This window comes from Limimaricola cinnabarinus, assembly GCF_047631075.1.
GTDB lineage: Bacteria > Pseudomonadota > Alphaproteobacteria > Rhodobacterales > Rhodobacteraceae > Limimaricola > Limimaricola cinnabarinus.
Map to the genome: position 1 here is coordinate 1 of NZ_JBLHYX010000012.1, position 53587 is coordinate 53587.

Here is a 53587-nt window from a genome sequence, read left to right on the forward strand (position 1 = left end):
AAATCCAGATCCGCATCGCCATCATGAACCGCTTCTCGGCCCTTGGCAGGGCCGAGATCAAGGCCGTCCGCTGAAGATTGCGGGAAAGGGGGCAGTCATGCCCGAGGCTGCTTTGTGCAACATCGCCTCGACAGTGACGGTCTGGCCGATGAGGTCCGCGTCGTGCAGACTATTATTAACGGCACTGACGGCTCCGACATCCTCTTCGCCTGACGCCTGATCGGGGGCCCGGAGGGCAGAGCTACTCCGGGCCATTCCCTTGCTAACGACAATCACTCAGAACCAACTCAACCGATTGTGGGCCGCTAGCCCGCATCTCGGCGCAGCCCACCATCGCCCGGCTCTGTTGCGGCCTCTCCCACACACGCAGCATCAACATTTTCGCCTCCTGCGAACGGCGCCCACCCAAAGGCACCTCCAAGACCCTTACACCATCACCTTTTTGATCGGCCATGGACCCGCACCGGGTCCGGCAACTGCTTTGACATCACACCAAGCGGCTTGACTACGTAGATGGCTGCGCCCACGCGGCTATGGTCAATGAGGATCGCTACGCCGAACTGAAGGACTTCCTCGAGGCCAGCAAGAGCAAGGTCTTGATGCTGCACCCTTGGCCCCGGCACACCCCTGCTAGCGTCGTCTGCGTTCGCGCCTGCGAACTGCCGCCCTTCTAGGCTGCAGGCGCCGATCGTGCGCGCCGCCGCTTTGAGCGCATGATGCACGCATCATCTCGGCCTGACGGCGCAGTAGGAACAGCACGGTATCAACGTCGGCGATGCTGCGCGAGATCGTACGCTGTCGTGTTGAAAGATAGTCTTGTTGGTTACGGCATTGCTCGCTTTCGGTTAAGGGCGGCCAAGCTGCGCTGCGGTTGCTTCTGACAGGTCACCGGAAGCGGATAGAAGTCGGGTGACACGCGCCGCCTTCAGGGGATGGCGCAAGATGCTACGGCGGCGGTTCAATGGAGTCGAGGCTTCGTCCTAGCCCCCCCCACATCTGTGACGAGACGACCCGGTATGTCGAGACGGACAAAGTCCGAACCCATAGCGAAACCAGCTTCTTTTAAGACCGAGAGAATGGTGCCCGGGGGCGGAATCGAACCACCGACACGAGGATTTTCAATCCACTGCTCTACCCCTGAGCTACCCGGGCACGGGGATGATGGCTGCTGCCGTCATCGGGTGTGGGCCTTCTAGGCGAGGCGTAGGGGGGTGTCCAGAGGCATTCGGTGGAAAATGATCGGTCCCCGTTCAATGCGTACGGCGGTGCGTATCGGTCCCGGCTTGCGCTGCCTCGTCGAGCGCCCGCTCGACGTCTTCGGGATCCTGTGACGGCACGGCGTAGGTGCCCCCCAACCAGCGCGCGAGATCGACGTCGGCGCAGCGTTTGGAGCAGAACGGACGGCAATCGGGCACCGTCGGCTTGTTGCAGATCGGGCAAGCCATCACAGCTTGCTCAACAGCCGCGCCAGACCGGGACGCTCGCGCTTGCGTTGCAGTTCGAACAGACCCATGGGGCTCCAGCCCACGAGCGACGTCTCGACCGGATCGTTGCGGAAGGAGGCGCGGATCGACTGCTCGAGCTGCTTGCGATGCGCCTTCGACATGGGTGCAAAGTCGACGACAATCTGGCCGCCCAAGCCCCGCAGGCGCAGCGCGCGCGGCAGGGCGCGGGCCGCGGCGAGGTTGGCCTTGAGCGCGGCGGCGGGCGTGGTGTCGCCGCCGGTGTTGACGTCGACCGCGACGAGAGCGCGGGTCGGCTCCACGAAGATCGAGCCTTCGCCGGTTGTTACGCGCGCGCTTTTCAGCCCCTCGATCTGGTCGAGCACATTCTCACGCTCGAAGCCGCCCGGCTCCGTCATCACGTCGTCGGCGACCCAGTCGCGCCAAGCCAGCAGATGCGGCCCGTCGCCCTCGGTCAGTGCCTCGGGCTCAGCGCCTTCGGCATCGGCCGTCACCGCTTCGGCCAAGGCGCGCATCGAAGCGATGTCCTCGGCGATGTCGTCCTCGGAAGCCCCCTCGCAGACCGAACGCAGGATCAGGCCGAAGCCCTCGGGCGCGCCCTCCATCCCTTCTTCGGCGAGGATGCGCAGACGCGCGCGCTCCTCGTCCTCGGAAATGCGGCGCGAGATGTTGAGCCCAGGCGCGCCTGGGGTGACGATGGCAAAGCGGCTCTTGAACAGCACCCGATCAGTGAGTGGCACGGCCTTGCCATCCTCGGAGATGCCGGTGACCTGCACCAAGAGCGCCTGACCGGGGCGCAGCCCCTTGCCTTGACGCAGAAATCCGGTGCCACCTTCGGGCAGGCGCACCATCATCCCGCCCTGCCCCTTGAGCGGCCGGTCGCAGATCGCGCGGTAGATCGCGCCGGGGCGTGGCGCGTCGCCCTCTTCTATCAACAGGTCGTCGAGCTGGCCGTCGACCAGAAGGGCCGCGGCCTCGCGCGTGCCGATATGGTCAAGGACGATGCGGCGTCCCTTCATTGGGTCTCTCCGTACAAGGGGAATCCGGCCGCCGTCAGCAGCCCCGCGGTTTCCGACAGAGGCAGGCCGACGACGCCGGTGAACGAGCCGTTGATCCATGGGATGAAGGCCCCGGCGGGGCCTTGGATGGCATAACCGCCCGCCTTGCCCTGCCAGTCGCCGGTGGCGAGGTAGGCGTTGACCTCCGGGTTCGACAGCCGCTTCATCTTCACCGCCGTCTCGACCTCGCGCGTCCAGAGGCGATCGCCCCGGCGCACCGCGACAGCTGTGATGACGGTATGGCGTCGGCCCGACAGCAGATGCAGAAATCGCGCGGCCTCGGCGGCATCCACGGGCTTGCCCATGATGCGGCGACCAAGCGCCACCGTTGTGTCGGCGCAGAGCAGCACCTCACCATCACCAAGCGAGACGGCATTTGCCTTTTCGCGCGCGATGCGTGCGGCGTAAACACGCGGTAATTCGCCTTGGCGCGGCGTCTCGTCGATATCGGGGGGGCGAATGTCAGCTGGTTCAAGGCCGATCTGCGCCAGCAATTCGCGGCGGCGCGGCGAGGCCGAGCCGAGGATCAGCCTCAGCCCGCTCTCGGGCGGCAGCGCGCTCATGAGCGCGTCAGCGGAAGCGATAGTTGATCCGACCCTTGGTCAGATCGTAAGGGGTCATCTCGACCTGCACCTTGTCGCCCGCGAGGACGCGGATCCGGTTCTTGCGAAGTTTGCCCGCCGTATGTGCGATGATCTCATGGCCGTTTTCCAGCTCGACCCTGAACGTCGCATTCGGCAGGAGTTCCTTCACGACACCGGGAAATTCGAGCAGTTCTTCCTTGGCCATGGTCTCTCCGTCCAGTGGTACCCGCGAAACGCGCGGGCCAATGCGGAGTAGATGCGCCTTCGAGCCACGAGTTTCAAGGGCAAACAGGCCGCGATCCGGCCCGTGCCGTGCAGCTTCGCGATGACCTTCGCCCGCCCGAGTTTCGGGTGCAATCAAAAATTCGTGCCATCTTGGCGGAACGTCCGCCGCAGTGCGCCGTTGTGTGCCCGAAGCGAAGCATAATACGGGAGATACTCCATGACCATGCGGATGACACAGCTGCTGCTGACGACGGCCCTTACCCTGCCGCTGGCAGCCGGTGCACAGGCGCAGACCACCGATGCCACCTGTTCCGACCTCGAATTGCTGCTGACCGAAAACATGGCCGACGGCGTACCCGCCGATGCGCCAATGACCCAAGATGACATCAACACGATCATCGCGGCCGAGAACGACGCGGAATGCGCCGTCGTCTTCGTCGAGCTTGAGCGGCTCGTCGCAGTCGAAGGCGAAACCGCCACGGCCGAGGGCGAGGCCGAACTGGCCGAAACCGAAACCGCGACCGTGCGCCTCGAAGACGAGGTCGTGATCGAAGGCATGGTGTACCTTGAGCAGGAGCAGCCTTCGGTGTCCGTCGAGTCGGGTCAGACCGACGTGATGGTTTCGAACGCCACCCCCGACGTGACCGTGAACGAGGGCCAGCCCGAAATCCTGATCCGCCAAGCCCCGGCGACCATCACCATGGACATGCCGCAGCCGACGATCCGGATCGAGCAGCCGGCGCCCGAGATCATCATCACCATGCCCGACCCGACCGTCGACGTGGCCAACACCCAGCCGCAAGTCGAGATCCGTCAGGCCGATCCGGTTGTGACCGTGACCCAGGCCCGCCCGACGGTCGAGCTTGAGCTGCAGCGCGCCGAAGAAGGCTCCGAAGGCGGCTTCCAGGTCACCGATCGCGCCAGCGGCGAAACCTACGAGCCCGGCGTCGCCGGCGAAGCCCGCACCATCGAAGAAGCGCAGGTTCAGCTGACCACTGTCGAGCCGACAATCACCTACGAAGAGAGCCGTGACGGCTCGAACGCCAATGTCTCGGTGCAGCGCGCCGAGCCGCAGATCCGTTTCGAGAGCGCCGAGCCGGTGATCGAGTTCACCCAAGCTGGTGAGCCGGTGATCGAAATGGTGCAGACCGGCGAGCCGGTGGTGACCATCAACGAGGCTGCCGTCGAAGGTGAAGCCCCCGTCGAAGGTGACGCTGCTGCCCTAATGGAGCAGCCTGAAGCTGAGACCGAGTTGAACGAAGCTGAAGCCGAAGTCGAAGGCGCAGCCGAGGAAGTCGAAGCCGAAGTCGCCGAAGCCGGCAATGAGATCGAAGCCGAGGCCGCTGAGGTCGAAGCCGAAGTCGAGGGCGAAGCTGCTGAAGTCGAAGCCGAGGTCGAAGGTGAAGTCGCCGAAGCCGAAGCCGAAATGGAAGTCGTCGAAGCCGAGACCGCCGAGATGACCGAAGAAGCCACCATCGAGAGCACCGGTCCGATGATCGAGCGTGAAGGCTTTGCAATGGTTGCGGCCAACGAGATCGCCCTGACCGACCTCGAAGGCTCGACCGTCTATGGCATCAATGACGAGCGCATCGGTGACATCGGCGACATCATGGTCGACGATCAGGGCCAGATTCAGGAAGTGGTCGTCGAAGTCGGCGGGTTCCTTGGTCTCGGCGAAAAGCCGGTCGCCATCCCCTTCGACCAGATGAGCGTGCTGCGTTCGGAAGCCGGTGAAGTCCGCGTCTTCATCGAAGCCACCGAGGAAGAGCTCGAGTCGATGCAGTCGGTCGAGCAGTAAGCTTCTCTCTCGAGAATAAGGAAGGCCGCCCTTCGGGGCGGCCTTTTTCGGTGGTGCTGGCAGATACCCCCGATCGAAGTGGAATACCCGTGTCGGCTTACATGCGCGGCGGTCCCCAGCGCTGCATGAGCCGATCGACGATCATGTCGCGAGTCTGCCGATAGCTGCGCAGTCGCTCCTCGCGCCCCTCGCCCAGACCCGTCGGATCGAGAACCGGCCAGTATTCGACCGAGAGATGAAAACAGCTGGTCAGGTCGAGCGCCCGGCGCTGGCTCGCGGGCGACAGGGCCAGCACCAGATCGAAGGATGACAGATCATCGCCCCAATCATGCATCTCGTCGAAGCTGCGCGAGCGGTGCCGATGCAGTTCGACCCCGATTTCGGCGCAGACCGCGATGGCGAAACCGTCGATCTCCAGATCGTTCTTCACGCCAACCGACTGGATGTAGCAATCGGCGCCATAGAACTTCTTCATGATCCCCTCGGCCATGGGCGAGCGGACCGCGTTGTGGTCGCAGCAGAACAGGACCGACTGTGGAAGTGGCTGCGATGTTGCGGCCAAATCCACCTCAGGCCCCGAAATGCAGCACGCAGATGAGGGTAAAGAGCCGCCGCGCCGTATCGGTGTCGACCTCCGCCTTGCCCTCGAGTCGTTCCTGCAGCACCCGCGCGCCCTCGTTGTGAATGCCGCGCCGGGCCATGTCGATCGTTTCGATCTGGCTTGGTGGCAGGGTCTTCACCGCGTCGTAGTAGCTCTCGCAGATCTGGAAGTAATCCTTGACCACCTGCCGGAACGGCCCGAGCGAAAGATGAAACTCCGCCGCCCGCTCGCCGGTCGTGTTGGCCACGTCGAATACCAGCCGCTTCTCGCGGATCGCAAGCCCGAGGTGATAGGGCCCCGCCTCGCGGCCGGGCAACGAAAAGCGGTTGTCCTCGAGCAGGTCGAACACCGCGACGCGGCGTTCCTGCTCGATCTCGGGCGTCGGCGCCTGGCCCGCGTCGTCGAGCCGGATTTCGGCGATGCGGGTCATGTCTCGCTCCGGTTCAGCCGATCAAGCCGCGCCGTCAGCGACAGCCCATGCGCCTCGAGGCTTTCGGCCCGTGCGAGCCGCGCGCCAGCGGGACCGATCGCGGCCAGTGCCGATGGCGTCATCTTGGAAAGGGTCGTGCGCTTGAGGAAATCCATCACCGAAAGCCCTGAGGAAAACCGCGCCGAGCGTGCCGTGGGCAGGACGTGGTTGGGTCCGGAAATGTAGTCACCGATCGCCTCCGGCGTCCAGTGCCCCAGAAAGATCGCTCCCGCATGGGTGATCTTTCCGGACAGCGCCTCGGGATCGGCGACGCACAGTTCCAGATGTTCGGCGGCGATCCGGTCGGCCAGCGCCACCGCCTCATCCAGATCGCGCACCGTGACGATGGCCCCGAAGTCGCGCCAGCTCGCCCCTGCTATGGTGCGCCGCTCCAACGTCTCGAGCCGCGCTTCGACTGCCTCGGCCACCCGCGTGCCAAAGGCCGCGTCGTCGGTAATCAGTATCGACTGCGCACTCTCGTCGTGCTCGGCTTGTGACAACAGGTCGAGCGCGATCCAGTCGGGGTCGTTGTCGGAATCGGCGATCACGAGGATCTCGGACGGGCCGGCGATCATGTCGATGCCGACGCGGCCGAAGACCCGGCGCTTGGCGGCGGCGACGAAGGCGTTGCCCGGCCCGGTGATCTTGTCCACCGGCGCGATGGTCTCGGTGCCATAGGCCAGCGCCGCGATCGCCTGCGCGCCCCCCACTCGGTAGATCTCATCCACCCCCGCGATGCGGCAGGCCATCAGCACCAGCGGGTTCGCAACGCCGTCCGGCGTCGGCACCGTCACGGCAAGCCGTTCGACACCGGCGACCTTGGCGGGCACCGCGTTCATCAAGACCGAGGAGGGATAGGAGGCGAGGCCACCGGGCACGTAGAGACCCGCCGCCGATACGGGCGTCCAGCGCCAACCCAGCATCGCCCCGACCTCGTCGGTCCAGCTTTGATCCTCGGGCATCTGGCGGGCATGATAGGCGCGAATGCGTTCAGCGGCGAGTTCGAGCGCGGCGCGATCCTCGTCTGAAACCTTGGCGCATTCGGCCTCGATCTCTTCGGGCGAAAACCGCAGCTGCGCGGGATCGAGCGTCATCCGGTCGAAGCGCGAGGTATAATCAACGAGGGCCAGATCGCCGCGCGCCCGCACATCGGCGATGATCGCGGCCACGATATCGTCCACATCGGGGCTGTCCTCGCGCTTCATGGTCAGGAGCGCGGAAAAACGGGCCTCGAAATCGGCATCGGTGGTGGACAGGCGGTGCGGCATGGCGGTCTCCTTCGGCCCGCAGGCATAGCCTTGCCCGCCCCCCTGCTCAACCGTCCAGTTGCCGCACGTAGTAGAGGTCGTCAACGAAGCCGCTTTCAAGGCGCGCGGCGCGCGGCAGGAAACCGTGCCGGACGAAACCATGTTTTTCGTAGAGCCGGATCGCGGGGGCATTCTGCGCGGCCACGAACAGTTCCACCTGCAGCTTTCCATCGGCGGCGGCCCGGTCAAGCGCGGCACCCAGCAGACGCGCACCGATGCCCGTGCCATGCCTTTGGGCACTCACATAGAAGGCATTGAGCATCACCCGGTGCGCAGTTGCCGTCGCCTCGACCACTGGATCGAGAGCAGCCGTGCCGACCAGCCGGTCATCCTCGAAAACACCCAGCACGAGACGCCCCACAAGGCTTTTCGCGACCTCCTCGTCTGAGCGGGCCAGCTCTTCCCGCAGCGTGGTCAGGAACGCCTCGGGGAACAGCCGCAGTCCCTCGGTCCGAATCCTGCGCCATTCGGACAGGTCACAGGGACCGAGGTCGCGGATCACTCCGGGTGCCGGGGCGCCTTGCCCGAGGGCGCGGCATAGGGCCGGGTCACGTCGCGCAGCACCAGCTCCGGGGCCTCGACATCGATCGCGATCTCGCCGTCGCCCGCAAGGATCAACCGGATCGTTCCCGTGCCGTCTTCTCCCGGAGCGAACACCACCGCCAGCAGCGACAGCACCGTGTCGCGGTCGCGCGGATCGAGACCTTGGCTGCGCACCGCCATCACGTTCTCGACGCAGAGCACCGATTGCACGCGCTCGGCCTCGCGCGTGGTCGCAGGATCCTCCCAACGGAAGCGGTTGAGCAGCATCCCGAAGCGCCGCTCGCTCTTGCGCCAGGCCATCTCGGCGGCGGGCAGGACCGAATCCTGCACCAGCGCCGAAATCACCTGCACATCGTCGCCATCGAGCGCCTTGAGCCGCAAGGGGCGCTGCGCGCCCTCTTCGAATGTCGCGTCGCGGGTTGCGGTCATGCACGCACCCTTTCGATTCTGGCGCCCACTGCGCTGAGCTTGTCCTCGACATGCTCATAGCCGCGATCGAGGTGATAGACCCGGTTCACGATCGTCTCGCCTTCGGCGGCAAGCCCCGCGAGGATCAGGGAAACGGAGGCCCGCAGGTCGGTCGCCATCACCGGCGCGCCCTTGAGCTTGTCGACGCCGGTGACGACCGCGTGGCCGCCATGCACCTCGATCTTCGCGCCCATGCGCTGAAGCTCAGGCGCGTGCATGAACCGGTTCTCGAAGATCTTTTCCTCAAGACGGCTGGTGCCCGTCGCGGTGCAAAGCATTGCCATCATCTGCGCCTGAAGATCGGTAGGAAAGCCCGGGAATGGCTCGGTTGTCACGTCCACGGCACGCGGACGGTCCCCGCGCAGCCTCACCTTGAGGCCGGCTTCGGTTTCGGTCACTTCGATGCCCGCGGCGTCGAGCTTCTCGACGAAGGCGCCGATCAGTTCGAGCTTGCCACCGAGACACTCCACCTCGCCGCCGGTAAAGGCGGGGGCCAGCATGTAGGTGCCAAGTTCGATCCGGTCGGTGACGACCCGATGGGTCGCGGCGCCGAGCCGGTCGACGCCCTGCACCTCGATGGTCGAGCTGCCCTCGCCTGCGATCTGCGCGCCCATCGCCCGCAGGCAGCGCGCGAGATCGATGATCTCGGGTTCGCGCGCCGCGTTCTCGATGACCGTCGATCCCTTGGCGAGCGTCGCGGCCATCAGCACGTTCTCGGTCGCGCCTACGGAGGCAAAGCGCAGCTTCACGCGCCCGCCCCGAAGGCCGCCGCGCGCCATGGCGTGCAGATAGCCGTCCTTAAGTTCGATCTCGGCACCCAGCGCCGTGAGCGCCTCGATGTGGATGTCCATGGGCCGCGCGCCGATCGCGCAGCCACCCGGCAGCGAGACCACCGCCTCGTGGGCGCGCGCCAAAAGCGGACCCAGCACGAGGTTCGAGGCGCGCATCTTGCGCACGATCTCATAGTCGGCCCGGGTCGAGGCGAGGTCATGGGTCGACAGGGCGATGACCTTGCCGCCCTGCATCGAGGACACTTCGCAGCCTAGCGACTCCAGAAGCTGCGTCATGGTGACGATGTCCGACAGGCGCGGCGCATTGGTGAGCGTCAGCGGCTCTTCGGACAGAAGCGTCGCGGGCATCAACGCGAGGCAGGCGTTCTTGGCGCCGGCGATCGGGATCTGGCCGCGCAGCTCGGCGCCGCCGCGTACGATGATCGAATCCATGCCTGCTACTCTTTCTCTTTCTCGTCGCCGGGCTTGGCCTCGGTGGCGCGCGCCTGCGCCTGCGCCTTGCGACGGGCGATGTTGGTCTTGAGGGCCGCCTTCAGGCGGTCCTTGCGATCGGCCGCGCGGGGCGGGTCCTGACGAGGTGCTTTCATGTAGGCGCAGATAGCGTCCCTGCCCCTTTCCGTCCAGTTCCAGGCGCGCAAACCCGGCCACGCGCCGACAATCGCAGACCGTTGCGTCAATCTGTCGAAAATCCCCTTGCGCTCGCTGCCCGGGCAGGTAAAAGCCCGCCCAGACGCTGCAGTAGCTCAGTGGTAGAGCACACCCTTGGTAAGGGTGAGGTCGAGAGTTCAATCCTCTCCTGCAGCACCACTCCTCCCCTTTTCGATATAGACCTTTGGGATTGAGGCCATTTGCCCTCGGGGTGAGTTAATCTGCCTGACGGATCGCGATTCTCCCTTGCGGAATCCTTCAGCAATTCGCTCAGTGGATGTGTTGCTATTTTGTGTTCAGAGAGTTTCCATGTATACAGTCGACCCGCTTCTTCCGTGGGCGTTGCTGGGCGTTATCGCCCTTGCAGCCACCACCCCCTCGATCCCTCCGGACAACCGGCAAGATCTTCCCGCTCCGCAGGCGAGCGAAGGGATGCGTCTGGAGCAAATGATCGCCGCGTCCTGCCGCGCGTCCTCCCGAACCCCGGAGACCTGTCCGATCGCGGTTCCCGTGATTGAAACCCCGCTCTGGGCGGCGATGCACTGACGCGTCGTGGCGAGGGGTCCGCCCCCCTCGCCACCATGCCTTCTTAGGGGTGGAGCCTCAGTCGCCGATCCAGTCCCAGGGCCGCGTGAAGGCCCCGAGGGCCTTGGCGGCATCGGCCTCGGTCGCGGTGCCGGTGCGCCGGATCTTGGCAACGAGACCGCGGCGGCTGTCCTCGACCACTTCCGCCACCTCGGCCCCGACACCGGCTGCGGCCAATGCTTCGTCATAGACCCGGGCGATCGCCATTCTGCGCAGCGCCGGCTTGAAGATCTTGCCGACCGCCGTCTTGGGCAGTTCGGGCAGGATTTCGAGATGACGCGGCCGGGCGGCCCGTTCGGGGACGTGCTCGCGCGCGTAGTCGAGCAATGCCGCGCGATCGATCTCGGCGCCGTCCACCAGTTCGACATAGACACAAGGCACCTCGCCCGCATGCGCATCCGGCTGACCGATGGCCCCCGCGAAGGCGATCGCGGGATGGGCGGCCAGCGCCTCCTCGATCTCGGCGGGGTCGATATTATGACCGCCCCGGATGATCAGGTCCTTGGCCCGGCCGGTGATCCATAGATACCCATCGGCGTCGATCCGCCCCAGATCGCCGGTGCGCAGGAACTGCCGCTCATCCTCATCGCCGGGCCAATAGAGCCCGTCGTTCTTGGCGGGATCGGTATAGGTGTCGCCGCGTGCCACGCCGGGGTTCGACACGCAGATCTCTCCCACCGTGTCGGGCGCGCAGTCCTCGCCGGTGTTCGGGTCGAGGATGCGCACCTGCGTATAGGGGAACGGCACGCCCACAGAACCCACCTTCTTTTCGCCCTCGGGCGGGTTGATCGCCACCAGACAGGTCGCCTCGGTGAGACCGTACCCCTCGCAGATGGTGACGCCCGCCGCCTCCTCGAAGCGCTTGTAAAGCTCGACCGGCAGTGGCGCGGAGCCCGAGAATGCGAGGTTGAGCGTCGAGATGTCGGCATTCACGGGGCGCTGCATCAGGGCCGAGATCGCGGTCGGCACGGTGATCATGAAGGTCACCTGCCAGCGCTCGACCAGCTTCCAGAAGTTGTCGAACACCCCCTCGCCCCGGTAGCCTGCCGGGGTCGGCAGGATCACATGCGCGCCCGAGGCCAGCGAGGATCCCATGATGACGATGGCCGCAAAGACATGGAACATCGGCAATGGGCAAATGATGTTGTCGCGGTCCGAGAACATCAGCCGCCCGCCAAGCCAACCGTTATAGACGATGCCGGAGTAGCGCAGCTGCGCCACCTTGGGCATGCCGGTGGTGCCGCCGGTGTGGAACAGCGCCGCGACACGGTCGCCTGGGCTGTCGGCGAAGGCGAGACTGCGCGGCTGGCGCGCAACCTCGCGCGAGAAGTCGAGCACGCGGGCCTTGTGGCGCACCGGCACCTTGGGCCGGATCAATGGCACGATAAGCTTCTTCACCCCGGTGAGGTAGCGCAGCAGGTCGACCTCGAGTACCGTCTTAACGTTGGGCGCCAGCGCTACCGCTTCGGCGGCCTTCTGCGCCACGTCGCTCTTGGGGAATGCCTTGAGCGTGATCAGCACCTTGGCTTTGGTCTGGCGCAGGATCGCCCCGATCTGGCCCGCATCGAGAAGCGGGTTGATCGGGTTTACGACGCCCGCGATCTGACCGCCGAGATAACTCTGCACCACTTCCGAGCAGTTGGGCAGCAGGAAGGCTACCACGTCGGTTTCGCCCACGCCCAGCTCGCGCAGCAGGTTCGCGGTCTGAATCGATTTTGCGTGCAGCTCGGTCCAGTTCAGCGTTTCGGCCGGAGCCTTGGGGTCGGACAGGAGCTGGAAACTCAGCGCCTCGCGCTCTGGAAAAGCCTTGGCGGTCCGCTCCAACAGGCCGTGTGTCGTCGCCGGCTGGCCCTGCGCCGCCCATGTTCCCCCGGCCTCGATCGCTGCGCGATCGGCCATGCCCGCAAAACCCATTCCGTTCCTCCCCGGTCGGTTGTCGTATTCGTGCCGCCTCGCGGCTCCATCCCTGCACGAAGCATCAGACTGACCCGCGCGTCACGCAAGCATGACGCCGCGATAGCCCCGTATCGCGCAAGGGGTTTTCGAGACCCTCGACGCTACTCGGCGGCCTCGATCATGCCATCGGTGAATTGCAGCCGCGCCAAACGGGCATAGAGCCCGCCCTCGGCCACCAGCGCGTCGTGGCTGCCCTGCGCCACGATCCGGCCCGCCTCGAAGACCAGGATACGGTCGGCCTTCTTCACTGTGGCCAGACGGTGCGCCACGATGAGCGTCGTGCGCCCGGTGGCGAGCCGGTCCACGGCGCGCTGCACCAGCCTTTCGCTTTCGGCGTCGAGCGCGCTCGTCGCTTCGTCGAGCAGCAGTACCGGCGCGTCGCGCAGGATCGCGCGCGCGATGGCGATCCGTTGTTTCTGCCCGCCCGACAGCATCACGCCCCTCTCGCCGACCTGGCTGTCATAGCCGTCGGGCAGTGCCATCAGAAACTCGTGCGCGGCGGCGGCATGAGCCGCGGCCTCGACCTCGGCATCGGTGGCGTCGGGGCGGCCGAAGCGAATATTCTCGCGCGCCGTGTCGGCAAAGATCACCGGGTCCTGCGGCACCAGCGCCATCCGACACCGGAAATCCGACCGCGCCATGTCACGCAGGTCCGTCCCGTCGAGCGTGACCCGGCCAGTCTTCGGATCCCAGAACCGCAGCAGGAGCTGGATCATCGTCGTCTTACCCGCCCCCGAAGGGCCGACCAGCGCCACCGTCTCTCCCGGTGCGATGGTGACGCTGACATGGTCGAGCGCCGAGACGTCGGGGCGCGAGGGATAGGAAAAGGAGACATCGTCGAACACGATCTCGCCACGCGCCTCGGGCACTGGTCGCGGGGCGGACGGCTCACGCAGGCTGTCTTCGGCATTGAGAAGCTCGACCAAACGCTCTGTCGCTCCCGCCGCGCGTTGCAGCTCGCCCCAGATCTCGGTCAGCGCACCGACCGATCCTGCGACCATCACCGCGTAGATCACGAACTGCACCAGCGCGCCGATGGACATCTCACCGGCGTTCACGTCTCGCGCGCCGATCCACAGCACGCCGACGATGCCCGCGAAGATCAGGAAGATGACGATCGCCGTCATCACCGCCCGTGTGCCGATCCGCTCACGCGCCGCGACAAAGCTCTTTTCGGTGATCTCGTCGAACCGCTCCTTGCTGCGCGCCTCGTGGCTGTAGGCCTGCACGGTCTGCACCGACAAAAGCGTCTCTGAGGCATTGCCCGAGGAGGCCGCGATCCAGTCCTGGTTCTCTCGGCTCAGGACGCGCAACCGGCGGCCCAGCACCACGATCGGCACGATGATCGCGGGTACGATCAGCAGCACCAGCCCGGTGAGCTTGGCCGAGGTCAGCATCAAGAGCGCCAGACCGCCGATCAGGATCAGCAGATTGCGCAGCGCGATCGAGGCCGAGGAGCCGATCACCGACAGGATCAGCGTGGTGTCGGTGGTGATCCGGCTCAGCACCTCGCCGGTCATGATCCTCTCGTAGAAGGCGGGGCTCATGCCCACCATCCGCCCAAAAAGCGCCTTGCGAATGTCGGTCACCACCCGCTCGCCCAGCCGCGTCACTAGGTAGTAACGCGCCGCCGTGCCCAGCGCGAGCAGCCCCGCGATCACCAAAGCCGCAGCGAAATACCGGTCGAGCAGCATACCTGCGTCGACCTCGAAATTGTCGACCACCCGGCGCACCGCCAGCGGCAGCACGAGGCTTACGCAGGCAGTGAACACCAGCGCCGAAATGGCGAGCGTCATGATGCCGCGATAGGGCGCGATGAACGGCCAGAGCGCCCGCAGCGCCCCGATGTTGCGCGAGCCCGGCCGGTCCTCGTCGCTGGTCTTGGGGGATCGGGCCATCGCACGCCTCGTTCAAAGATTGCAATGGTTGTCTAGACGCCGCGTGGCGCCATCACAAGCGAAGGGGGCAAGGCGAGTAATGCGGCACCGTGCCCGGCCCGGTCCGGCTCAGGCCGGAACGGCTGCCAGCGCGCGAGCCCGGCGGCGCAGCGCCAGCACCGGGGGCAGGATCATCAGCAGCAGCGCCGCGACGGCCCCGAAGGCCAGCCGCAGGCCGAATACCTCCGACAATCCGCCCATCAGCACCGGTGCGATCAGGAAGGCGCAAAAAGCGATGACGGCAACACGGGCGATGGCCTGCGACCGCTGATGCGGCGCCACCATGCGCCCCGCCAGTGCCAGCCCCATCGGGCCGATCACCGAAATGCCGAGACCGGTGATCGCAAAGCCGAGATAGGCCACCATCGGCACCGGGGCCATCGCCGCGATCGCCGCGCCAAAGGCCGAGACCAGAGCCGCCACCCGGATCACTGCCGTCTCACTGAGCCTCTCGGCCAGTGCCTGACCGCCGAAACGGCCCAGCGTCATGGTGATGCCCAGAAGGGCGGGACCAAGCGCGCCCTGCGCCGCGCCACCGCCCAGCGTCCGTTCGATATGCAGCGCCGACCAGCTTTCGACCGTGGCCTCGCTCAGAAAGGCGATCATCACCACGATACCGCACAGCGCCACCGGCCAGAGCGGCAGTGTCACCGACGCCCCTTCCTCCGGCATCATCGCCGACGCGGGCGCGCGCCACAAAAGCGGCATCAGCACCAGCGTCACGACCGTCATGCCACCGAACACCACGAGGATCGGCAACCCGGCCTCGCGGGTGAGGCCGGAGGCGAGCGCGGCGCAACCATAGGCCAGCGAGAACAGCCCGTGATTGGCGTTCATCAAGGAACGCCCCGACTGCGCTTCGATCTGGCTCACCCGCGCGTTCATCACCACGTCGCAGACGCCCGACGCCATGCCGACGCCGACCATGCCGATGGCGAAAGCCAGCGGCGTCGCGGCAAGCGCCGGTGCGATCCACGCCAGCGCCAGAAGTGCCGCCGCGACGGGCAAGGCCGCGCGCCCCAGCTTCTGATCGAACCGCGGTGCCAGCCACATCGTTGTCAGAAGGCCGAGGGAGGAGCCAAGCAGCAGCGTGCCGAACACCGCGTCATCGACGCCGAGACGGTCACGGAACACCGGCACATGCGCGGCAAAGACGCCCCAGTAGAGCCCCATGACCACGAAGGCGGAGCCCGGCGCGCGAGTCAGTCGGAGAGCCGAGAGAATGGACATGCGCAAGGCCGTGCCACGCGGCGGACCGACAGTCCAGAGACGCCGCGTCGCCTGCGCCTGTTTATGCCCATGCAGGCCTTTTCAAACGGGGGATTCGGCGCTAAGGGCACAGGTTCTGAATCGGGCCATACACCCTTGGAGGATGGCCCATCACCTGAAAGGACTTACCAATGGCCAAAGAGATTCCGGATCTCGTTGCCACGGCACGCACGGGGACAGGCAAGGGGGCCGCTCGTCAGGCACGTCGCGAGAACCTCGTTCCGGGCATCGTGTATGGCGGCGGCGCCGACCCGCTGCCGATCAACCTGCCCTACAACGCCCTGATCAAGAAGCTGAAGGCAGGCCGTTTCCTGTCGACGCTGTTCAACCTCAAGGTCGAGGGCCAGGACGACGTGCGCGTCATCTGCCGCTCGGTGCAGCGCGACGTGGTGCGCGACCTGCCGACCCATGTGGACCTGCTGCGCCTGCGCCGCACCACGCGGATCAGCCTCTACATCCACGTCGAGTTCGAGAACCACAAGGACGCGCCGGGCATCAAGCGCGGCGGCGTGCTCACGGTGGTCCGCCCTGAGGTCGAGCTGAACGTGCTCGCAGGCGAGATCCCCGAGCAGATCGTGGTCGACCTGACCGGCAAGCAGATCGGCGACGTGATTCACATCAGCGACGTCACCCTGCCCTCGGGCGCCAAGCCGACGATCGACCGTGACTTCGTGATCGCCAACATCTCGGCGCCCTCGAAGCTCGCCGCCGCCGCCGAGGAAGAGGCCGAGCCCGCCGCCGACGAGGTCGAGGCGACCGAGCAGACCGACGCCTGATCGCCTTGGCGACCAAGCGTGTGGAAACGGGGCCCTTCGGGGCCCCGTTTTGCGTCCGGGCACTGGCCCTGCGCGTGACGGCGCGCTAGGTTCCGCCGCATGAAACTCTTCGTCGGACTTGGAAACCCGGGCGGCAAATATGCCCGGAATCGTCACAACATCGGCTTCATGGCCGTGGACCGGATCGCGGAAGATCACGGCTTCGCACCTTGGCGCGCAAAGTTTCAGGGCGAGATGTCCGAGGGCAGGCTCGGGTCGCAGAAGGTGCTGCTTCTCAAGCCCATGACATTCATGAACCTGTCCGGCCAGTCGGTCGGCGAGGCGGCGCGGTTCCACAAGATCAACAGCACCGACATCTGCGTCTTTCATGACGAGATCGATCTCGCGCCCGGGCGGCTCAAGACTAAGGCTGGCGGCGGTCACGCGGGGCATAACGGCCTGCGTTCGATCCACCAGCACCTGGGGCCGCATTACGACCGCGTGCGCATGGGTGTGGGCCATCCCGGCCACAAGGACGCGGTGCCGGGCTACGTGCTCAAGGATTTCGCCAAGGCCGACGAGATCTGGCTCGACGACATGCTGCGCGGTATCTCCGACGGAGCGGCAGCCTTGGCGGCGGGCGACGATGCGCGGTTCCTCAACGCAGTATCACTGCGACTGAACCCGCCGCGTTCCGGTGGTGGGACCAAGGGCCGACCCGCCGAGCCGCAGGCGCCCGAGACCGAACCCGCGGCGCGACAGGACCCCGCCTCGGCAGAACCGGACAGGTCAGATGATCGCTCTGCCCTGCAAAAGCTGGCGGATCGCTTCAGGTGACTTGTTAGAACGGAGCTGCCAAAGGTTCGCCGGGCTGCCAATCCGGGCGCGCCCACTGACCTTTTCTCAGGAGGATTGCCATGCAGATGGACCCGTCGCTCAACGTTCTGGACGGCCCGCTGGCGCCCTGCTCGACCGCGCCCCTGACCGGGTTCTTTCGGGATGGGCACTGCAACAGCTGCGCCGAAGACCAAGGCAGCCATACGGTCTGCGCGGTGATGACGGCCGAATTCCTCGCCTATTCGAAATATGTGGGCAATGACCTGAGCACGCCGCGACCTGAGTTCGGCTTTGCCGGTCTGGCCCCCGGAGACAGCTGGTGCCTTTGTGCGGGACGTTTTCTGCAGGCCCATGACGAGGGCTGCGCGCCTCGGGTACACCTTGCCGCCACCCACAAACGCGCGCTCGAAATCGTGCCGCTCGAGGTTCTGACACAACACGCAAGCTGACAAGCAAAAGCCCCGGCCGGATACTGTCCAGCCGAGGCTTTGTTTGACGGGACCGGCCGCGAAGCCGATCCCGCTAAATCACCAAGATCAACCAGCGTCGTCTTCGTCGCCTTCACCTTCGGTATCTTCACCCTCTTCGATGAAGCCTTCGGTTTCGGTGTCGTTGGGCTGGATCGTGGATTCGTCGGTGTCGCGGTAATCCGGATCGCTGCTGTCATCGGACTCGGCACGGACTTCCGGTTCAGCAATGTCGGTCGAGGGCATGTCGTCGCCCGAGTGCATCATCATGCCTTCGGGAACGGTGAACATCGCCGTCACGGGCGCGTCGTTGACCATGACCGGCGTGTCGACGTCGGTCATGTCGGGGCCAAAATCATAGACGCCGTTGCCGTTCGACTCGACGTGCAGCATGGCCACGAGTTCGGTCCCGGCGGCAAGCGCCCCGGGCACCATCACGGTGACATCGGTGTTCTCGCCGGCCATGACCATGGCGTGTGCCAGCGATTCAGGCACCACCGGCTCGCCATCGGTAACGGCGTGCAGGACGATGTAGCCGTCCTGGCGGGTGTTGATGCGGGGGAAGGTCACAGTGGTCTGCCCGTCCATCATCGACATCTGCATGGCCGTGGCATCGGTATCGATCATCATGTCGTCCTGCGCCATGGCGCCACCGGCCATGAGAGCGGTAAGTGCAGCGGCGCTGGTAAAGGTCTTGAGCATTTTCGTCTCCAGAATGAGTTCGCTCCCCAACCCTTCAGACCCGATAGGGTTCGTTACCGTACGACACGTATTCGTGTGAACTAAACATAAAGACTGAAACAGAAAAAGGCCGACCGGAGGATATCCGGTCGGCCCTTCAGATCAGGTATGGAACGACTGGCGTTACTGACCGTCGTCCTCATCGCCTTCGCCGTCGCCGTCTTCACCCTCTTCGATGAAGCCTTCGGTCTCGGTATTGTTCTCTTGGATCGTGGATTCGGTGGCGTCGCGGTAATCCGGATCTTCGTCATCATCGGACTCGGCGCGGGCTTCGGGCGAAGCCGGCTCGGTCGCCATGCTCATGCCGGTCGCGATGCGGATTTCCTGCACGCTCAGCATCATGTTGCCGTCGCTGTCGTCCTCCATCAGGATCGCCGCGCCGTCGGCGCCGAAGGCAGCGACCAGCTCGTCGTTCGACAGCATCATGTCACCGTCGGTGTCGACCTCGGCGAACGGAATGCTCTGCGCCGAAGCGGCCGAAGCACCCAGAACGAGGGCGGTCGTGGCAGCAGCGAAAGTCAGTTTGTTCAGCATGTCGTGTCCTCTCAATTGTGAGTTCGTCGTCCAACGTGTCATCCGACAACTCCGTTCGACGGCAAGTGATCACATAATCGTGAGGCCAAACAAATCAAGCCGAGATATCAACGCCCAGATGCTTGGCGACAGTGAAGATGTCCTTGTCGCCCCGACCGCACATGTTCATTACCAAGAGATGGTCGCGCGGTAGATCCGGCGCGATCTTCATGACATGGGCCAATGCGTGAGACGGCTCCAGCGCCGGGATGATGCCTTCGAGCGCACAAGACAGCTTGAACGCCTCGAGCGCCTCCATGTCAGTGATCGCCACGTATTGCGCGCGGCCGATCTCATGCAGCCAGGCATGTTCGGGGCCGATGCCGGGGTAATCGAGCCCGGCCGAGATCGAGTGACCTTCGAGGATCTGGCCGTCATCATCCTGCAGCAGGTAGGTCTTGTTGCCATGCAGCACACCGGGGCGTCCGCCGGTGAGAGAGGCGCAGTGCTGCATCTTCTGGTCGACGCCCTTACCGCCCGCCTCGACGCCGATGATGTTCACCTCGCGGTCGTCAAGAAAAGGGAAGAACAGCCCCATCGCATTCGACCCGCCGCCGATCGCGGCGATCAACGTGTCCGGCAGGCGCCCCTCGGCCTCGTGCATCTGCTCGCGCACCTCCTTGCCGATGATCGACTGGAAGTCGCGCACCATCGCCGGATAGGGGTGCGGGCCCGCGACGGTGCCGATGCAGTAGAAGGTGTCGCGCACATTGGTAACCCAGTCGCGCAGCGCGTCGTTCATCGCGTCCTTGAGGGTGCCGCGCCCGGAGGTGACAGGGATCACGTCCGCACCCAGAAGCCGCATCCGGAACACGTTGGGCGCCTGCCGCTCCACGTCATGCGCGCCCATGTAGACCACGCATTTCAGGCCGAACTTGGCGCAGACCGTCGCGGTGGCGACGCCGTGCTGGCCTGCGCCGGTCTCGGCGATGATCCGGGTCTTGCCCATGCGACGGGCGAGGATGATCTGACCCAGCACGTTGTTGATCTTGTGCGCGCCGGTGTGGTTCAGCTCGTCGCGCTTGAGATAGATCTTGGCGCCGCCCAGATGCTCGGTCAGCCGCTCGGCATAATAGAGCGGGCTCGGGCGACCCACATAATGGGTCCACAGGTCGTTCATCTCGGCCCAGAAGGCGTCGTCGGTCTTGGCCTTCTCATATTCGGCCTCGAGCGACAGGATCAGTGGCATCAACGTCTCCGAGACGAAGCGGCCTCCGAATTCGCCGAAGCGGCCGCCCTCGTCGGGCCCGGCCATGAAGCTGTTGATGAGATCGTCCGCCATGCGCTGAGCCTCCTCGCGTTCGGCGTCCGGACTACCCTTGCCGCGCCGCACGGTAAAGGCCCAAGGCGTCAGTCGCGGTCCCGGGGCGCGGCGTGGTTCCTGTCGCGCCAGCGGCGCAGCATGCCGTCGCTCCAGCGACGGCCCCGGATCAGCGTGGAGTTGACGCCCGGTCGCAGCATCGGCAAATCCACCGCCAGAAGCGCCAGACCAATCGGCAGCATCCACAGCCCGAAGAGCGGCAGGATCGCGGCAAAACCACCCAGGATCAGCAGGATCCCCGCGGGAATGCGAATCCAGCGCGCATGGTCCGCCATCAATCGTTCGGTCAGCCCGTGCAAACGTGGCGATCCGCCGGTCATGGCCCGCATCTGCCGGCGCAGCCGGGCCTTCTCACGCTCGTGATCGACGGGTTTGCTCATGGATGGCATGTAGGGCAGCCGACAGGCCGGGGCAATCGCCCAAATTGATGCCCCTCAGAGGCTTGCGGCGTCGAGAAAGGCGCGAATGCGGACCTCATCCTTCACACCCGGCGCGCTTTCCACGCCCGAAGATACGTCGACCTGCCGCGCGCCGGTTCGGGCCACCGCTTCGGCGAGGTTGTCGGGCGTGAGACCGCCCGCCAGCATCCACGGCACCGGCCAGCGCCGTCCCGCGATCAGCTGCCAGTCGAAGGCCAGCCCATTGCCGCCCGGAAGCGGGGCACCTTTGGGTGCCTTGGCGTCGACAAGGATCTGGTCGGCCACGGCGGCATAGGCATCAAGCGCGGGCAGATCGGCCTCGGAGGCCACGCCCACCGCCTTCATCACCGGCAGGCCGTGACGCGCACGGACCTCGGCCACGCGCTCGGGTGTCTCGTGGCCATGAAGCTGCAGCATGTCGAGCGGCACGCGGGCCACGATCTCGTCAAGAGTGGCATCGTCGGCGTCGACCACCAGCGCCACCTTGGCGATGCCCGGCGGCACCTCGACGGCGAGCGCGGCGGCCTGCTCGACCGTCACCGCACGGGGGGATTTCGCGAAGAATACGAAACCCACATAGCGCGCGCCCGCCGCCATGGCGGCGTCGAGGCCTGCCCTGTCGGACAGGCCGCAGATCTTGACGGAGACAGGCACGGTCAGGCGCGCGCGGGCACGGCCGGCGCATCGACGAGGGCCAGCACGTCGTCCTCGCCCTCGTGCTTCTCGTGGCGAAGGCGGTCCACCTCGCGCTCGAGCCGGTTCACCTCGCGGGCGCGCTTGCGGGCCTCGGCGCGGTGCTTGTGCTCGCGCAGCCACTCCCACAGGAAGCCGATCAGGAGGCCGAGCGCCACGCCGATCAGGATGACGGCATAGAGCGGCATGTCGACATCGGGCGAGACGCCGAACAGGCCGCTGAGCCCCTCGGGCAGTACGCGCAGCGTGACGACGCCGCGATTGGCGAGGCCGAGGATGACGAGACAGATGGCGACGATGCCCCAAAAGGCGGTGCGGAGAGCTCTCATGTCTTGGTTCTATTTCCCATTGAGCCGGTCGCGCAACAGCTTGCCGGTCTTGAAGAAGGGGACGTGTTTCTCGTCGACCTCGACCGCCTCGCCTGTGCGGGGATTGCGGCCGAGACGCTGGTCGCGCTTCTTGACCGAAAAGGCCCCGAAGCCGCGCAGTTCGACGCGGTTGCCCTCGGCCATGGCCTGGGTGATCCGGTCGAAGATGGTGTTCACGATCTTTTCCACGTCGCGTTGATAGAGATGCGGGTTCTCGTCCGCGATCTTCTGGATCAGTTCGGATCGAATCATGTGCGCCCCCCCCTTGCCCGGCCGACACCCCGGAGGCGGGGTGTCACGGACCTGTGACAGGAAGACTATAGGACGTTCACGGGTTCCGATAAATAGTGCAGTCAAATCAAGGGGACTGTTTTCGCGATCCGTTCACGAAAAGGCCCCGCCGTCCGTTTCCGGACGACGAGGCCGATCTTGTGGCCGGGGCCCCGAGAGGCCCCGACGGGCTCAGCGGTCGCCCTTGAGGGCAGCGCCGAGGATGTCGCCCAGCGAGGCGCCCGAATCGGAGGAACCGTACTGCTCGACCGCTTCCTTCTCTTCGGCGATCTCGCGCGCCTTGATCGACAGGCCCAGCTTGCGGGTCTTGCTGTCGACATTGGTCACGCGCACATCGATCTTGTCGCCGACGCCGAAGCGTTCGGGGCGCTGCTCGGCACGGTCGCGCGACAGGTCCGAGCGACGGATGAAGGACTTCATGCCCTCATAGGTCACCTCGATGCCGCCGTCTTCGATCTTGGTCACCTCGACGGTGATGATCGAGCCGCGCTTCACGCCGCCGATGGCATCCGCGAACGGGTCGCCGTCCATCGCCTTGATCGAGAGCGAGATGCGCTCCTTCTCGATGTCGACCTCGGTGACCTTGGCCTTCACGACGTCGCCCTTGCGGAAGTCGCCGATCACGTCCTCGCCACGACCTTCCCAGGTCAGGTCGGACAGGTGGACCATGCCGTCGATGTCGCCCGGAAGGCCGACGAACAGGCCGAACTCGGTGATGTTCTTCACCTCGCCCTCGACCTCGGTGCCCTCGGGATGGGTCTCGGCGAAGACTTCCCACGGGTTGCGCTGGGTCTGCTTCAGGCCGAGCGAGACGCGGCGCTTGGCGCTGTCGATCTCGAGCACCATCACTTCCACTTCCTGCGAAGTGGAAACGATCTTGCCGGGGTGCACGTTCTTCTTGGTCCAGCTCATCTCGGAGACGTGGACCAGACCCTCGACACCCGGCTCCAGCTCCACGAAGGCGCCGTAATCGGTGATGTTGGTCACGCGGCCGGTGTGCACGCTCTCGATCGGGAACTTGCCCTCGACCGAATCCCACGGATCGTCCTGCAGCTGCTTCATGCCGAGGCTGATGCGGTGGGTTTCCTTGTTGATCTTGATGACTTGGACCTTGACGGTCTCGCCGATCGCCAGGATCTCGGACGGGTGGTTCACGCGGCGCCACGCCATGTCGGTGACGTGAAGCAGGCCGTCGACGCCGCCCAGATCAACGAACGCACCGTATTCGGTGATGTTCTTGACCACGCCGTCGACCGTCTGGCCTTCGTGCAGGTTGGCGATGACCTCGGCGCGCTGCTCGGCGCGGCTCTCTTCGAGGATCGCGCGACGCGACACCACGATGTTGCCCCGGCGACGGTCCATCTTGAGGATCTGGAACGGCTGCTTGAGACCCATGAGCGGGCCGGCGTCGCGCACGGGACGCACGTCGACCTGGGAGCCCGGCAGGAAGGCCACGGCGCCGCCGAGATCGACGGTGAAGCCGCCCTTGACGCGACCGAAGATGGCGCCCTCGACGCGCTCCTCGTCGGCATAGGCCTTCTCGAGGCGGTCCCAGGCTTCTTCGCGGCGGGCCATCTCACGGCTGATGACGGCTTCGCCACGGGCGTTTTCGACCTGGCGCAGGAAGACCTCGACCTCGTCACCGGGCTTGAGGTCCGGCTGCTCGCCGGGGTTCGCGAATTCCTTGAGATCGATGCGGCCTTCCATCTTGTAGCCGACATCGATGATGGCCTGGCCCGCCTCGATGGCGAGAACGCGGCCCTTGACGACGCTGCCTTCGGACGGCGTGTCGATTTCGAAGCTTTCGTTCAGGAGGGCTTCGAATTCCTCCATGGATGCTTTAGCGCACATGCGGTCAGTTTTTCCTTTGTAAGTCGCTATACGGGCCAGGCGGTTGTCTCCGCCGGTCTTTGGATTACGGTTTGCCCCGGAAACGTTCCAACACGACGAGGGCCGGAGTTCCGACCCTGCCGATGCTGCTCGTACGCGCATGGCGTACCGTTCCCTTGACGCTCGCGTCTATAGTCCGATCCAGCGCGCTGATCAAGCAGCACGGCCACACTCGCGCCCGCAGTTGCGGCCTAGGCCCCTGCCGCCATTGTCCCGACCGCGCCACATCGGCCCTATGGGGAGCACGACCGACGGAGGCCCGGTGGATCTCGACATACTTCTCGCCCTGAACGGGTTCGCCGGGCGCGGTGACGTGCTCGATGCGCTGCTCGTCCAGCTTTCGGCCAGCCCGGTGTTCAAGGGCATCCCGCTGATGATGCTGGTCTGGGGGCTGTGGATGGTGCCGCATGCACATGTCGCGCGCCGCCGTGCGGGTCTTGCCGCGACATTGGTCACGGCGGTGCTGGCGCTGGCGGCGGGGCGGGTCCTGTCGATGTCCCTGCCCTACCGGGCGCGCCCGATCCACGATTCGGACCTGCCGCTGCGCCTTGCCGACACGATCGATCACGGCACCCTGAACGGCTGGTCCTCGATGCCGAGCGATCACGCGGTGCTGTTCGTGGCGCTGGCCACCGGCATCCTGCTGGTCGACCGGCGCTGGGGGCTTGTGGCGCTGGCGCATGCGGGCGTCGTCATCGCGCTGCCACGCGTGATCCTGGGCTTTCACTGGCCCAGCGACATCCTCGTGGGCGGCCTGATCGGCGCGGGCCTCGCGCTTACAGCGGTGCCCTTGCTGCGGCGCCTCCTGCTGGACACCGGCCTTCTGGACTGGCTTGAGGCACGGCCGGGTCTCAGCTATCCGCTGATGTTCCTCGTCACCCACCAGCTCGGGACGATGTTCACCTCGACCCGCACCCTGCTCGCCGTGCTGCGCGACGTGATGTCCTAGCGCCCCAGTGCCGCGGCCACGCGCGCCACGGCGGCCGAGACTGCTTGCGCGGCGTCCAGATCCGAGGTGTCGAGCAGGAACGCGTCCTCGGCGGGCCGCAACGGCGCCGCGGCGCGCTCCGAATCCCGCGCATCGCGGGCCTTCACATCCGCCAGCACGCTGTCGAAGCTGGCATCATGACCGGCCTCCAGCAATTCCGCGAGCCTTCGCCCGGCGCGGGCTTCGGCGCTGGCGGTGACAAAGAGCTTCACCTCGGCACTCGGGCAGATCACCGTGCCGATGTCACGCCCGTCAAGCACCGCGCCCCCTTCGCGCCGCGCGAAACCGCGCTGAAACTCGAGCAGCGCCGCGCGGACCTGCGGGATCACCGCGACCTCGCTGGCCGCCCGGGCGACCTCGGGGCTTCTGAGGCCCGGCTGCTCCAGAGCCTCGGGCGCCAGCCCGCGCGCCGCCGCGACCGGTTCGGAGCCTTTTAGGACCAAAGCGCCGACGGCCCGGTACAACAGCCCCGTGTCGAGATGCGCAAAGCCGAAATGCGCGGCGACGGCGCGGCCCACCGTCCCCTTGCCCGCCGCGGCCGGGCCGTCGATGGCGACCGTGAAGATCATGCCCGCCTCACATCGGCGCCGAGACCCGTCATCAGCGGCTCGAACACCGGAAATGAGGTCGCGATCGGCCCGCCGTCATCGACGCGCATGGGCTCGTTGCTGGCCAGCCCCATCACGAGGAAGGACATGGCGATGCGGTGGTCGAGACGGCTCTCGACCGTGACGCCGCCCGGCACCTCTCCATGGCCGCGACCATGGACGATCCACCAATCCTCGCCTTCCTCGACCTCGACGCCCGCGGCGCGCAGCCCTTGGGCCATGGCATCGATCCGGTCGCTCTCCTTCACGCGGAGCTCCTTGACGCCGCGCATCACGGTCGGGCCTTGGGCAAACGCCGCGACGACCGAGAGCACCGGATATTCGTCGATCATCGATGCGGCGCGGGCAGGCGGCACCTCGATGCCCTTCATGTTCGGGGAGAACCTTGCCCGCAGGTCGGCCACCGGCTCGCCCCCCTCCTCGCGCGGGTTCTCGTAAACGAGATCCGCGCCCATCTCCCGCAGCGTCTCGAACAGCCCGGCTCGGGTCGGGTTGAGGCCGATATTCGGGACCAGCACGTCCGAGCCCTCGGCGATCAGCGCGGCGCAGACCGGGAAGGCCGCGGAGCTGGGGTCGCGCGGCACCACGATGTGCTGCGGGGTCAGCTCGGGCTGACCGGTGAGCGTGATCACCCGCCCCTCATCGGTCTCCTCGACCGTCAGCTCCGCGCCAAAGCCTGCGAGCATCCGCTCGGTGTGGTCGCGGGTGGCCTCCTTCTCGATCACCACGGTTTTGCCGGGGGCGTTGAGCCCCGCCAGCAGCACCGCCGATTTCACCTGCGCCGACGGCACCGGCACGGTGTAGCGCACCGGCATGGGATCGGCCGCGCCGGTGATCGTCATCGGCAACCGCCCGCCCTCGCGCCCTTCTGCGCGCGCGCCGAACAGGGCCAGCGGATCGGTGACGCGCCCCATCGGGCGCGAGCAGAGCGAGGCGTCGCCAGTGAAGGTCGCGGTGATCGGCGTGGTGGCCATCGCCCCCATGATCAGCCGCACGCCGGTGCCGGAATTGCCGCAATCGATCACGCCCTCAGGCTCGGCAAAACCGCCGACGCCGGCACCGTGCACCGACCAACGGCCCTCGCCGTGATCCGTGACCTCGGCCCCGAAGGCGCGCATCGCCTTGGCCGTGTCCAGCACGTCCTGCCCTTCAAGCAGCCCCTCGATCACCGTTTCGCCCACCGAGAGCGCGCCGAGGATTAGGCTGCGGTGGCTGATCGACTTGTCGCCGGGCACATGCGCCTCACCGCTAAGCGCGGGCCCGCGTTGGGACATCATCGGGATCGGATCGCCATGGCCGGACATCGGGGCACCTCGTGAATTGATCGCCTCGTTCCTAGACCGGCCTCGGGACATGGTCCACGCCCCGGGCCACTTTACTCCCGAAATACTCTCCCGCCGGAGGCTCCCGCCCTCAGGGTTTGCGGAAGGTCAGGTAATGCGGGCGCCGGCCCTCGCGCAGGGCCTTCTGCTCGTAGCGTGTCGAAGGCCAGTCGACCCAAGCCCGATCGTCGGAATGATCGATGCGTTCGAAACCCGCGACCGGCACCTCCTCGAGCGTCTGGCGCACATAATCGGGGATATCCGTCGCCACCCGGAACTCGGCACCGGGTCTGAGCACATGCAAAAGCGGCACGAGATGCTCCTGCGTCACGAAGCGCCGCCGGTGATGCCGCGCCTTGGGCCATGGATCGGGATAGTTGAGAAACGCCTTCTCGACGCTGCCCTCGGGCAGCACGTCGAACAGGTCGCGCACGTCGCCCGGATGCACCGAGATGTTGTCCACGCCCGCATCGCGGATCTTGCCCAAAAGCATCGCCACGCCGTTGATGAACGGCTCGGCACCGATGATCGCCACCTGCGGATTTGTCTTGGCCATGTGCACAAGGTGCTCGCCGCCGCCAAAGCCGATCTCGACCCAGATCGGCCGTTCGCCAAAGCGGGCCGCAAGGTCGAGGGGCGCGCGCTCGGGGTTCACGTCCCAGCCGACGGGACCGGGTGAGAGCGCGTCGAGGTCGTGCTCGAGATGGTCCTTCTGCGTCGGGCGCAGGGTCTTGCCGCGAATCCGGCCATAGAAGTTGCGCCATGGGGCGCCCGAGGAATGCGAGCCTTTTGTCATGGCGCGCGGGTTAGCGCGGGTCGGACGCGCGCGCAACAGGGCTTGGCAGCACGTGGAGGCCTGTGCCGGTCGCCATGCGTATTTGAAGAGTGAAGTGGCAGGGCCACCCGATCTCCGCCACTTCGAGCCCTCGGGTTCAGAGGCCGCGCTTGAGCGCCTCGGCCAGATCCGTGCGCTCCCACGAAAAGCCGCCATCGGCTTCGGGAGCGCGGCCGAAATGGCCATAGGCCGCCGTGCGCTGATAGATCGGGCGGTTCAAACCGAGCTGCGTCCGGATGCCGCGCGGGGTAAGGTCCATGGCCTGCGCCACGGCGCGTTCGATCTCGGCGTTCGAGACCACGCCGGTGCCATGGGTATCGGCATAGATCGACAGCGGCCGCGCCACGCCGATCGCATAGGACAGCTGGATCGTGCAGCGATCGGCGAGACCCGCGGCGACCACGTTCTTGGCGAGATAGCGCGCGGCATAGGCGGCCGAACGGTCGACCTTGGTCGGGTCCTTGCCCGAGAAGGCACCGCCGCCATGCGGCGCGGCGCCGCCATAGGTGTCGACGATGATCTTGCGGCCCGTGAGGCCGGCGTCGCCGTCCGGTCCGCCGATCACGAAACGACCGGTGGGGTTCACCCACCATTCCGTCTCGGGCGTGATCCAGCCCTCGGGGAGAACCTCGCGGATATAGGGCTCGACGATGGCCCGGATGTCGGCGCTGGTCTGGCCTTCGTCCGAATGCTGGGTCGACAGCACGATCGACGTGGCCGCGACCGGCATGCCGTTTTCGTAGCGCAGGGAGATCTGGCTCTTGGCATCGGGGCGCAGCGTCGGCTCGGCCCCGGACTTTCGGGCCTCTGCAAGGCGTTTGAGCACCCGGTGCGCGTAGTGGATCGGCGCGGGCATCAGCTCGGGCGTCTCGCGGCAGGCATAACCGAACATGATGCCTTGATCGCCCGCGCCCTCTTCCTTGCCATCGGTGGCGTCCACGCCTTGGGCGATATGCGCCGACTGCGCGTGCAGCAGGTTCGTCACCTCGACGTCGCGATGGTGGAACGCCTCCTGCTCATAGCCGATGTCGCGGATGCACTCGCGCACGATCCCCTCGACCCCGCTCAGGATCTCGGACAGGCGATCCCGGTCCTTGAGGCCGATCTCGCCACCGACCACGACACGGTTGGTCGTGGCGAAGGTCTCGCAGGCGACGCGGGCCTCGGGCTCCTCGATCAGCAGCGCGTCGAGCACGGCGTCGGAAATGCGATCGCAGACCTTGTCGGGATGCCCTTCGGACACCGATTCGGAGGTGAAGATGTAATTCTGGCGGGACATGGGGAGGCGCTCCATTGAAAATCACCCGACACGCCAGGAAGCCGTTGTGTCGAGAATCCGACCCCGCTACGCTCCGTCTTGGTCCCGGTCAAGCCGATTGTGCCGCCAGCCGACGGCCGCCAGAAGCAACAGGAGCACGAGCATCGGCGCATCGCCCCAGCGCGCATAGCCCGGCGTCGGCCCGCGCGGCGGCAGTGCCGCGTCGACCGCGCCCATCTTGCCCAGATCGATCCGCGCGGTCACACGTCCCATCGCGTCGATCATCCCGGACACGCCGGTATTGGCAACCCGCGCCATCGGCATGCGCTGCTCGATCGCGCGCAGCCGCGCCTGCGCGAAGTGCTGGTAAGGGCCGGAAACGGTGCCGAACCACGCGTCGTTGGTCATCAGGAGCATCAGGCGGGGCCGCAGCGCCCCGGTCGCGGCGGCCGCGTTGATCTCGCCCGCGAAGATCCCCTCGTAGCAGATCAGCGGCAGTGCCAGCCCAATACCGGGCACCGAGACCGGGTGCAGCCCCGGCCCTGGCGCATAACCGCCGCCCTCGCTCGCTGCCAAACCTTGGATGCCGAATCGCGCGGCGACCTCGCCAAAGGGGATGTATTCGCCGAACGGCACGAGATGCGTCTTGTCGTAAAGCGACGTGATCTCGCCCGCCGCATCGACCACGATGGCCGAATTGTAGTAGCGCGCTCCATCGCGCCTCTGGATGCCGAGCGCCAGCGCCGCACCTCGCGCCGCGTCCACGCCTTGGGCCAGTGAATCGCCCGATTGATCGAGCAGCCAAGGCAGCGCCGTCTCGGGCCAGACCACGAGATCGGGCACATCGCCCTGACGGGTCAGCTCCATCAACCGCTCGTGAAACACCGGCAGCCATTTGGGGTCCCACTTCAGCGACTGCGCCGCGTTCGGCTGGACCAGCCGGACAATCGGGGCCTCTGGCACGGGCATAGGCGCGGCGCCGGGATCGAGCGCGATCCATGCTCCGATGCTGGCCAGAACCGGAATGGCGAGGCTGGCGCGGAGACCGATCGCCAATGCAGCCGCAGGCAGGCCCAGCGCGATCAGCGTCAGCAGCGGCGCACCGCCCAAAGCGGCGAGCTGCGCCACCGGCGTGTCAATGAATACGTGCCCCGGCATCGCCCAGGGAAAGCCGGTGAACACCACGCCGCGCGCCATTTCGGCCGCCACCCACAACGCCACGAGCATCCTCGTGCCCCGGCGATGCGCAAGCGCGAAAACCGCAGCCCAGAACAGCGCCAGCCCGCCGCACAGCAGCACTACCGCGAAGGGGGCCATCCAGCCGTCGCGCGCCGCATCGACGAAGAACGGCTCGATGATCCAAGACAGGCCCAACCCGAACCAGCCCGCGCCAAAGCCCCAGCCGACGAGGAATGCGCCGCGCCGCGTGGTGGCGAAGCGACGCAGCACCAGCACCAGCACCACCGCAGGGAGCGTCAGCCACCATAGCCCCCAAGGCGCCAGCCCCAAGGCAGCGACGACACCCGCGACCGCCGCCAGCCCGGCGCGAGGCCAGGGCCGCGTCGCAAGCCGCCGCGCGGTGGGACGGGCCGTGGCCCGCAACGTGCCCGAAGTCATCCGTTCAACTGTCCCGGCTTTCGGGCATGCGGATGCGCAACCGCTTGATCCGGCGCGGATCGGCGTCGATCACCTCGAACTCGATCCCGGCCGGATGCTCGATCACCTCGCCACGGGCAGGCACGTGGCCCGCCAGCATCGACACGAGACCGCCCAAGCTGTCGATCTCTTCCTCGTCGATCTCCTCATGCGCGGTCAGATCCTGCCCGATCGCACGCTCGAAGGTTTCGAGCGGCGTGCGCGCGAGCGCCAGCCAGACGCCCGGTTTTTCGCGCAGGAAGCTTTGTGCCTCGTCGACGTCGTGCTCGTCCTCGATCTCGCCCACGACGGTCTCGATCAGGTCCTCGATGGTGACGAGCCCGTCGGTGCCGCCGTATTCGTCGATGACCAGCGCCATATGTATCCGCTCGGCCTGCATCTTCTGCAGCAGCACGCCCAAGGGCATCGACGGCGGCACGTAGAGAAGAGAACGGAGCATGTCTCGCAGGGAAAAATCAGGCCGCTCGGGCACGAAGCAGAACTTCAGCGCGAAGTCCTTGAGGTTCACCAACCCGATCGGCGTGTCGAGCGTGCCGTCAAAGACGGGAATCCGGGTGAGGCCGCTGTCGCGGAACACCTCTACCAACTCTTCCATGGGAATCGTGACGGGCACCGAGATGATGTCCGCCTTGGGCACCATCACGTCCTCGACCCGCATTCGCCGCAGGTTGAGCATCCCCGGCACCGGCAGGACCGGCGCGAAGCTGCGCGGCGCTTCGACCGGCGGAAGCTCGGACTCGGCAGGTGTCAGCACCCCGATGATGCGGCTGAAGAAACCGCGCCCCCCGCCATTCTCGGCGGTGACGCTACTTGGCCCCTCGGGACCATCTCCGTCGCCGTCACGGGTGTTGCCCGTGTCGGCCGTGTCAAACGCGTCGCCCATCTTCTCCTTCCGGTGCTGCCTCGGCTGTTGCGGCATATGGGTCCGATACCCCCATCTTGCCAAGTACCTCCGTCTCGAGACCTTCCATCAGCGCCGCATCCGCATCGGTTTCATGGTCATAGCCCATGAGATGAAGGGTGCCGTGTACCAAAAGATGCGTAACGTGATCGGCGATTGTCCGCCCGCCCGCCTCGGCCTCGCGCAGGCAGGTCTCCCAAGCGATGGCGATATCGCCCAGCTCGGTCGGACCGACGGGGTCGCGGCGGGGTGGCGCGGGCCGGGCTCCGGCGCGATCGGGGCGGCGATCTTCGGACGGCCAGCTCAGCACATTGGTGGGCGTGGGCTTGCCGCGAAAATCCGCGTTGAGATCGGCGATCCGCACGTCCGAACAGCCCAAAAGGCTGATCTCGAACAGCGAAGGGTCGTACCCCAGCGCCTTGAGCGCCGCGACGCAGGCGCTCTCGGCCAGGGCCCCTAGCGACACCTCTTCCCAGCGGTGATCCTCGATCAGGCAATCGACCAGTGGCGGCCGCGCCGCCCTACGCTGCGCCATCGGCTTCATAGGCATCGATGATCGCGGCGACCAGCGGGTGACGCACCACGTCCTTCGAGGTGAAGTAGTTGAAGCTGATCTTGGGGATGCCCTTGAGCAGTCGTTCGGCATCGTGCAACCCCGAGGTGACGCCGCGCGGCAGGTCGACCTGCGAGCGGTCGCCGGTGATCACCATGCGCGAGCCTTCGCCCAGACGGGTGAGGAACATCTTCATCTGCATCGTCGTGGCGTTCTGCGCCTCGTCGAGCACCACGAAGGCGCGGGACAGCGTGCGCCCACGCATGAAGGCGAGCGGCGCGATCTCGATCACCTTCTCCTCCATCATCTTGGCGGCCTGTTTGCCGGGAAGGAAGTCGTTCAGCGCGTCGTAGAGCGGCTGCATGTAGGGGTCGACCTTTTCCTTCATGTCGCCGGGCAGGTAGCCGAGCTTCTCGCCCGCCTCGACCGCAGGGCGGCTCAGGATGATCTTGTCGACATGGCCCTGCAGGAACATCGACACGCCCACCGCGACGGCGAGATAGGTCTTGCCGGTGCCGGCGGGGCCGATGCCGAAGCACAGCTCCTTGTCGAAGAGCGAGCGCACATAGTCCTTCTGCGCTTCGGTGCGCGGCTCGACGAGCTTGCGGCGGGTCTTGATCTCGATGCGCTCGCCCGCGGGATCGGCCTTGAACAGGTCGATCTGGTCGGCATCCGTGGACGAGGCCGCGTCGGGGATACCCATGCGCAACTCGCGATCCACATCGCCCGGCTCGACCGCGCGACCGGCTTCGAGACGTGCATAGAGGGCCTGCAACACCCGGGCCGCATCCGCGCTGGCCTCTTCCTCGCCGATCACGGACAGGCGGTTGCCGCGTCGCAGAATCTGAACGCCCAGACGCTCCTCGATGGCCGAGAGGTGGCGATCATGTTCGCCGCATAGATCTATCAACAGGAAATTGTTGGGAAACTCGAGGACTGTCTCGGTCGGGCTGGCGATGGACAAGCAGGACTCCTCATGCCGGATGGCGCCTATGTAGCAAGGCGATGGTCGCAATTCGCAGGCGCGCGCGCAAGCGGATGCGGCCATGCCGCAGGCGAAAACGCGCGAGGCAGGGGTCGGTTGCCTCGCCCCGAACGCAAAAGGGCCGCGCCTTTCGGCACGGCCCCTGTGGATAGCCCGTCGTTCGGGCTCAGAGCAGGTCCGGGATCGGCGAGCCGGACTTGAACGGGCCGACCACCGTGTTCGGCTGCGCCACGCCCGAGCAGACCGGAAGGCCGTCCGGCGTCAGGCGTTCGGACATGTAGCCCTCGACGCCGTCGTCGATGATCCAGTGGTCGCAGCCGTCGGGATCGACCCAGATCCCGGCGACCATGGTCGAGACATCATGCGAGTTGATGCCGCGATCGACGGACTTCTCGGGGCCGATCGGCGCACAGGCGGCGGCGGAGCCGAGCAAGCCGAGGATCGCGAAGCTCTTCAGGACAGTCATGATGTCGCTCCTCAGCGCAGGCAGTAGATTTCGACGCGGCGATTGGTCTGCATTCCGGCGGCGGTCTCGTTCGACGCCTTGGGCTGACGCTCGCCAAAGCCGCGCACATCGACGACCCGCGCCCCGAGTCCTTGCGCCACCTGCGCCACCGAACGGGCGCGATTGTTCGACAAGGTGATGTTGTACTCGTCGCTGGCGCGGCTGTCGGTGTGTCCATAGATCAGGAAACCGAAAGCATCGGCCCCGCCGAAGAACTGGCGCAGACGCTCGCGGCCGGCGGCCGAGACGTCGTATCGGTCGGTGGCGAACAGCGTGTCGGTCGGCACGATGCCGCAGATCTCGGAGCGGTGGCACACCGGGCTGCCATCGCGCATCCGGCGCGGCCCCATGAAGCCCTCGGCCCCATCATCCATGGCCCAGTGCTCGCAGCCGTCGGGATCGATCCAGATGCCCGGCACATAGCGCTCTGCGGGCACGATGCGGGGGTCCTGCGCCAACGCCGGCGCGCTCAGCGCCCCAAGCGTCAGTCCGACCGCCGCGATCCCCCCGGCCACGGCGCGCAACTTTGCAGTGATGTATGAGGCCACTATCTTCAATCCTTTTCGATCCGTCGGCGGGCGCCCACCACCGGCAGCCGGGCGGGCCTTGTCTGTTCGCTCATTCGATTGATTGTAGTGTTAATGCGGATCGAGGCGTTGGGAAGGCCTCGGCAGGAATTTGCCAGTCCGTGAGGCTACAGTTCAACCGATATCGGGAGCATTGTTGCCCCGAAGACCATCATATCGCTGCGCGGACCATGCCGACACGACGGGCCCGCCTCAATTTCACCACGATGGCACGAGCGGAACGATTCTGCGGGACCCGGCCTCAAGAGGCCGGTCCCGCTCAACCGATCAGCGACCCGGCGAGCGAGTTGGGCCCCGAGGCGGTGATCCTCACCCGTGCGATCTCGCCGCGAAGGCTCTCGGGGGCCTGCACATGTACCGCGAAGAGATGCTCGGACTTGCCGACCATCTGCCCCGGAAGCCGACCGGGCTTTTCGAACAGCACCGTAGTCTCACGACCCACCATGGTCTCTTGGGCAGTGCGCTGCTGCTCTCCCAGCAGCGCCTGCAGCCGCTGCAGCCGCGCGTCCATCACCGACGCCTCGACCTGCACCTTGCGCTCGGCCGCGGGCGTGCCGGGGCGCGGCGAATACTTGAACGAAAAGGCCGAGCCATAACCCACGGCTCGCACCAGATCCATCGTCGCCTCGAAATCGGCGTCGGTCTCGCCGGGGAAACCGACGATGAAATCCGAGGTGAGCAGGATGTCGGGCCGCGCCGCGCGGATGCGCTCGATCAGCCGAAGATACTGGTCGGCCGTGTGCTTGCGGTTCATCGCCTTCAGGATGCGATCCGAGCCCGACTGCACTGGCAGGTGCAGATAGGGCATCAGCTTGGCCTCTTGGCCATGCGCGGCGATCAGCGCCTCGTCCATGTCGTTGGGATGCGAGGTGGTGTAGCGGATGCGTTCCAACCCGTCGATCGCCGCCAACTGCCCCACCAACGCGGCAAGACCTCCTTCGGCACCGTGCCACGCATTGACGTTCTGACCCAGAAGCGTGATCTCGCGCACTCCGGCCTCCACGAGCCCGCGCGCCTCCGCGACGATGCGTTCGGCCGGACGGCTGACCTCGGCGCCACGCGTGTAGGGCACGACGCAGAAGGCGCAGAACTTGTCGCAGCCCTCCTGCACCGTGAGAAAGGCGGTCGGCCCGCGCTTGGCCTTGGGCCGCGACTTCAGCGCCTCGAACTTGTCGTCCTCGGGGAAATCGGTATCGACGGCGCGGCCGCCCTGCCCCACCGCGCGCTCCATCTCGGGCAGGCGGTGATAGCTCTGCGGCCCGACCACGAGATCGACGAGCGGCATCCGGTTCAGGATCTCCTCGCCCTCGGCCTGCGCTACGCAGCCCGCCACGCCGATCTTGAGACCGGGCTTGGCCTCCTTGAGCGGGCGCAGCCGCCCGAGATCGGAATAGACCTTCTCGGCGGCCTTCTCGCGGATATGGCAGGTGTTAAGCAGCACCATGTCGGCGTCTTCCGCCGTCTCGGTGGTGACGTAGCCCGACGCGCCCAGCGTCTCGGCCATGCGCTCGCTGTCATAGACGTTCATCTGACAGCCATAGGTCTTGATGAAGAGCTTCTTGGGCGCCTGGGTCATCACCGCCATCCCTTTGCGTGATCAGGGGCGTGGTCTAGGCCAAAGGCCCGGCTCTTGCAATGAGGAGCCCGCTAGGCAATCCCTGTCCAGAGTACCTAAGGCCCCAGACGACAGGACGCGCGATGACCCCCGACAGCCTCGATCGTTTTGTGGCCTCCCTGCGCGCGGAGCGGCGCGGCGCCTCAATCGGACCAATGGCCCTCGTGCTGATCGAGGATGCGGCCGAGATCGAGAGCACGCTGCACCATCACCTCGCAATGGGCTTCGCGCGGGTCGTCGCTTTCGCCCCCTCGGACCTGCCCCGCCCCGCCCTGTCGGACCCCCGGCTCGACTGGGTCGAGGCCGACACCCGCACCGAAGACACCGGGATCGACATTGTCAACGCGGTGATCGGCGCCGTCTCGCCGGGGCAATGGCTGTTCTACTGCTACAATGCCGAGTATCTCTACTTTCCCTTCAGCGAGGATCGTGGCGTGGCCGAGCTTTGCGCCTTTCTCGCCGAAGAGCGGCGCGACACCGCGCCCGGCGTCACGGTCGATCTCTATGCGCCCGATCTCGCCGCCGACCCCGACGGAATGTCGCGCCTGCGGGCCAGTTTCGACCGTCTGGGATATTTCTCGCATGGGCGGCACGACGGGCGGGGCCACTTGATCGAGCGCCAAGTGGATATCTTCGGCGGGTTGCGCTGGCGATTCGAGGAGCATGTGCCACGAGATTGCCGCCAGATCCTGGGGGTCCCGTTGTTTCGCGCCGCCCCGAGGCTGAAGCTCGGAAGGGACCACCGCTTTGATCGGGCCGAGTACAACACCCTGCAATGCGAATGGCACCGCTCGCCCACGGTGGCGACATGCTCTTTCCGCACCGCCAAGGCCCTGCGCCGCAACCCGGCGTCGCGCGAGGTGATCGACGGTTTTCACTGGGCCGGATCGCAGCGTTTCGAATGGCGTGCGCGCCAACTGCTCGATCTGGGGCTGATGGAGCCCGGGCAGTGGTTCTGAACTAGGCCCGTCCGTAGGCTTCGGCGATGGCGATCTGCATCGCGGCGGCCGGGTCGCGATGCGCCCAGGACACAAGCTGAAATGCAGGATAGAACCGCTCGCAGGCGTTGAAGGCGGTGTGGATCATCGTGTCGACCTGCTCGGAGCCCGCGATTTGCCCGCCCGACAGCACCAGCCCGTAGCGGTAGGCCATCATTCCCTGCGCGCCCCACCATGTGAACCCACCCGCCCAGCAGCGGTCGTTGATGCGGTTGATCAGGTCGAGCATCTGCGGCAGCCGCGGCTCGGGCGGCTGCATCTCGAACATGCAGGCCAGACGCAGCGTCTCATCGGCGGGCTGCCAAGCCAGCGTCACCGCGTAGTCGCGCCACTGGCCCTTGAGGGTCATGGCGATCTGGTCCTCGGCCACTCGTTCGACCGCCCATTCATGCAGGTCGGCGACCTGTTCCACGAGGTCGATCGGGTGGATCTCGTCGTCGAGATAGGGCTCTGACAATGCCATGGACGGCCTCTTTTCCTTGCGGTGACGGGTGTCGGGCACCAGCCTGAGACACATGACACGGAGGTTCTTCCGTAGCGCCTGTCCCGGGTGTATATGGTGAGTCTTGGCCGAGTCGCTGTAAAGCCGTTTCTTGGGGATAATTGCCCCGATTCGGTCGATTCGAGAATCATCCCCGATATTTCCTGTGGATAACCGAATCACCCGCTTGCGGTTCCGCAGCGGCAGCGCATTCTGCGGTTTCCGCCACGAGGCCGTTGCACCCGCCGCGCCGCCGGGTCAGCCTCTGCAGCAAAAGCGGAGACAAGCATGAACACCGACCTTCTGAAGCGCCTGTGCGAAACCCCCGGCGTGCCGGGGCACGAGCATCGGGTGCGCGACCTGATCACCGCCGAGATCGACGGCCTGTTCGACCACGTGGAAACCGACCCGATGGGCAGCCTTCACTGCCGCCGCGACGCCGCCGTCCCCGACGCGCCAAAGATCATGCTGCTGTGCCACATGGATGAGATCGGCTTTCTGGTGAGCCATATCGACGAGAAGGGGTTTCTCTGGTTGCAGCCGGTCGGCGGCTTCGATCCGCGCAACCTGTTCTCGCGCCGGGTGCTGGTCTGCACCGATGAGGGCGACATCAAGGGCGTGATGAACCCCGGTGGCAAGCCGATCCACATCTCCTCACCCGAGGAGCGCAAGAAGGTGCCCGCGGTGGGCGAGTTCTACATCGACACCGGGCTTGGCAAGGCGGCCGCCGACAAGGTCGGGATCGGCGACATGGTGGTGATGGACGAGCCCTTCCTCGAAATGGGCGAGAGGTTCGTGTCCAAGGCGCTCGACAACCGCGTCGCCTGCTGGCTCGGGATCGAGGCGATGCGCCGGCTGGGCGACAAGGGACGCGGTGCCGAGATCCACGTGGTGTTCACCTCGCAGGAGGAGGTCGGCCTGCGCGGCGCGCGCACCGCCGCCTACAAGGTGCGCCCCGACATCGGCATCGGCGTCGACACGACGCTGGCCTGCGACACGCCCGGCGTGCCGGAAAAGGACCGCACCACCGTGTTGGGCAAGGGCTTCGGCCTGCATGTACGAGACACCAGCTTCATTGCGGATCGCGGCCTCGTAGCCGATCTTGAAACCCTCGCCCGCGAGCGCGAGATCCCGTTCCAGCGCACCATGCTGGCCGCCGGCGGTCAGGATGGGGCGGCGGCCCAACAGGCGGCCGCGGGTGCGCGCGCCGTGGGCGTGGTGGTCGGCACCCGCTACATCCACACCGTCACCGAAATGGTCGACCGCACCGATCTCGAGGCCGCCCGCGACATCCTGAGCGCCTATCTCGAAGGTTTCGAGGGCTGAGCCTCCTGAAATGTGAAACGGGCGGCCCGCCGGGCCGCCCGTTTCACATCCGACCGGTCGCAAGCGATCAGTTCGAGGTCTTGGTCTCGAGCGCCACGATCCGCGCCTTGAGCGCCTCGTTCTCCTCGCGCGCCTTCTGCGCCATGGCGCGCACCGCGTCGAACTCCTCCCGCGTCACCAGGTCGCGATCGGCGAGCCAACGGTCGAGCATCGACTTCATGGCGTTGTTGGCTTCGTCCTTCGCACCCTGCGCCACGCCCATCGCGTTGGTCATCAGCTGCGACAGATCGTCGAAGATCTTGTTTTTCGATTGCATGGCGGGTCTCCGCTGTTTCGGGCTGGTCCCTATATGGGCGGCGCCGGGCGTCGCGACAAGGCGGCTACGCCTCCACGCGCGGCCTCACGTCCGAGCGAGCGACGCCCCCCTCCCGCGCGGGACCCCGGATTGACAAGCCCCGGCGCGCCGCCGCAGGTATCGCCCCATGAATGGCATCCCCTTCCCCGAGATCTCGCCCGAGATCTTCTCGATCTCGCTCGGCGGGTTCGAGTTCGCGCTGCGCTGGTACGCGCTGGCCTATATCGTCGGCATCCTGCTGGGCTGGAGGCTCGCCGTCGCGGCGCTCCGGCGGCCCCGGCTCTGGGCCGGGGACGACCCCGCCATGACGCCGCCCGAGCTTGAGAACCTGCTCAGCTGGATCATCCTCGGCATCATCGGCGGCGGGCGTTTGGGCTACGCGCTGATCTACCAACCGGACTATTACCTGGCCCGCCCGTGGGAGATCCCCTTCTTGTGGCAGGGCGGCATGTCGTTCCATGGCGGCTTCATCGGCGTGATCCTCGCGATCCTGATCTTCGCGCGCCGCCACAAGCTGCCGCTCGGCGGCGTCGCCGACACCATCGCGCTGGCCACGCCGCCCGCGATCCTGCTCGGCCGCATCTCGAATTTCATCAATGCCGAGCTTTGGGGCCGCCCGACCGACCTGCCATGGGGCGTGATCTTTCCCGGCGAGGCGGCGCAGGATTGCGCCGGCATCGTGGGGGCATGCGCGCGCCACCCATCGCAACTCTACGAGGCGGGGATCGAGGGTCTGTTTCTGCTGGTGCTGTTCACCCTCATGGCGTTCCGCTGGGGCGCGCTGAAACGCCCTTGGCTGCTCTCGGGGACTTTCTTTCTCGTCTATGGCATCGGCCGCTTCCTGGTGGAGTTCGTGCGCCAGCCGGACGCGCAGTTCGTCGGTCCGGGCAACCCCTTGGGCCTCGCGCTGCATGTCGACGGCTGGGGCCTGACCATGGGCCAGCTCCTGTCGCTGCCGATGATCCTCGCGGGGCTCGCGGTGATCGCCGCCGGGCGTCGCCAAGCGCAGCCCGCATGACGGCGCTGCGCGAGATCCTGCTGCGACGCATCGCGGCGACCGGGCCGATGAGCGTGGCCGACTACATGACCGAATGCCTGCTGCACCCGGTGCACGGCTACTATACGACGCGCGATCCGCTGGGCGCGGGCGGCGACTTCACCACCGCGCCGGAGATCAGCCAAATGTTCGGCGAGCTCATCGGCCTGTCGCTGGCGCAGGCCTGGCTCGACCAGGGCGCGCCCTCGGCCTTCGTTCTGGCCGAGCCGGGCCCGGGGCGCGGCACGCTGATGGCCGACATTCTACGCGCCACCGCCCACGTGCCGGGGCTTCACGACGCCGCCCGCCTGCACCTCGTCGAGGCCTCGCCCGCCCTGCGCGCCGCGCAGGCGCGCGTGCTGCCCCATGCGACATGGCACGACCGGCTCGACCAGCTCCCCGAAGAACTGCCGCTGTTCCTCATCGCCAACGAGTTCTTCGACGCGCTGCCGATCCGCCAGTTCATCCGGGACGGCAATGGCTGGCGCGAACGGGTGGTCGGGCGCGATGAGGACGAACTCGTCTTCGGCCTTACCTCGCCCCTGCCCCTCGCCGATCTCGAACACCGGCTCGACGACACGCAGGACGGCGACATGGTCGAGGTGTCGCCTGCCCTGCCCGCGCTCATTGGCGAAATCGGCGGCCGCATCGCGGCGAGCGGCGGCGCGGCGCTGATCGTCGATTACGGTGGCCGGGGCGGCACTGGCGACAGCTTTCAGGCGGTGCGCAACCATCGAAAGGTCGATCCACTGACCGAACCGGGCGAGGCCGACCTTACCGCGCATGTCGATTTCGAGACGCTCGCCCGCGCCAGCGTCCCCGCCGCCTGCGCCGGACCGGTGCCGCAAGGCGTGTTTCTGGAACGGCTCGGCATAACCGAGCGGGCGCGCGCACTGGCATCACGGCTCGATGGCGCGGCGCTCGACCGCCATGTCGCCGCACATCGTCGCTTGACCCACCCCGAAGAAATGGGCGACCTGTTCAAGGTAGCCGCACTTCATCCGTGCAATGCCCCGCCGCCACCCGGAACCGAACCGTGAACGCAGCCACACCGCTCGACATCATCATTGCGGACAGCCTGTCTCCCCTGCGCCACGGCTTTTTCGGCCGCGCCGGCGGCGCCTCCTCGGGGGTGTTCGCGGGGCTCAACTGCGGACCCGGCAGTTCGGATCAGCTCGAGGCGGTGCGAATCAACCGTGCCAAGGTTGCGAAGGCGATGAGCGTCACGCCGGACGCGCTGATCGGGCTGCATCAGGTCCATTCCGCCGACGTCGTGACCGTGACCGCGCCAAGTGACCAGCCTGCCCACGCCGACGCGCTGGTCACCGCGACGCCCGGCCTCGCGCTCACCATCCTGACCGCCGATTGCCAGCCCGTGCTCTTCGCGGATGCCGGGACCGGTGTCATCGGGGCCGCTCATGCCGGGTGGAAGGGGGCCTTGGCGGGTGTGCTCGAGGGGACGATCGACGCGATGATCGGCCTCGGGGCACGGCGCGAGCGCATTCACGCGGTAATCGGCCCCTCGATCAGCCAGCGCAACTACGAGGTCGGGCCGGAACTGCTCGATGCCTTCCTGAGCGAAGACGATGAGGCGGGGCGGCATTTCGCCCAAGGCGAGGGTGACAGGCTGCTGTTCGACCTGCCGGGCTTCGGCCTGCGGCGGCTGCGCGCGGCCGGCATCGCTTCGGCGGAATGGACGCATCACTGTACCTATGCCGATCCGGCCCGGTTCTTCAGCTATCGCCGCGCCACCCATGCGCGCGAAGCCGATTACGGGCGGATGATCGCGGCCATCCGGCTTTGAGAGCACGGCGGGGTCCGGCGCGGCCCATCAATGAAACAGTCCGTTTCAACTGCATCTTTTGACACGACGACCCCGTGGCCCCATGTTGGGGCCGAACCCAATGATCTTCGGGTGTTGTCGGTGGGGGCCGACAGCCGATGTGACGACCGAAAGGTGATCGCATGGCCCTGCCCCTGCTCCCCCAAACCGTTCCGGCGCGTGCCGGTGCGCCTCTTCCCGTGCCGATCGCCGCCCCCGCGCCCGCCTCGGCGCGTGCAACCGGGCTGATGCGCCGGATCGAAATCCTTACCCTATGCCCGCACCGCCCCGGCGACATCGTGGAGACGACGCGCGTCGTCCCTGCCGTGCCGATCTTCGAAGAGGCGGTGGCGGCCTTCGCCCGTGGCGCCCAGGTCCCCACGGAACGCGGTCTCGTCGCCGTCGAGGACCTGTTGCCGGGCGACCGCGTCAAGACCGTCGGCCGGGGCTTTCGGACACTGCTGTGGCGCGGCGCCACGACGCTGGTGACCGGCGTGCCGGGGCAGTCCGCCGAGATGGGGCGACTGACGCGGATCTCAGCGGACGCGCTGGGCATCGCCCGGCCCATGCACGACCTCGTGCTCGGGCCGATGGCGCAGCTGGTGCGTCAAGGCGACGCGATCGAGCGGATCACCGGCCACCGCGCCGCCGCGATCCCCGCGCGTGACCTGATCGACGGCCTGGGCGTGGTGGAGTTGACGCCGCCCTCGGCCGTCGCGGTGTTCCACCTGGGCTTCGAGCGGCACGAGCGTTTCCTGGCCAATGGCGTGGAGGTTGCAAGCTATCACCCCGATCCGTCCCGCTTGGCCCGGCTTCTATCCGATGAGCGCGAATTGTTCCTGTCGTGCTTTCCGCATCTGCAGCAAATCGAGGATTTCGGCCCCCCCGCCCTGCCGCGCCTGCGCGCGACCGAGCTCGACATGGTGGCCTGAGGGGGTCTCGCCTCAGGCCTTGCGGGCCAGCCGCTCCTCCAGCACGTCGAAAGGCACGCCGGGCTCTGCCTTGGCGTTTCGGATCACCAGGCTGGTCTTGACCGAGGCGACATTGGGCGCCGAGGTCAGCTCGCCGGTCAGGAACGATTGAAAGCTGCGCAGGTCGGGTGCCACGCATTTGAGGATGAAATCCACCTCGCCATTGAGCATGTGACACTCGCGCACGAGGGGCCAACCGCCGCAGCGCGCCTCGAAGGCCGACAACTCGGCTTCGGACTGGCTCACCAGACGCACCATGACGAAGACTGAGACGTCGAAGCCAAGCTCGCGCGGGTCGACATCGGCATGATAACCTCGGATATAGCCCTGCTCCTCGAGCGTGCGCACCCGTCGCAGGCAGGGCGGGGCCGAAATGCCCACACGCCGCGCCAGCTCCACATTGGTCATTCGGCCATCGGCCTGCAGCTCGGCCAGGATCATCCTGTCGATCTCGTCGAGTTTCGCCCCAGGCATCGTCGTCTCCATGAATGTTGCGCCAGACCTAGGGCACTACGGCAACAAACGCAAGAATATTGCGCACACGCGCAACATCGTGACCCGGAACGTGACGTAGGTGCCGCAACGGTCTAGAACCGCTTAGGCAGCGGGGTTTGCACCGGCAGGGACAGTGGCTATATGCAGCCGACTTCAGGCTTGCAAGGGGACGTCCCATGACCACGCGCCGCGACACCAGGGTACTCATCATCGGCTCGGGCCCGGCGGGCTATACCGCAGCCGTCTATGCGAGCCGCGCGATGCTCAACCCGATCCTCGTGCAGGGCCTTGAGCCGGGCGGCCAGCTCACCACCACCACCGAGGTCGAGAATTGGCCCGGCGACGCCACCGTGCAAGGTCCCGACCTGATGGTGCGGATGGAGGGCCATGCGCGCGAGATGGGCGCCGAAATCATCACCGACATCATCACCGATCTCGACCTGTCGAAGCGGCCCTTCGTCGCAAAGGGCGACAGCGGCACCGAATACGTGGCCGAGGCGGTGATCCTCGCCACCGGCGCCCGTGCCAAGTGGCTCGGCCTGCCCTCCGAGAAGGCCTACAAGGGCTTCGGCGTTTCGGCCTGCGCCACCTGCGACGGGTTCTTCTATCGCGGTCAGGAGATCGTCGTGCTGGGCGGCGGCAATACCGCCGTGGAAGAGGCGCTGTTTCTCACCAACTTCGCGTCCAAGGTGACCTTGATCCATCGCCGCGACGAGCTGCGCGCCGAGATGGTGCTGCAAAAGCGCCTGTTCGAGCATCCCAAGGTCGAGACGCTCTGGTTCCACCAGATCGAGGAGGTCGTGGGCGAGGACAGTCCCAAGGGCGTGACCGGCGTGCGGGCCAAGAACGTGCAAACCGGCGAGATTACCGAGATCCCGGCCAAGGGCGTCTTCGTAGCCATCGGCCATGCGCCCGCCTCCGAACTGGTCAAGGACCAGCTCGAGACGCATCACGGCGGTTACGTGAAGGTCGAACCGGGGTCGACCCGCACCTCGATCCCGGGCGTGTTCGCGGCTGGAGACCTCACCGATCACGTCTATCGTCAGGCGGTAACAAGCGCGGGCATGGGCTGCATGGCAGCACTCGACGCCGAGAAATTCCTCGCCGAGCACGGGGGTGCCGCCGAGGTGGCGGGCCATTCCAAGGACGAGACCCTGCCGCTGGGTTACGGCGCGCCACAGACCGCGGACGCCGAGTGACGACGGGGGCGGATATTTTCCGCCCCCTTTCGATCCCTCTTTGGCGCATCTGCGCCGAAGGGGCCGAACCCCTTGCTCCTGTGGCGTCGGCTTCGGGTCGCTTTCACCATGACGGGCAGCCCGCGCTTTATGCTTCGCTGAGCCCCGAGGGCGCAGGCGTGGCGATGGCCAGCTATGCGAGCCCCGGCGATCCACCCCGGCTGATCTGGCCGCTGCATCTCGCGTCCAAGGCGTTGGCGGATCTGTGCGACCGGGCGGTCTGTGCGGCGCTCGGGATCGACCCTGACGATCTCGTGTCGCGATGGGCCGATGACAGGGCCGCGGGACGACAGGTACGGAGTTGGCGGGCCTCGGACCATCTGCGCGCCATGGGACCGGACGGCTTTCTCTATCCCTCCCGCAAGGCGCCCGAGCATGGCCATGTCATTCTGTTCGCAACGAAGGGGCTGCGTCTGGCCGGGCCACCGGAGCCTTGGAGTCTTGCCGCGCCCATTCTCTAGGCGAGGTGTTCGCGCCTCGGTATCAGACGCGCCAGTCTGTTCCCCAAGGTTCGCCATCAGCGGAAAACGGTTCGTTTCGCGACCTCGGCCACTTGAACAATGGCCGACGCACGGTCTAGGAGCGGCACAAGCACCCCCCGGCCCCCCTGGAGAATTGTCTTGATGGCCTCGAACCTCGCCCCGATCCCCGAACTGTACGTTTCCTACGAGTCCGCCCAGAAGCTGAAGGTCGAGGCCGGCAACCTCACCAGCCACGACCTGACCCCGCGCCAGATCTGCGACCTCGAGTTGCTGATGAATGGTGGCTTCAACCCCCTCAAGGGGTTCCTCACCGAGGAGGACTACGACAGCGTCGTCGAAACCATGCGCACCAAAGACGGTGCGCTGTGGCCGATGCCGATCACGCTCGACGTCTCCGAGAAGTTCGCCGAGTCCGTCGAGCCGGGTCAGGACATCGCGCTGCGCGATCAGGAAGGCGTGATTCTCGCCACCATGACCGTCACCGACAAGTGGGTGCCCAACAAGGCGCGCGAGGCCGAAAAGGTCTTTGGCGCCGACGACAGCGCACACCCGGCGGTGAACTACCTGCACAACCAGGCGGGCAACGTCTATCTCGGTGGCCCGGTCACCGGCATCCAGCAGCCGGTGCATTACGACTTCCGCGCCCGCCGCGACACGCCCAACGAGTTGCGCGCCTATTTCCGCAAGATGGGCTGGCGCAAGATCGTCGCGTTCCAGACGCGCAACCCGCTGCACCGCGCCCATCAGGAACTGACCTTCCGCGCCGCCAAGGAAGCCCAGGCCAACCTGCTGATCCACCCGGTCGTCGGCATGACCAAGCCGGGCGACGTGGATCACTTCACCCGCGTGCGCTGCTACGAGGCGGTGCTCGACAAGTATCCGTCCTCCACGACGCACCTGTCGCTGCTGAACCTTGCCATGCGCATGGCAGGCCCGCGCGAGGCGCTGTGGCACGCGATCATCCGCAAGAACCACGGCCTCACGCACTTCATCGTCGGCCGCGACCATGCCGGCCCCGGCAACAACAGCCAGGGCAAGGATTTCTACGGGCCCTATGACGCGCAGGAACTGGTGCGCCAGCATCAGGAGGAAGTCGGCATCGAAATGGTCGACTTCAAGCACATGGTCTATGTGCAGGAGAAGGCGCAGTACTACCCGATCGACGAGGTGCCCGAGAACTCCACCGTTCTCAACATCTCCGGGACCGAACTGCGCCGCCGCCTTGCCGAGGGCCTCGAGATCCCTGAGTGGTTCTCCTTCCCCGAAGTGGTCAAGGAGCTGCGCCGCACCAAGCCGCCGCGCGCGAAGCAGGGCTTTACGGTGTTCTTCACCGGTTTCTCCGGTTCGGGCAAATCGACCATCGCCAACGCGCTGATGGTCAAGCTGATGGAGATGGGCGGCCGTCCCGTGACGCTGCTCGACGGTGACATCGTGCGAAAGAACCTCTCCTCCGAGCTGGGTTTCTCCAAGGAGCACCGCGACCTCAACATCCGCCGCATTGGCTATGTCGCGAGCGAAATCACCAAGAACGGCGGCATCGCGATCTGCGCGCCGATCGCGCCCTATGCCACGACGCGCCGCGCCGTGCGCGAGGATGTCGAGAGCTTCGGCGCCTTCATCGAGGTGCATGTCGCCACCTCGATCGAAGAGTGCGAAAAGCGTGATCGCAAGGGCCTCTATAAGCTCGCGCGCGAAGGCAAGATCAAGGAGTTCACCGGCATCTCGGACCCCTACGATGTGCCCGAGAGCCCGGAACTGCGGGTCGAGACCGAGGGCACCGATGTCGACAACTGCGCGCATCAGGTGATCCTGAAGCTCGAGCAGATGGGCCTGATCGCGGGCTGATCCCTGCCATTGCGGACGGATCTTCACCCCGTCCCCCAAAAAACGACAGTCGGCCATTGGGCCGGCTGTTTTCTTTTGAATAGGCGATCCGCCTTGACGGCACAGGCCTCCGCTGGCGATGTGGCCCGGTCCGTTCATTCGGGAAGCAGCATGAAAACACCCGGCCCGAGACCTTGGACGGCGCGCCCACACCAGGCCCCCGACACCGCCGCATATCCGGCCTTGTACGACCGATGCCGCTTCCCGGCCCGGCGCGAGGCGGCGTCATGAGCGTGCCCTCTCTCGGCCAGGACATGGGCGTGATCTATTGCCTGCTCGCCGCGATTGCCTGGGGCACCACCGGCACCGTGGCCAGCCTCGCGCCGGAGGTGCCCGCCCCGGCTATCGGCGCCGCGGCGATGGGCTTGGGCGGCCTGCTGCAGGCTGCCATCGCCTGGCGCGCCATCCGCGACGCCCGCGAGGGGCTGGGCCGGACCTGGGGACTGCTGGTCGTCGGGGCGATCGCCGTGGCGATCTACCCCCTCGCCTTTTATTCCTCGATGCGTCTCGCCGGGGTCACCATCGGCACCGTGATCTCGATCGGATCGGCGCCGCTTGTCTCCGCGCTCCTCGAAAACCGGCTGGAGCGCCGCCCGCTCAGCCTACGCTGGGCAATCGGTGCCGCCATCGGCATCGCGGGGATGATCCTGCTGAGCCGTGCCGATGCGGATCACGGTGCGATCGCGCCGGACGCTCCGCTCGGGGTCGGTCTCGGTCTCGTGGCGGGGGGGACCTATGCGCTGTATTCCTGGACTGCGGGCCAGCTGATGCAGCGCCGCATTCCAGCCATGGCCGCGATGGGCGCAACCTTCGGGCTTGGCGGACTTCTGCTAATGCCGGTTCTGGCCGCGACGGGCGGGCCGCTTCTCGACGGCCCCCGAAACTTCGCGGTCGGTGCCTACATGGTCATCGTGCCGATGTTTCTGGGCTACATTGCCTTCGGCCGCGGGCTAGAGCGCATCGCCTCAAGCCTCGCAACGACGATCACTCTGTTCGAGCCGGTGGTGGCGGCGCTGCTCGCTGTGCTGATAGTGGGCGAAAGGCTGCCCGTCACGGGCTGGCTCGGCGTGGCGCTGATCCTCGCCTGCCTGCTGTGGATCACACTGCCGTTGCCGCGTCTTCCGGCAGAGCGACGCCTGCGCCGCGCGACCGTCCCTCGGCGGTGACGCGGCCCGCCCGGCCCGGCCATGGAACGAGAACGGCCCGCCGCCTCGGACGAGACGACGGGCCGCAAGGCAGGTCTCAGTGAAGCGTCACCGGCTGCATGTCGTGCTGGCGGGCCAAGGTGAAGGCCAGCTTGCGGTCAGCCACGAGGGCGAGCTGCTGGCCGTCGCTGTCATGCACGGCGAATAGCGTGTCGAGTCCGTCGGCCTGTTCGCGCACCTCCTCGGGGAGATCGGCCACGCAGACCGGCTTGACGTAGACGAGCTTGCTCTCGTCATCGGCGGAGAGCTTGTGATGGCGGAACTGGGTATTCATTTTCCACTCCTCTTGATGCGGATCGTCTGCACGACGCTGTCGGCGGGCTGACGGGACAGGTCGATGTGCAAAAGGCCGTTCTCCATGACCGCGCCGCCCACCTCGACGCCATCCGCGAGCACGAAGCTGCGCTGGAACTGGCGCGCGGCGATGCCGCGATGCAGGAACACCCGCTCGGAACCGGCGTCGGACTGGCGTCCGCGCACCACGAGCTGGCTGTCCTCCACGGTGATCGACAGGTCGGCTTCGGCAAACCCGGCCACGGCGAGCGTGATCCGATAGGAGCGGTCCGAGGTCTGCTCTATGTTATAGGGCGGATAGCCGTCTCCCGACGCCTTGGCGGTACGTTCGACCAGCCGTTCGAGCTGTTCGAACCCCAGAAGGAAGGGGTGCGTCCCCAATGTGAGCTTCGTCATGCGACACGTCCTCAAACCAAGCGACCGTCCGTCAGCGGCCCCGGCAATCGGCAGCCGCCTGACCCTCAATATGGGTGGCGCAAATCCGCCTTGCAAGTGCTGGGGCTATGCGGCGCGGAGTGCAGCTTCTATGATGTCCTAAACACTCGGGACAGCTGCATGAACAAGTCGGCGAAGATGGAAGAGATCGAGGTGCTCCGGGTGGAGCTCGAAGTGCTCAAGAGCGAGCACCGTGATCTCGACGAGGCGATCCATGCGCTCGAGGAGCGGGGTGGGGCCGACATGCTGCGGCTGCGCAGGCTCAAGAAGCAAAAGCTGTTGCTGAAGGACAAGATCTCCCGCATCGAGGACCGGATCCTGCCCGACATCATTGCCTGAGCTGCGGCACGGTCCGGCGGGGACCGTGCTTGCCGTTGCGCCACCCTTGCCGCCGGTGTAGTCCCGCCCGCATCCAAGCAAAGGACGAGGGCCATGGGCGTGAAAGTCGGCATCATCATGGGCAGCCAGTCGGACTGGGCGACGATGCGCGAGGCCGCGGCCATGCTCGACGAGTTGGGCGTGGAACACGAGACCCGGATCGTCTCGGCGCACCGCACGCCGGATCGGCTGTGGGACTATGGCAGATCGGCCGTGGAGCGTGGACTTCAGGTGATCATCGCGGGCGCCGGCGGCGCCGCGCATCTGCCGGGCATGATGGCTTCCAAGACCCGTGTGCCGGTGATCGGCGTGCCGGTGCAAACCCGCGCGCTTTCGGGTGTTGATTCGCTCTATTCGATCCTGCAGATGCCGCGCGGTTTTCCCGTGGCCACCATGGCGATCGGGTCCGCGGGCGCGGCGAATGCCGGGCTGATGGCCGCAGGCATCCTCGCGCTGCAGGACGATGCCCTCGCGCAGCGGCTCGACGACTGGCGCGCCGCCCTGTCGGCCTCGATCCCCGAGGAGCCCTCCGATGACTGAGACGCTTCGCCCCGGACAGACCATCGGCATCTTGGGCGGCGGCCAGCTTGGCCGGATGCTTGCCGTCGCGGCCTCGCGGCTCGGGCTGAACTGCCATGTCTATGACCCCGCCCCGAGCGGCCCCGCCGCCGAGGTCTGCGCCGCCTCGACCACCGCCGCATGGGACGACGAGGCGGCGCTGCGTGCCTTTGCGGGCGCGGTGGACGTTGTTACCTACGAGTTCGAGAATGTCCCCGCCGCCTCTCTCGACCTGATCGAATCCCTTGTGCCGATCCGCCCGGGCCGCCGCGCCCTCGCCGTGAGTCAGGATCGCATCGACGAGAAGGAGTTCCTGCAAAATCTCGGTCTGACCACCGCACCCTTCGCGCAGGTGGACGACGCGACCACGCTGGACGCCGCGCTGTCCCGGATCGGCGCGCCCGCGATCCTCAAGACCCGCCGCTTTGGCTATGATGGCAAGGGGCAGGCGCGGATCATGACGCCAGGGGATACCGCCGACGCTCTCGCGGAGATAAAGGACGCGCCCGCGATCCTCGAAGGCTTCGTCGATTTCAGCCACGAGGTCAGCGTCATCGGTGCGCGCGGGATCGACGGTGCGGTGGCCTGCTTCGATCCCGGCGAAAACCGGCACGAGGACGGCATTTTGCGCGAAACCATCGTGCCCGCCCGGCTTTCGGCGTCGCAGCGCACCGATGCGGTGCTGCTGGCGGCCCGGATCCTGACCGCGCTCGACTATGTCGGCGTGATGGGGGTGGAGCTTTTCGTCACGCCGCGGGGCCTCGTGGTCAATGAGATCGCACCGCGCGTGCACAACTCGGGCCACTGGACCCAGAATGGCTGCCTGATCGACCAATTCGAGCAGCACATCCGCGCCGTGGCCGGCTGGCCGCTGGGCGACGGGGCGCGGCATTCGGATGTCACGATGGAGAACCTGATCGGCGACGATATCGACCGCATTCTAGAAATCGCGGGTACGCAGTCGGCGATCCATCTCTATGGCAAGGCCGAGGCGCGGCCGGGCCGCAAGATGGGCCATGTCAACCGGCTGACCAGCCCGGCCGCCCGCTAGAGCATCCCGCGCAACGCGGCGTCGAGCGCCTCGAAGCCGCCCGGCCGCCAGCCCAAGGCCCGCAGCCGGCCACAGCGCATGGCGCTGACGCGCCCCGCATCAGCCCGTTCGGGCAACGCACCCTCCCGCCCCGTGATCCGCGCCACCCGCTCCAGCAGGTCGCGCCGGTCGAGGGTGATGTCGGAGGCGTTGAAGCTGCGCGGTTCAAGCGCCGCCTCGGGGACCTCCAGCAGCAGCGCCACGGCAGCCGATAGATCGTCGCCATGCAACTCTGTCGCCACGCGCGGCGCGATCGGCCTGCCGCTAAAGAATTCCTCGAACAACCCGCGCCACTTGTGATCGGGTCCGGTCCCGTAGATGCCGGTGGCGCGAAGGCTCGCCGTCGCGAAATCGGGTCCTGCCAGCGTCGACAACCCCTGCTCCACCGCCCACTTCACCTCGCCATAGAGCGTGTCCGGGCGTGGCGGAAGGTGTTCGTCCAGATCGGTCCCGGGCGGATAACCGCCATAGACCGCCCGGCTCGACAGGAAAACGACGCGACCCAGACCCGCCGCGTGCGCCTCCTTGAACAGCCGTAGCGACCCATCCCGGTTCCGCGCCAGAAACCCCTCGGGATCGCCCCCCTCGCCACCGCGGTAGCGCCCCGGCAGATGCGAAAAGGCCGCGTGGACCAGTACGTCGCAGCCGTCGAGCCAGGCGGTTTCCCCGAGCCGCCAGCCGCGCCATTCCGCGCCCCCGACAGGCCGGCGCCCCAGCGCCACGACCTCGTGGCCCTTTGATACAAGACCGCGCAGCAGGGAGCGCCCCACCAACCCCGACGCCCCGGTCAGCGCGACCTTCACGACGGGTCCGGCAGGCTCGACAGATCCGGCACCGGCCCCTCACCCGCATAGGCGCGCCACAAATCGATCAGGGGCCACAGACGCGCGGCCTTGGCATGGTCCTGCCACGGTTTCTCGTACTGGAAATGCAGCACGCGGATCTGCTCCCAACTCCACAGCTCGGGCAGGTTGAACCAGACATATTGCAGCGTGTTGCAGGTCACCGGCAGGCCGTGCCAGTCGGGGAAGAAGTCCTGCAGGAACGTTTGGTCGGTGCGCCGCCAGAAGGCACCGGGCGCGTCGAGCCGCGCCAGCATGGCGTTAAAGGTCGCGGGATCGGGCTGCGCGGTAAAGACGCCCGAATTCAGCCGGTGGAAATCGCCCAAGCCCTCATAGACGTTCGGCGCGGCGCAGAACTCGGGATAATCGAACAGCTTGTCGATCGGGCGCAGCACCAGCGTGTCGGCGTCGAGAAACACGACATGGTCGTAATCGTCGAGCTGCCACAGCCGCAGCTTTGCGAAATTGTCGAGCGGCGTGTGAAACCCCGGCTTCTCGCCCTTGGTGAAGGGCGCGGCCCCGTGCAGCGCCTCGCGCGCGTGCGCTGCGTTGAAGCCGTCCGAGGTCGGCAGCAGATCGGTCGCGACCAGCCGCGCGCCGCGCGCCCTCAAGGGCGTGAGATCGGCCTCTTCCACGCCGCCGGTGTGCAGGACCACGATGTCGGCCTCCGTGCCGCTCAGCTTCAGCGAGCGGATCAGCGCCTGCGCCCCCATCGCGAAATCGGCATTGGTGACGAGGGTGACGAAGGCCCGGCGGCTCTGCGCCGGGCCCTCCGGTTTCAGCCCCTCGCTCACGAGGCGGAGCGCAGCGCCCGGCCCTCGGGGTCGTGCTCGACCCGCGCGCCGAGATCGCGGGTCCAAGCCGAGACGGCGGGGACGCGCGAGCGATCGATCCGGTGCGCGTATTTTCTCGCCACCTCGACCACCTCGTCCAGAAGCCCCTCCTGCAGGGTGATCGGGTCGAGCCCGAGCTTCAGGAACTGGTCATTGCGGACCACGAGGTCGTTCTCTTCGGCCTCCTTGCGCGGGTTGGGCAGGTAGGCGACCTCTGCCCCGGTCTTCTTCGCCACCATCTCGGCCAGATCGCGCACGCGGTGCGTCTCGGTCATCTGGTTGAAGATGCGTACCCTTTCGCCCGATTTCGGCGCGTCGCCCAGCGCCAGTTCGATGCAGCGCACCGAATCCTGGATATGGATGAAGGCCCGTGTCTGACCGCCGGTGCCGTGGACCGTGAGCGGGTGGCCGATCGCCGCCTGAATGAGAAAGCGGTTCAGCACCGTGCCGTAATCGCCGTCATAGTCGAAACGGTTGATCAACTGCTCGTGCCGCCGGGTCTGGTCGGTATGGGTGCCCCAGACGATACCCTGATGCAGGTCGGTGATCCGCAGGCCATCGTTCTGGGCATAGAACTGGAACAGGATCTGATCAAGGCTCTTGGTCATGTGATAGACCGAGCCCGGCTTGGTCGGATAGAGGATCTCCTGTTTTGCCTTGTCGCCCGCGAGCGTCTCGACCTCGACGTCGAGATATCCCTCGGGGATCGCCGCGCCGACCGAGGAATAGCCGTAAACGCCCATGGTACCGAGATGCACCAGATGCGCGTCGATCCCGGTCTCGACCAGCGCCGCCAGCAGGTTGTGCGTGGCGTTGGTGTTGTTGTTGACCGTGTAGACCTTGTGGCGATCGGATTTCATCGAATAGGGCGCGGCGCGTTGTTCGGCGAAATGGATCACGGCGTCGGGCTTTTCCTCGGCCAACCAAGACTTTAGCCGCTCATACTCCTTGGCGAGATCGATCAGGTGAAAGCGCAGACGCCGCCCTGTTACCT

Annotated in this window: 60 protein-coding genes, 2 tRNA genes and 1 riboswitch (1 of these 63 cut by a window edge); of the genes, 20 read left to right on the forward strand and 42 right to left on the reverse strand. The window is 66.5% G+C overall.

What is annotated here, in order from left to right:
• Positions 1–1077 precede the first annotated feature (1077 nt).
• The 5 genes from ACJASC_RS10975 to infA all read right to left on the reverse strand — a co-directional run bounded on the left by ACJASC_RS10975 (position 1078) and on the right by infA (position 3310).
• Positions 1078–1152, reverse strand: a tRNA-Phe gene (locus tag ACJASC_RS10975).
• Positions 1153–1250: 98 nt separating this feature from the next.
• Positions 1251–1445 carry a DNA gyrase inhibitor YacG gene (locus ACJASC_RS10980; protein WP_415145992.1) on the reverse strand — a complete coding sequence of 65 codons (195 nt, stop codon included), beginning with the start codon at positions 1443–1445 and terminating at the stop codon, positions 1251–1253.
• Positions 1445–2482, reverse strand: coding sequence for a ribonuclease E/G (locus ACJASC_RS10985; RefSeq protein ID WP_415145994.1), 1038 nt, complete (start codon positions 2480–2482; stop codon positions 1445–1447). The genes ACJASC_RS10980 and ACJASC_RS10985 overlap by 1 nt, the downstream gene beginning before the upstream one ends.
• On the reverse strand, positions 2479–3057 hold the full coding sequence (locus ACJASC_RS10990; RefSeq protein WP_110546304.1) for a Maf family protein: 579 nt from the start codon (positions 3055–3057) through the stop codon (positions 2479–2481). Before ACJASC_RS10990 ends, ACJASC_RS10985 begins: the two co-directional genes overlap by 4 nt.
• 34 nt (positions 3058–3091) lie before the next feature.
• Positions 3092–3310, reverse strand: coding sequence for a translation initiation factor IF-1 (gene infA, locus ACJASC_RS10995; RefSeq protein WP_013384801.1), 219 nt, complete (start codon positions 3308–3310; stop codon positions 3092–3094).
• Between the two features lie 237 nt (positions 3311–3547).
• On the opposite strand from infA, the gene ACJASC_RS11000 reads away from it, so the two are divergent.
• Positions 3548–5128: a PRC-barrel domain-containing protein gene (locus ACJASC_RS11000; RefSeq protein WP_415145996.1), complete on the forward strand. Its 1581-nt coding sequence runs from the start codon at positions 3548–3550 to the stop codon at positions 5126–5128.
• A 97-nt stretch (positions 5129–5225) separates the two neighbouring features.
• Here ACJASC_RS11000 and ACJASC_RS11005 read toward each other — a convergent pair whose 3' ends face one another.
• From ACJASC_RS11005 to ACJASC_RS11035, 7 genes are read right to left on the reverse strand one after another with little or no spacing between them, the layout of a single operon-like run.
• Positions 5226–5696 carry an arsenate-mycothiol transferase ArsC gene (locus ACJASC_RS11005; RefSeq protein ID WP_081698467.1) on the reverse strand — a complete coding sequence of 157 codons (471 nt, stop codon included), beginning with the start codon at positions 5694–5696 and terminating at the stop codon, positions 5226–5228.
• 1 nt (position 5697) lies between these two features.
• The gene (locus ACJASC_RS11010) at positions 5698–6159 is read right to left on the reverse strand and encodes a UPF0262 family protein (RefSeq protein ID WP_021692570.1); all 462 of its coding nucleotides are present in this window, start codon (positions 6157–6159) and stop codon (positions 5698–5700) included.
• The gene (gene hisD / locus ACJASC_RS11015; protein WP_415145999.1) at positions 6156–7466 is read right to left on the reverse strand and encodes a histidinol dehydrogenase; all 1311 of its coding nucleotides are present in this window, start codon (positions 7464–7466) and stop codon (positions 6156–6158) included. Before hisD ends, ACJASC_RS11010 begins: the two co-directional genes overlap by 4 nt.
• A 46-nt stretch (positions 7467–7512) precedes the next feature.
• Positions 7513–8007 carry a GNAT family N-acetyltransferase gene (locus ACJASC_RS11020; protein ID WP_415146001.1) on the reverse strand — a complete coding sequence of 165 codons (495 nt, stop codon included), beginning with the start codon at positions 8005–8007 and terminating at the stop codon, positions 7513–7515.
• The gene (locus ACJASC_RS11025) at positions 8004–8477 is read right to left on the reverse strand and encodes a DUF2948 family protein (protein ID WP_021692573.1); all 474 of its coding nucleotides are present in this window, start codon (positions 8475–8477) and stop codon (positions 8004–8006) included. The genes ACJASC_RS11020 and ACJASC_RS11025 overlap by 4 nt, the downstream gene beginning before the upstream one ends.
• Positions 8474–9739 carry a UDP-N-acetylglucosamine 1-carboxyvinyltransferase gene (murA, locus tag ACJASC_RS11030; protein ID WP_415146003.1) on the reverse strand — a complete coding sequence of 422 codons (1266 nt, stop codon included), beginning with the start codon at positions 9737–9739 and terminating at the stop codon, positions 8474–8476. Before murA ends, ACJASC_RS11025 begins: the two co-directional genes overlap by 4 nt.
• Positions 9740–9744: 5 nt before the next feature.
• Entirely contained in the window at positions 9745–9894 is a 150-nt protein-coding gene (locus ACJASC_RS11035; protein ID WP_021692575.1) for a hypothetical protein, read from the reverse strand.
• A gap of 145 nt (positions 9895–10039) precedes the next feature.
• On the opposite strand from ACJASC_RS11035, the gene ACJASC_RS11040 reads away from it, so the two are divergent.
• A tRNA-Thr gene (locus ACJASC_RS11040) sits at positions 10040–10114 on the forward strand.
• Positions 10115–10264: 150 nt separating this feature from the next.
• The gene (locus ACJASC_RS11045; RefSeq protein WP_415146005.1) at positions 10265–10501 is read left to right on the forward strand and encodes a hypothetical protein; all 237 of its coding nucleotides are present in this window, start codon (positions 10265–10267) and stop codon (positions 10499–10501) included.
• 57 nt (positions 10502–10558) lie between these two features.
• Here ACJASC_RS11045 and ACJASC_RS11050 read toward each other — a convergent pair whose 3' ends face one another.
• The 3 genes from ACJASC_RS11050 to ACJASC_RS11060 form a co-directional block, all read right to left on the reverse strand.
• Positions 10559–12454, reverse strand: a complete 1896-nt coding sequence (locus ACJASC_RS11050) for an acyl-CoA synthetase (RefSeq protein ID WP_021692576.1) — start codon at positions 12452–12454, stop codon at positions 10559–10561.
• A 143-nt stretch (positions 12455–12597) separates the two neighbouring features.
• Positions 12598–14394 (reverse strand): ABC transporter transmembrane domain-containing protein, encoded by a 1797-nt coding sequence (locus ACJASC_RS11055; RefSeq protein WP_415146007.1) that lies wholly within the window; start codon positions 14392–14394, stop codon positions 12598–12600.
• Between the two features lie 108 nt (positions 14395–14502).
• A complete protein-coding gene (locus tag ACJASC_RS11060; RefSeq protein ID WP_415146009.1) occupies positions 14503–15663 on the reverse strand; it encodes an MFS transporter in 1161 nt (386 codons plus the stop codon).
• A 170-nt stretch (positions 15664–15833) separates the two neighbouring features.
• On the opposite strand from ACJASC_RS11060, the gene ACJASC_RS11065 reads away from it, so the two are divergent.
• The 3 genes from ACJASC_RS11065 to ACJASC_RS11075 all read left to right on the forward strand — a co-directional run bounded on the left by ACJASC_RS11065 (position 15834) and on the right by ACJASC_RS11075 (position 17743).
• The gene (locus tag ACJASC_RS11065; RefSeq protein WP_021692579.1) at positions 15834–16478 is read left to right on the forward strand and encodes a 50S ribosomal protein L25/general stress protein Ctc; all 645 of its coding nucleotides are present in this window, start codon (positions 15834–15836) and stop codon (positions 16476–16478) included.
• Between the two features lie 99 nt (positions 16479–16577).
• On the forward strand, positions 16578–17294 hold the full coding sequence (gene pth, locus ACJASC_RS11070; RefSeq protein ID WP_415146012.1) for an aminoacyl-tRNA hydrolase: 717 nt from the start codon (positions 16578–16580) through the stop codon (positions 17292–17294).
• 80 nt (positions 17295–17374) lie between these two features.
• The gene (locus tag ACJASC_RS11075; protein ID WP_021692581.1) at positions 17375–17743 is read left to right on the forward strand and encodes a DUF2237 family protein; all 369 of its coding nucleotides are present in this window, start codon (positions 17375–17377) and stop codon (positions 17741–17743) included.
• An 87-nt stretch (positions 17744–17830) separates the two neighbouring features.
• Here ACJASC_RS11075 and ACJASC_RS11080 read toward each other — a convergent pair whose 3' ends face one another.
• The 8 genes from ACJASC_RS11080 to rpsA all read right to left on the reverse strand — a co-directional run bounded on the left by ACJASC_RS11080 (position 17831) and on the right by rpsA (position 24018).
• The gene (locus ACJASC_RS11080) at positions 17831–18463 is read right to left on the reverse strand and encodes a DUF7282 domain-containing protein (RefSeq protein WP_021692582.1); all 633 of its coding nucleotides are present in this window, start codon (positions 18461–18463) and stop codon (positions 17831–17833) included.
• A gap of 162 nt (positions 18464–18625) precedes the next feature.
• Complete coding sequence (locus ACJASC_RS11085; RefSeq protein ID WP_415146014.1) at positions 18626–19036, reverse strand: hypothetical protein; 411 nt, start codon at positions 19034–19036, stop codon at positions 18626–18628.
• A 94-nt stretch (positions 19037–19130) separates the two neighbouring features.
• Entirely contained in the window at positions 19131–20357 is a 1227-nt protein-coding gene (gene trpB / locus ACJASC_RS11090; protein ID WP_415146016.1) for a tryptophan synthase subunit beta, read from the reverse strand.
• A 68-nt stretch (positions 20358–20425) separates the two neighbouring features.
• On the reverse strand, positions 20426–20776 hold the full coding sequence (locus ACJASC_RS11095) for a YgaP family membrane protein (protein ID WP_021692585.1): 351 nt from the start codon (positions 20774–20776) through the stop codon (positions 20426–20428).
• A 54-nt stretch (positions 20777–20830) separates the two neighbouring features.
• Entirely contained in the window at positions 20831–21469 is a 639-nt protein-coding gene (locus ACJASC_RS11100) for a phosphoribosylanthranilate isomerase (RefSeq protein WP_415146018.1), read from the reverse strand.
• 2 nt (positions 21470–21471) lie between these two features.
• Complete coding sequence (locus tag ACJASC_RS11105; RefSeq protein WP_021692587.1) at positions 21472–21837, reverse strand: lipopolysaccharide assembly protein LapA domain-containing protein; 366 nt, start codon at positions 21835–21837, stop codon at positions 21472–21474.
• 9 nt (positions 21838–21846) lie between these two features.
• Positions 21847–22128 carry an integration host factor subunit beta gene (gene ihfB / locus ACJASC_RS11110; RefSeq protein ID WP_021692588.1) on the reverse strand — a complete coding sequence of 94 codons (282 nt, stop codon included), beginning with the start codon at positions 22126–22128 and terminating at the stop codon, positions 21847–21849.
• Between the two features lie 210 nt (positions 22129–22338).
• Positions 22339–24018: a 30S ribosomal protein S1 gene (gene rpsA, locus ACJASC_RS11115; RefSeq protein ID WP_081698468.1), complete on the reverse strand. Its 1680-nt coding sequence runs from the start codon at positions 24016–24018 to the stop codon at positions 22339–22341.
• 301 nt (positions 24019–24319) lie between these two features.
• Between rpsA and ACJASC_RS11120 the strand changes: the two genes are divergently transcribed.
• Positions 24320–25006: a phosphatase PAP2 family protein gene (locus tag ACJASC_RS11120; RefSeq protein WP_415146021.1), complete on the forward strand. Its 687-nt coding sequence runs from the start codon at positions 24320–24322 to the stop codon at positions 25004–25006.
• Here the strand turns inward: ACJASC_RS11120 and ACJASC_RS11125 are convergent.
• The 11 genes from ACJASC_RS11125 to miaB form a co-directional block, all read right to left on the reverse strand.
• A complete protein-coding gene (locus ACJASC_RS11125; RefSeq protein ID WP_021692591.1) occupies positions 25003–25614 on the reverse strand; it encodes a (d)CMP kinase in 612 nt (203 codons plus the stop codon). The two genes, ACJASC_RS11120 and ACJASC_RS11125, sit on opposite strands and share 4 nt — an antisense overlap.
• Positions 25611–26957, reverse strand: coding sequence for a 3-phosphoshikimate 1-carboxyvinyltransferase (gene aroA / locus ACJASC_RS11130; RefSeq protein ID WP_415146024.1), 1347 nt, complete (start codon positions 26955–26957; stop codon positions 25611–25613). The genes ACJASC_RS11125 and aroA overlap by 4 nt, the downstream gene beginning before the upstream one ends.
• A gap of 109 nt (positions 26958–27066) precedes the next feature.
• Positions 27067–27771 carry a tRNA (guanine(46)-N(7))-methyltransferase TrmB gene (gene trmB, locus ACJASC_RS11135; RefSeq protein WP_415146026.1) on the reverse strand — a complete coding sequence of 235 codons (705 nt, stop codon included), beginning with the start codon at positions 27769–27771 and terminating at the stop codon, positions 27067–27069.
• Between the two features lie 136 nt (positions 27772–27907).
• Entirely contained in the window at positions 27908–29089 is a 1182-nt protein-coding gene (gene metK, locus ACJASC_RS11140) for a methionine adenosyltransferase (RefSeq protein WP_415146028.1), read from the reverse strand.
• A 7-nt stretch (positions 29090–29096) separates the two neighbouring features.
• A riboswitch (SAM-SAH riboswitch) is annotated at positions 29097–29145 on the reverse strand.
• A 10-nt stretch (positions 29146–29155) separates the two neighbouring features.
• Positions 29156–30685, reverse strand: a complete 1530-nt coding sequence (gene lnt / locus ACJASC_RS11145; protein WP_415146030.1) for an apolipoprotein N-acyltransferase — start codon at positions 30683–30685, stop codon at positions 29156–29158.
• 4 nt (positions 30686–30689) lie between these two features.
• Positions 30690–31607, reverse strand: a complete 918-nt coding sequence (locus tag ACJASC_RS11150) for a hemolysin family protein (protein WP_021692596.1) — start codon at positions 31605–31607, stop codon at positions 30690–30692.
• Positions 31591–32160 (reverse strand): rRNA maturation RNase YbeY, encoded by a 570-nt coding sequence (gene ybeY / locus ACJASC_RS11155; RefSeq protein ID WP_415146032.1) that lies wholly within the window; start codon positions 32158–32160, stop codon positions 31591–31593. The genes ACJASC_RS11150 and ybeY overlap by 17 nt, the downstream gene beginning before the upstream one ends.
• On the reverse strand, positions 32147–33142 hold the full coding sequence (locus ACJASC_RS11160) for a PhoH family protein (protein WP_415146034.1): 996 nt from the start codon (positions 33140–33142) through the stop codon (positions 32147–32149). Before ACJASC_RS11160 ends, ybeY begins: the two co-directional genes overlap by 14 nt.
• A gap of 187 nt (positions 33143–33329) precedes the next feature.
• Positions 33330–33629 (reverse strand): hypothetical protein, encoded by a 300-nt coding sequence (locus ACJASC_RS11165; protein ID WP_415146036.1) that lies wholly within the window; start codon positions 33627–33629, stop codon positions 33330–33332.
• An 11-nt stretch (positions 33630–33640) separates the two neighbouring features.
• The gene (locus ACJASC_RS11170; protein ID WP_415146038.1) at positions 33641–34216 is read right to left on the reverse strand and encodes an OmpA family protein; all 576 of its coding nucleotides are present in this window, start codon (positions 34214–34216) and stop codon (positions 33641–33643) included.
• 298 nt (positions 34217–34514) lie between these two features.
• Positions 34515–35831, reverse strand: coding sequence for a tRNA (N6-isopentenyl adenosine(37)-C2)-methylthiotransferase MiaB (gene miaB, locus ACJASC_RS11175; RefSeq protein WP_415146040.1), 1317 nt, complete (start codon positions 35829–35831; stop codon positions 34515–34517).
• A 122-nt stretch (positions 35832–35953) separates the two neighbouring features.
• On the opposite strand from miaB, the gene ACJASC_RS11180 reads away from it, so the two are divergent.
• Positions 35954–36829 carry a glycosyltransferase family 2 protein gene (locus tag ACJASC_RS11180; protein WP_415146042.1) on the forward strand — a complete coding sequence of 292 codons (876 nt, stop codon included), beginning with the start codon at positions 35954–35956 and terminating at the stop codon, positions 36827–36829.
• A gap of 1 nt (position 36830) precedes the next feature.
• Here the strand turns inward: ACJASC_RS11180 and ACJASC_RS11185 are convergent, their stop codons facing one another.
• Entirely contained in the window at positions 36831–37331 is a 501-nt protein-coding gene (locus ACJASC_RS11185) for a type III secretion system chaperone family protein (RefSeq protein ID WP_021692603.1), read from the reverse strand.
• 306 nt (positions 37332–37637) lie between these two features.
• Between ACJASC_RS11185 and ACJASC_RS11190 the strand changes: the two genes are divergently transcribed.
• The gene (locus ACJASC_RS11190; RefSeq protein WP_415146044.1) at positions 37638–38675 is read left to right on the forward strand and encodes a M42 family metallopeptidase; all 1038 of its coding nucleotides are present in this window, start codon (positions 37638–37640) and stop codon (positions 38673–38675) included.
• 67 nt (positions 38676–38742) lie between these two features.
• Here ACJASC_RS11190 and ACJASC_RS11195 read toward each other — a convergent pair whose 3' ends face one another.
• Entirely contained in the window at positions 38743–38991 is a 249-nt protein-coding gene (locus tag ACJASC_RS11195) for an accessory factor UbiK family protein (protein WP_021692605.1), read from the reverse strand.
• 166 nt (positions 38992–39157) lie between these two features.
• On the opposite strand from ACJASC_RS11195, the gene lgt reads away from it, so the two are divergent.
• The 4 genes from lgt (at position 39158) to ACJASC_RS11215 (ending at position 42820) form a co-directional block, all read left to right on the forward strand.
• Positions 39158–40048 carry a prolipoprotein diacylglyceryl transferase gene (gene lgt / locus ACJASC_RS11200; protein ID WP_415146046.1) on the forward strand — a complete coding sequence of 297 codons (891 nt, stop codon included), beginning with the start codon at positions 39158–39160 and terminating at the stop codon, positions 40046–40048.
• Complete coding sequence (locus ACJASC_RS11205; RefSeq protein ID WP_415146048.1) at positions 40045–41106, forward strand: class I SAM-dependent methyltransferase; 1062 nt, start codon at positions 40045–40047, stop codon at positions 41104–41106. Before lgt ends, ACJASC_RS11205 begins: the two co-directional genes overlap by 4 nt.
• On the forward strand, positions 41103–41870 hold the full coding sequence (gene pgeF / locus ACJASC_RS11210) for a peptidoglycan editing factor PgeF (protein ID WP_415146050.1): 768 nt from the start codon (positions 41103–41105) through the stop codon (positions 41868–41870). Before ACJASC_RS11205 ends, pgeF begins: the two co-directional genes overlap by 4 nt.
• Positions 41871–42031: 161 nt before the next feature.
• Positions 42032–42820 carry a Hint domain-containing protein gene (locus ACJASC_RS11215; RefSeq protein WP_021692609.1) on the forward strand — a complete coding sequence of 263 codons (789 nt, stop codon included), beginning with the start codon at positions 42032–42034 and terminating at the stop codon, positions 42818–42820.
• A 12-nt stretch (positions 42821–42832) separates the two neighbouring features.
• Here ACJASC_RS11215 and ACJASC_RS11220 read toward each other — a convergent pair whose 3' ends face one another.
• A complete protein-coding gene (locus tag ACJASC_RS11220; RefSeq protein ID WP_021692610.1) occupies positions 42833–43333 on the reverse strand; it encodes an Lrp/AsnC family transcriptional regulator in 501 nt (166 codons plus the stop codon).
• Between the two features lie 197 nt (positions 43334–43530).
• On the opposite strand from ACJASC_RS11220, the gene trxB reads away from it, so the two are divergent.
• The 4 genes from trxB (at position 43531) to ACJASC_RS11240 (ending at position 48124) form a co-directional block, all read left to right on the forward strand.
• Positions 43531–44553, forward strand: coding sequence for a thioredoxin-disulfide reductase (gene trxB, locus ACJASC_RS11225; protein ID WP_415146053.1), 1023 nt, complete (start codon positions 43531–43533; stop codon positions 44551–44553).
• Positions 44550–45053, forward strand: a complete 504-nt coding sequence (locus ACJASC_RS11230) for an RES family NAD+ phosphorylase (protein WP_415146055.1) — start codon at positions 44550–44552, stop codon at positions 45051–45053. Before trxB ends, ACJASC_RS11230 begins: the two co-directional genes overlap by 4 nt.
• Before the next feature lie 162 nt (positions 45054–45215).
• A complete protein-coding gene (locus tag ACJASC_RS11235) occupies positions 45216–46919 on the forward strand; it encodes a bifunctional sulfate adenylyltransferase/adenylylsulfate kinase (RefSeq protein ID WP_415146159.1) in 1704 nt (567 codons plus the stop codon).
• A gap of 266 nt (positions 46920–47185) precedes the next feature.
• Entirely contained in the window at positions 47186–48124 is a 939-nt protein-coding gene (locus ACJASC_RS11240; RefSeq protein ID WP_415146057.1) for a DMT family transporter, read from the forward strand.
• 76 nt (positions 48125–48200) lie between these two features.
• Here ACJASC_RS11240 and ACJASC_RS11245 read toward each other — a convergent pair whose 3' ends face one another.
• Both ACJASC_RS11245 and ACJASC_RS11250 read right to left on the reverse strand, forming a co-directional pair.
• On the reverse strand, positions 48201–48437 hold the full coding sequence (locus ACJASC_RS11245) for a DUF1150 family protein (RefSeq protein ID WP_021692615.1): 237 nt from the start codon (positions 48435–48437) through the stop codon (positions 48201–48203).
• Positions 48434–48853 carry an Hsp20 family protein gene (locus ACJASC_RS11250; RefSeq protein WP_021692616.1) on the reverse strand — a complete coding sequence of 140 codons (420 nt, stop codon included), beginning with the start codon at positions 48851–48853 and terminating at the stop codon, positions 48434–48436. Before ACJASC_RS11250 ends, ACJASC_RS11245 begins: the two co-directional genes overlap by 4 nt.
• 159 nt (positions 48854–49012) lie before the next feature.
• Here ACJASC_RS11250 and ACJASC_RS11255 point away from each other — a divergent pair, with 159 nt between their 5' ends.
• The 3 genes from ACJASC_RS11255 to ACJASC_RS11265 all read left to right on the forward strand — a co-directional run bounded on the left by ACJASC_RS11255 (position 49013) and on the right by ACJASC_RS11265 (position 50879).
• Positions 49013–49231, forward strand: a complete 219-nt coding sequence (locus tag ACJASC_RS11255; protein ID WP_415146059.1) for a YdcH family protein — start codon at positions 49013–49015, stop codon at positions 49229–49231.
• A gap of 93 nt (positions 49232–49324) precedes the next feature.
• Positions 49325–49810: a 5-(carboxyamino)imidazole ribonucleotide mutase gene (gene purE / locus ACJASC_RS11260; RefSeq protein ID WP_415146061.1), complete on the forward strand. Its 486-nt coding sequence runs from the start codon at positions 49325–49327 to the stop codon at positions 49808–49810.
• Positions 49803–50879, forward strand: a complete 1077-nt coding sequence (locus tag ACJASC_RS11265; RefSeq protein ID WP_415146063.1) for a 5-(carboxyamino)imidazole ribonucleotide synthase — start codon at positions 49803–49805, stop codon at positions 50877–50879. The genes purE and ACJASC_RS11265 overlap by 8 nt, the downstream gene beginning before the upstream one ends.
• On the opposite strand, the gene ACJASC_RS11270 is transcribed toward ACJASC_RS11265, so the two are convergent.
• The 3 genes in view from ACJASC_RS11270 to ACJASC_RS11280 are tightly spaced (each overlapping or abutting the next) and all read right to left on the reverse strand, a layout consistent with a single transcriptional unit that may run on beyond the window.
• Positions 50876–51721: an NAD-dependent epimerase/dehydratase family protein gene (locus ACJASC_RS11270; RefSeq protein WP_415146065.1), complete on the reverse strand. Its 846-nt coding sequence runs from the start codon at positions 51719–51721 to the stop codon at positions 50876–50878. The genes ACJASC_RS11265 and ACJASC_RS11270 overlap by 4 nt on opposite strands.
• On the reverse strand, positions 51718–52554 hold the full coding sequence (locus ACJASC_RS11275) for a glycosyltransferase (RefSeq protein ID WP_415146067.1): 837 nt from the start codon (positions 52552–52554) through the stop codon (positions 51718–51720). Before ACJASC_RS11275 ends, ACJASC_RS11270 begins: the two co-directional genes overlap by 4 nt.
• Positions 52551–53587, reverse strand: partial view of an NAD-dependent epimerase/dehydratase family protein gene (locus ACJASC_RS11280; protein ID WP_415146069.1) — the 3' portion only. It continues 184 nt past the right edge of the window; 1037 of the gene's 1221 nt are visible here — the last part of the coding sequence; its start codon lies off the right edge, out of view — the gene reads right to left on this strand; its stop codon occupies positions 52551–52553. The genes ACJASC_RS11275 and ACJASC_RS11280 overlap by 4 nt, the downstream gene beginning before the upstream one ends.

What these genes read in the sequence shown, in the direction of transcription:
- ACJASC_RS10980 (WP_415145992.1), bottom strand. Translation starts at nt 1,445, where the DNA reads ATGGCTTGCCCGATCTGCAACAAGCCGACGGTGCCCGATTGCCGTCCG.
- ACJASC_RS10985 (WP_415145994.1), bottom strand. Translation starts at nt 2,482, where the DNA reads ATGAAGGGACGCCGCATCGTCCTTGACCATATCGGCACGCGCGAGGCC.
- infA (WP_013384801.1), bottom strand. Translation starts at nt 3,310, where the DNA reads ATGGCCAAGGAAGAACTGCTCGAATTTCCCGGTGTCGTGAAGGAACTC.
- ACJASC_RS11000 (WP_415145996.1), top strand. Translation starts at nt 3,548, where the DNA reads ATGACCATGCGGATGACACAGCTGCTGCTGACGACGGCCCTTACCCTG.
- ACJASC_RS11010 (WP_021692570.1), bottom strand. Translation starts at nt 6,159, where the DNA reads ATGACCCGCATCGCCGAAATCCGGCTCGACGACGCGGGCCAGGCGCCG.
- hisD (WP_415145999.1), bottom strand. Translation starts at nt 7,466, where the DNA reads ATGCCGCACCGCCTGTCCACCACCGATGCCGATTTCGAGGCCCGTTTT.
- ACJASC_RS11025 (WP_021692573.1), bottom strand. Translation starts at nt 8,477, where the DNA reads ATGACCGCAACCCGCGACGCGACATTCGAAGAGGGCGCGCAGCGCCCC.
- murA (WP_415146003.1), bottom strand. Translation starts at nt 9,739, where the DNA reads ATGGATTCGATCATCGTACGCGGCGGCGCCGAGCTGCGCGGCCAGATC.
- ACJASC_RS11035 (WP_021692575.1), bottom strand. Translation starts at nt 9,894, where the DNA reads ATGAAAGCACCTCGTCAGGACCCGCCCCGCGCGGCCGATCGCAAGGAC.
- ACJASC_RS11045 (WP_415146005.1), top strand. Translation starts at nt 10,265, where the DNA reads ATGTATACAGTCGACCCGCTTCTTCCGTGGGCGTTGCTGGGCGTTATC.
- ACJASC_RS11050 (WP_021692576.1), bottom strand. Translation starts at nt 12,454, where the DNA reads ATGGGTTTTGCGGGCATGGCCGATCGCGCAGCGATCGAGGCCGGGGGA.
- ACJASC_RS11055 (WP_415146007.1), bottom strand. Translation starts at nt 14,394, where the DNA reads ATGGCCCGATCCCCCAAGACCAGCGACGAGGACCGGCCGGGCTCGCGC.
- ACJASC_RS11060 (WP_415146009.1), bottom strand. Translation starts at nt 15,663, where the DNA reads ATGTCCATTCTCTCGGCTCTCCGACTGACTCGCGCGCCGGGCTCCGCC.
- ACJASC_RS11065 (WP_021692579.1), top strand. Translation starts at nt 15,834, where the DNA reads ATGGCCAAAGAGATTCCGGATCTCGTTGCCACGGCACGCACGGGGACA.
- pth (WP_415146012.1), top strand. Translation starts at nt 16,578, where the DNA reads ATGAAACTCTTCGTCGGACTTGGAAACCCGGGCGGCAAATATGCCCGG.
- ACJASC_RS11075 (WP_021692581.1), top strand. Translation starts at nt 17,375, where the DNA reads ATGCAGATGGACCCGTCGCTCAACGTTCTGGACGGCCCGCTGGCGCCC.
- ACJASC_RS11080 (WP_021692582.1), bottom strand. Translation starts at nt 18,463, where the DNA reads ATGCTCAAGACCTTTACCAGCGCCGCTGCACTTACCGCTCTCATGGCC.
- ACJASC_RS11085 (WP_415146014.1), bottom strand. Translation starts at nt 19,036, where the DNA reads ATGCTGAACAAACTGACTTTCGCTGCTGCCACGACCGCCCTCGTTCTG.
- trpB (WP_415146016.1), bottom strand. Translation starts at nt 20,357, where the DNA reads ATGGCGGACGATCTCATCAACAGCTTCATGGCCGGGCCCGACGAGGGC.
- ACJASC_RS11095 (WP_021692585.1), bottom strand. Translation starts at nt 20,776, where the DNA reads ATGAGCAAACCCGTCGATCACGAGCGTGAGAAGGCCCGGCTGCGCCGG.
- ACJASC_RS11105 (WP_021692587.1), bottom strand. Translation starts at nt 21,837, where the DNA reads ATGAGAGCTCTCCGCACCGCCTTTTGGGGCATCGTCGCCATCTGTCTC.
- ihfB (WP_021692588.1), bottom strand. Translation starts at nt 22,128, where the DNA reads ATGATTCGATCCGAACTGATCCAGAAGATCGCGGACGAGAACCCGCAT.
- rpsA (WP_081698468.1), bottom strand. Translation starts at nt 24,018, where the DNA reads ATGTGCGCTAAAGCATCCATGGAGGAATTCGAAGCCCTCCTGAACGAA.
- ACJASC_RS11125 (WP_021692591.1), bottom strand. Translation starts at nt 25,614, where the DNA reads ATGATCTTCACGGTCGCCATCGACGGCCCGGCCGCGGCGGGCAAGGGG.
- aroA (WP_415146024.1), bottom strand. Translation starts at nt 26,957, where the DNA reads ATGTCCGGCCATGGCGATCCGATCCCGATGATGTCCCAACGCGGGCCC.
- trmB (WP_415146026.1), bottom strand. Translation starts at nt 27,771, where the DNA reads ATGACAAAAGGCTCGCATTCCTCGGGCGCCCCATGGCGCAACTTCTAT.
- metK (WP_415146028.1), bottom strand. Translation starts at nt 29,089, where the DNA reads ATGTCCCGCCAGAATTACATCTTCACCTCCGAATCGGTGTCCGAAGGG.
- lnt (WP_415146030.1), bottom strand. Translation starts at nt 30,685, where the DNA reads ATGACTTCGGGCACGTTGCGGGCCACGGCCCGTCCCACCGCGCGGCGG.
- ACJASC_RS11150 (WP_021692596.1), bottom strand. Translation starts at nt 31,607, where the DNA reads ATGGGCGACGCGTTTGACACGGCCGACACGGGCAACACCCGTGACGGC.
- ybeY (WP_415146032.1), bottom strand. Translation starts at nt 32,160, where the DNA reads ATGGCGCAGCGTAGGGCGGCGCGGCCGCCACTGGTCGATTGCCTGATC.
- ACJASC_RS11165 (WP_415146036.1), bottom strand. Translation starts at nt 33,629, where the DNA reads ATGACTGTCCTGAAGAGCTTCGCGATCCTCGGCTTGCTCGGCTCCGCC.
- miaB (WP_415146040.1), bottom strand. Translation starts at nt 35,831, where the DNA reads ATGACCCAGGCGCCCAAGAAGCTCTTCATCAAGACCTATGGCTGTCAG.
- ACJASC_RS11180 (WP_415146042.1), top strand. Translation starts at nt 35,954, where the DNA reads ATGACCCCCGACAGCCTCGATCGTTTTGTGGCCTCCCTGCGCGCGGAG.
- ACJASC_RS11185 (WP_021692603.1), bottom strand. Translation starts at nt 37,331, where the DNA reads ATGGCATTGTCAGAGCCCTATCTCGACGACGAGATCCACCCGATCGAC.
- ACJASC_RS11190 (WP_415146044.1), top strand. Translation starts at nt 37,638, where the DNA reads ATGAACACCGACCTTCTGAAGCGCCTGTGCGAAACCCCCGGCGTGCCG.
- ACJASC_RS11195 (WP_021692605.1), bottom strand. Translation starts at nt 38,991, where the DNA reads ATGCAATCGAAAAACAAGATCTTCGACGATCTGTCGCAGCTGATGACC.
- lgt (WP_415146046.1), top strand. Translation starts at nt 39,158, where the DNA reads ATGAATGGCATCCCCTTCCCCGAGATCTCGCCCGAGATCTTCTCGATC.
- ACJASC_RS11205 (WP_415146048.1), top strand. Translation starts at nt 40,045, where the DNA reads ATGACGGCGCTGCGCGAGATCCTGCTGCGACGCATCGCGGCGACCGGG.
- ACJASC_RS11215 (WP_021692609.1), top strand. Translation starts at nt 42,032, where the DNA reads ATGGCCCTGCCCCTGCTCCCCCAAACCGTTCCGGCGCGTGCCGGTGCG.
- ACJASC_RS11220 (WP_021692610.1), bottom strand. Translation starts at nt 43,333, where the DNA reads ATGCCTGGGGCGAAACTCGACGAGATCGACAGGATGATCCTGGCCGAG.
- trxB (WP_415146053.1), top strand. Translation starts at nt 43,531, where the DNA reads ATGACCACGCGCCGCGACACCAGGGTACTCATCATCGGCTCGGGCCCG.
- ACJASC_RS11235 (WP_415146159.1), top strand. Translation starts at nt 45,216, where the DNA reads ATGGCCTCGAACCTCGCCCCGATCCCCGAACTGTACGTTTCCTACGAG.
- ACJASC_RS11240 (WP_415146057.1), top strand. Translation starts at nt 47,186, where the DNA reads ATGAGCGTGCCCTCTCTCGGCCAGGACATGGGCGTGATCTATTGCCTG.
- ACJASC_RS11245 (WP_021692615.1), bottom strand. Translation starts at nt 48,437, where the DNA reads ATGAATACCCAGTTCCGCCATCACAAGCTCTCCGCCGATGACGAGAGC.
- ACJASC_RS11250 (WP_021692616.1), bottom strand. Translation starts at nt 48,853, where the DNA reads ATGACGAAGCTCACATTGGGGACGCACCCCTTCCTTCTGGGGTTCGAA.
- ACJASC_RS11255 (WP_415146059.1), top strand. Translation starts at nt 49,013, where the DNA reads ATGAACAAGTCGGCGAAGATGGAAGAGATCGAGGTGCTCCGGGTGGAG.
- purE (WP_415146061.1), top strand. Translation starts at nt 49,325, where the DNA reads ATGGGCGTGAAAGTCGGCATCATCATGGGCAGCCAGTCGGACTGGGCG.
- ACJASC_RS11265 (WP_415146063.1), top strand. Translation starts at nt 49,803, where the DNA reads ATGACTGAGACGCTTCGCCCCGGACAGACCATCGGCATCTTGGGCGGC.